This window comes from Pseudonocardia humida (genome assembly GCF_023898865.1).
Taxonomy (GTDB): domain Bacteria; phylum Actinomycetota; class Actinomycetes; order Mycobacteriales; family Pseudonocardiaceae; genus Pseudonocardia; species Pseudonocardia humida.
In genome coordinates this window covers 1-56,004 of sequence record NZ_JAGSOV010000034.1, presented here as the reverse complement: position 1 = coordinate 56,004, position 56,004 = coordinate 1, and the positions used below count along the sequence as shown (strand labels likewise).

Genomic DNA, 56,004 nt, shown 5'->3' with positions numbered 1-56,004 from the left:
ATCCGCCGGGGCAGCGTGTCGTCCGCCGCCGTGGCCCCCTCGCGCTGGTTGAACACCCGCTTGGCCAGCACGATCCGGCGCGCCGTCGCGCGCAGCTCGTCGGCGTCGACGTCCCAGCCGGTGACCGGGCGCAGCAGCGCGGCCCACTCGGTGAACGGGTCGTCGAAGACCCCGCGCAGGAACTTGCACAGGATCATCGAGTCCATCACCGCGGCCCGGTCCTCCGTGCCGATGGCCGCCACGACCTGCGCGGCCCCGCCGTTGAGCCGGTCGTGCTCGCCGGACAGGTCGGCCTCGTAGGCGCCGGAGCGGTTGTGGTCGGCGCCGCGCGCGTTCACCGCAAGGCCCAGCGCCATCGCCTGCAGGGTGCGCGGCTCGTACCCGGGCAGCTCCATGCCCTTGACCTGGGGCGCGAAGTCGATCGAGCCGCCGCCGACGACCTCGGCGGCCCGGCGCGACCCCTGGGCCAGCAGCTCGCCCAGTCCCGGCTCGCGCGACCCGATCATGTCCAGCGCCCGCAGCAGGGCGGGGCCGTCGCCGAAGCGCAGCCACGGCGCGTCGATCAGCCCGCGCTCGGCGCACTCCATCGCCCAGGCGACGGTGCCGCCCGCCGAGATCGTGTCCAGGCCCAGCTCGTCGCAGCGGGCGCTGGCCGCGAACACGTCGTCCGGGTCGGACACCCCGCACAGCGGGCCGAGCGCGAAGACGTTCTCGTACTCCATGCGCTGGCTGCCGCCGCCCTTGCGGGAGTAGATGTGCTCGCAGCCGATCGAGCAGGACGCGCACGAGTTGCGGGCCACACCGCGCAGCTCGTGCAGCTCCTCGGCGGCCAGCCGGGGCGCCCCCTCGAAGGTGACCTCGGTGAAGTTGCGGGTGGGCAGCGTGGACACGGCGTTGAAGGCCAGCAGGTTGGCCAGCGTGCCCAGCTCGCGGTACTTCGCGGTGGCCGGGCCGAAGCTGCGCGCCCGCAGGTCCTTCGCCGCGGCCAGCACGGCCGCCTGGTCGGCGACGTCCACGCGGGTGGCCGATCGGACCAGCACGGCCTTGATGTTCTTGGCCCCCAGCACCGCGCCCAGCCCGCCGCGCCCGGCGTGGCGGCCGTCGTGGCTGATCGTGGCGTAGCGGACCCCCCGCTCGCCGGCCGGCCCGATCGCGGCGGTCTGCCAGCCGCGCCCGAAGCGCTCCCGGACGGCGTCCTCGGTCCGCGCCGCGGGCAGCCCGGTCAGCTCCGGTGCCGGTTCCAGCCGCGCGCCGTCGCCGTCGACGAGCAGCACCGACAGCTCCGCCGCCCGCCCCCGCACGACGATGGCGTCGTTGCCGGTCAGCTTGCCGGCGATGGCGAACCGGCTGGACGCCAGGGCGTCGGTGAGCAGCCCGGTCAGCGGCGACTTGGCCACCACGGCGAACTTCGCGCTGGTCGTCAGCGGGGTGCCGACCAGCGGGGAGAACACGAACGCCAGCGGCGCGTCCGCGCCCAGCGGATCGGCGCCCGCCCGGCCCAGCCGGTGCAGCAGCCAGGTGCCCAGGCCGACCCCGCCCAGGTACGCGCGCAGGACGGCGTCGTCGAGGGGGAGCGGCGCGCTCGTCGCCCCGCTGTCCGCGACATCGACGACGAGGGCACGCCCGAAGTATCCACCGGCTGGCACGGCCCCGAGAGTAGGCGCGCTCAGCCGCCTGCGTCGGCCGACAGGAAGGCGACCGCGTCGCCGGGCACGAGCGGGAGGCTGGGGTCGCGGGTCATCTGGTCGCCGTTGACCGCCGCGACGACGTGCCGGTCGAGGGCTATCCCGACCGCCGCGGCCACGGCGCCCAGCGAAGCCGCCCGGACGGTGCGCGGCCCGCGCTGCCCCCCGCTCGCGAGCGCGCCGAACCGCTCGACCACCACGTCGGGCTCCGGACGGGCGAGGGCGGCCGCGTAGTCGTCGGGCTCGTTGACGTTGACCAGCGAGTCCAGGTCCGGGTCGAGCCGCGCCAGGTCGGGGTCGGCCAGCAGCGCGGCGTCGTCGAGCTGGACGACCTCGCAGTGCCGGAACAGCATCCCCGGTCGCAGGTCGCCCTCGCCCAGCAGCTTCTCCACCAGCGCGGCCAGCGACGTCCGGTAGCCGGCGGCCAGCGGCTGCCGGTAGCCGCGCGCCACCGGCAGCACGACGTCCACCCCCGGATCGGCGAACCCGCGCAGCACCCGCCGCACCAGCGCGGGGTGCAGGAACGGCAGGTCGGTCGAGCAGACGAACGCGGCGGGCGCGCGCTCGCCGAGCGCGGCCAAGCCCGTCGCCAACCCGCGCATCGGGCCCTGACCCTCCACCGGATCGGCCACGACCTCGACGCCGGGGGGCAGCTCGGGCAGGTCCTGCCCGGGTGCCGCGACCACCAGCACGGGGCCGTCGACGGTGCGGCTGAGCAGGGCGGTGGTGCGGCGCAGCAGCGTGGACCCGTGCCACTCCAGGGCGGCCTTGGGACGTCCCATCCGGGAGGAGCGGCCACCGGCGAGGACGATGCCGGCGGCTTCTGCGAGGGCGACCACGGACCGATGCTAGTGGCCCCGGTCGGAGGTTCGCCCGGGTCTCGGCGGCCCGGCTCCACGCTGGACGCACGGGCGGACAACCCGAGTACGACCAGGTACGAGGGCTGCCCGCCGGCACGCCCAGCGAGAAGCCGGACCCCCCGATACCCCGGACGAACCTCCGACCGCGACCACCAGTGAGCGCGCCCGACGACGCCGTCCGACGTGCGCCGCGCCACGTCCTCGGCCGGGTTCGGCGCCCGCCCCCTAGGTTCGGACCTCCACCGGACCACCACAGGGACGAAGGAGTCGGGGATGCGTCGAGCCGTCCACCTGGTCGTGGCGCTGCTGGCCGCGGTCCTGCTCGCCGGCTGCGGCGCCGCGCCCGCGGCCGGCCCGGCGGAGCGGTCGCTGATCCTGGCCACCACCACGAGCACGCAGGACTCCGGCCTGCTCGACGAGCTGCTGCCCGAGTTCACCCGGGCCACGGGCTGGCAGGTCACGGCACTCGCGGTGGGCAGCGGGCAGGCGCTGGAGCTGGGCCGCCGCGGCGAGGCCGACGTGCTGCTGGTGCACTCCCCGGCCGCCGAGGAGGCGTTCGTCGCCGAGGGGACCGCCGGGGCCCGGCGGCTGGTCATGCACAACGACTTCGTGCTCCTCGGGCCCGACGCCGACCCGGCGGGCGCCCGGGGCCTGGGCGGCGTCGAGGCGATGGCGCGGATCGCCGCCGCGCAGGCGGTGTTCGTCTCGCGGGGCGACGACTCCGGCACCCACGCCCGGGAGAAGGACCTCTGGACGAAGGCCGGCGTCGCCCCCGGCGGGTCCTGGTACCAGTCCACCGGGCAGGGCATGGGCGCCACCCTGCGGATCGCCGGGGAGAAGGACGGCTACACGCTCTCGGACCGGGCCACCTACCTCGCCCAGCGCGAGGCGCTGCCGCTGACGGTGCTCAGCGAGGGCGACCGCGGGCTGCTGAACATCTACCACGTGATCGAGATGACCCGGCGCGCCGGCGACCGGGTCCAGCCCGAGGGCGCGACGGCCTTCGCCGAGTGGATCGTCTCCCCACCGGCCCAGGAGCTCATCGCCCGGTTCGGGGAGGCGCGGTTCGGCCGGCCCCTGTTCGTCCCCGACGCCGGCAAGTCCGAGGCCGCGCTGGGCGGCTGAACCGTGGATGTGCTGCTCGACGGGCTGGCCGAGGCGCTCCGCCTGCTGGCCACCGGCGACGAGGACACCTGGGCGATCACCGCGCTCACCCTGCGGGTGTCGCTGACCGCGACGGCCGTGGCCCTGCTGCTCGGCCTGCCCCTGGGCGTCGGGGTCGCGCTGGGCCGGTTCCCCGGCCGCCGCGTCCTGCTGGCCGGGGCCAACACCGGGATGGGCCTGCCCCCGGTCGTCGTGGGCCTGTTCGTCACGGTCCTGCTCTGGCGCAGCGGCCCGCTCGGTGGGCTGGACCTGCTCTACACGCCCACCGCGATGATCGTCGCGCAGGCCGCCATCGCCACCCCGATCGTCGTCGCGCTGGTCGCGGTGGCGGTCCAGCAGGTCGACCCGGAGTTCCGGATCCAGATGCAGGGCCTGGGCGCCGGCCGGCTGCGGTCGCTGCTCGCGCTGCTCAGCGAGGCGCGGCTGCCGCTGCTGGCCGCGACCATGGCCGCGTTCGGCGCGGTGGTCAGCGAGGTGGGGGCCGCGCAGATGGTGGGCGGCAACCTCGTGGGCCAGACCCGCGTCCTCACCACCGCGGCCGTGCTGGCCACCAGCCGCGGCCAGTTCGCCCTGGCCATCGCGTTCGGCCTGATCCTGCTGGGCATCGCCTTCGCGGTGAACCTCACCCTGACCCTGGTCCAGCAGCGCCGGACCGCCGACCGGTGACCCCCGGGCTCAGCTGCCGCGACCTGAGCGTGCACGCCGACGGGCGCGAGCTCGTGCAGGCCGCGACCCTGCACGTGCCCGCCGGGCGCACCCTCGCCGTGCTCGGGCCCAACGGCGCCGGGAAGTCCACGCTGCTGCGCGCACTCGGCCTGCTCGGGCGCCACCGCACGACCGGGGAGGTCCTGCTCGACGGTCGCCCGGTCACGCCGACGCAGATGCGCGCGGCGGTCGGGGCCGTCCTGCAGCGCCCGATCCTGCGCCGCGGCACCGTCGTCGCCAACGTCGCCAGCGGGCTGCGCTTCCGCGGCGTCGGCCGCCGCGAGGCCGACGACCGCGCCCGGCCCTGGCTCGACGCGCTGGGCATCGCCCACCTCGCCGCCCGCGACGCCCGCACCCTGTCCGGCGGCGAAGCGCAGCGGGTCAGCATCGCCCGCGCCCTCGCCGTCGGCCCCCGGGTCCTGCTGCTCGACGAACCGTTCACCGGCCTGGACCCCACCACGCGCGCCGACCTGGTCGCCGACCTCCGCGCCGCCCTCGACCACCACGCCGCCGCGGCCGTCCTGGTCACCCACGACCGCCACGAAGCCCTCGCGCTGGCCCACGACACCGCCCTGCTGATCCGCGGGCGCGTCCGCCAGCACGGCCCCACGCGGTGCGTCCTGGACGACCCCCGCGACCCGGAGACCGCCCGCCTGCTCGGCTACACCAACCTGGTCCCGCCCGGGACCAGCGGTCGACCGCACACGCTCGCCGCCCGCCCCGAGCACTGCCGGCTCGTCCCCGGCGCCACCGACCCGGCCGACGTGCCCGAAGCCCTGCTCGTGGTGGCGGGGACGCTGCGCAGGGGCGTGCGGCTGGGGCGGACCACCCGCCTCGACGTCGACACCCCCGCCGGGCCGCTCACCTGCCTCGACCCCGACGAGCCGCCGGCGCCCATCCCGCCGACGAACAGCCCCGTCGTGGTGGCGGTCGGCCGGGCGCGGCCGCTGCGGGCGGACTGACCGGCGGTCAGTCGGCGGACGCGCTCGCGTGCCGCCACACGAGCCAGAGCAGGCCGGGCGTCACCGCGACGGCGATGGCACCGATCAGCGATCCGGCCAGCAACAACGGCACCCGGAGCAGCAGCGTGACGATGACCGTCACGATGGCCGGTGTGTCCGCGGGGGTCTTCGGGGGTTCCGGTGCTTGGCGTCGAGCATGATGTCCTCCGATCTCCCGCCGTGCCCGCTGGGCGTCGGCGGCCGCGCTTTCCCGTCGTTCCAGCGCGATGGTGGTCTTCCCCTTCTCGGGGTGGTGAGCGTGCTATCGCCGAATGCGGGAGCGTCATTCCCCGCCGTACGGCACCGCGCGGATCAGGGTCGCCCGCATCGGTCGACGGTCCGGGAGCGAGTAGCCGCACACGTCGCCTTCGCGGCGGCCGACCAGCGCGCGGCCCAGCGGGGAGTCGGGGGAGCAGGTCTCCACGTCCGGGTAGGCGCCCTGCCCGCGCTGCGCCAGCAGGAACGTCTCGGCGTGGCCGGAATCGTCGAGCCGGACCGTGACCGGCATTCCGGGCTCGGCGATCCCGTCGTCGGGCGGCTCGTGCCCCACGAGGGCGTCGAGCAGCATCTCCTGCAGCCTGCGGATGCGGGCCTTGCGCTTGGCGCCCGGGCCCAGCCACGTCTGACCTCGGCTCATCAGTCTCCTCCTCGCCGATCGGATCGACCCGAAATGGAATCGGTCTCGACTCCTCGGTGCCACCGTCGGCAAGCTCCGCCAAGAACGCGGTGCTGGATTTCCGGGCCTCGGCAATTACGGAGCCGCGACGTTGCGCGTCACGCGCAGGTCCACCAGCTCGAACAGCCGCATCCGGGCCGGCGCGGACGTCGCGCAGGTCAGCGGCCGGTCGACCACGACGTGCCGCTCCCGCAGCCGGACCGTGCAGGCCGGGTCGGTCAGCTCGACCCGCCACTCGCCGCTGCCGGGTCCCGGCGCCACCTCCACGACCCCCAGGGCGTCGACCCCCGTCGAACCGGTCGCCAGCCGGGCGTGGTGCTGGGCGGCCTGGGCGGCGGGGGCCAGCACCGACCGACCCCGCACCCACCGCGGATCCAGCCGGCTCGCCCGGTAGTCGGCGGTGATGTCCGCGACGGCGTCCGGCGGCATGGCGCCGAGCACGAAGGCGTGCGGGAACAGCACCACGGCCGGGGCGAACCGGCAGCCGCCGATGTGGCTGCTCTCCCAGGCCAGACCCGGTTCGGCCGCGGCGAGCGCGGCGGCGACGGGACGGCCGCGCACGGCGCAGCAGGTGTCGTGCCGACCGTGCGCGCAGACCACGTAGAGCGGGCCGTCGTGGGGTGCTCCGGCACCCGGCACGGCGTCGACCAGGTCGGTCTCGTCCTCGAAGGTGCCGGTGCGGATCGACTCGTGGCCGGGCCGGGAGTCGACGCGGAACCATCGGCGCGGGCCCGACCCGCTCGCCCGACCCGGCCTGCGCACCAGCAGCACCCGGCCCCGCTCGCCCACCTGCCACGCCGACAGGGCGCGCACGGCGTCGGCGGGCAGGCCGGACTGGGTCAGCGCCACCCGGCCCCACGGCCCCGGGTGCTCGACGAGCAGCCAGCGGTCCGCGGGGGGCGCGTTGCCCTCCAGCGGGTCGCCCGCGGCCGCGGCGAGCGCCGAACAGCCCGGCCGCGGGCCGCGGGGCGCCGTCACGGGCCGGTGGCTGCGACCAGCACGCCCTCCCGGAGCAGACGGCGCACCAGCACGAGCTGATCGGCCTGGTCCATGCCCGGCAGGCTACCCACGGTGTGCCTCCCGGGCCCGGTGACCGCGCGCAACGCGACCAGCGTGGAGGCGGGCAGGGCGAGCGTGCGGTCGGGCAGCTCCAGGACCGCCGATCCGCCGCGCTCGACCACCCGCATCGACAGCCCGGCCCGGGGCCGGACGACGTCGCCGGGCGAGAGCCCGTCGGCGAACGCGGCCGCGGCCAGCGGACCGACCGGCTCGGGTCGGCCCCCGGACCACACCCGCTCGCGGACCCGGGCGGCCACCGCATCGGCCGGGAGCGCGGCCAGCGCATCCACCAGCGCCTCGCGGACCGCCTCCAGGTGCGGGCCCAGCGCGGCGGGGTCGGCCACGTCGACCCCCAGCGGCAGCGACGCGCGCAGCCGCGGGTCGTCGGCCACCAGCGCGGTCAGCGCCTCGACCAGGGCGTACCGGGTCACCACGTGCACGCCGACGGTCAGGTGCGCCGACACCCCGCCCAGCGCGGTGGCCGAGTGCAGCCAGCCGCGCGGCAGGTAGAGGGCGTCGCCCGGTTCCAGGACGACGTCGAGAGCGGGCTCGTCGTCGGCGGCGCGGGCGGCGACCGCGGCGGCGTGGTCGTTCCACGGCTGGCTGCGCAGGGGGTCGGCGTGCACCGGGGCGTGCACCGTCCAGTGCTTGCGCCCGGCGACCTGCAGCACGAACACGTCGTGCACGTCGTAGTGCGCCGAGAAGCCCTTCGACGACGCGGGCGTGACGTAGGCGTTGGCCTGCACGGGGTGGCCCAGCTCGCCGCCCAGCTCCCGGGCGAAGTCCGCGACCGCCGGCCACGTGCGGTGCAGGGCCTGCAGCACCACCGTGGTCCCCTCGCCGAACATCGCGGCCACCCGGTCGTCGCGGACCTGGTCGGCGATCTCCGCGCCGACCCCGCCGGAGCCGGTGAAGCTGCGCGAGTCCACGACGGTCCCGTCGCGGGCCAGCCGGATGAACGGCGTGCGCAGGGCCCGCCGCGACAGCAGCTCGTCGACCGCGTCCAGGTCGAGCAGGTCGGCGAAGGCGTGCGGGTCGACCGCCCTGGCCAGCAGCGGTGCCCGTCCCCAGTGCCGCTCGGCGAAGGTGGCGGCGTCCAGCCCGGTGGCCCGGGCCAGTGCCGGAACGGCCGACGCCGGGCGGCCCGCGGCGGGCCGCCCGGCGGCGCCGACCGTGGAGATCAGCTCAGCTGGCACCGCTGTCGGCCCCACCGTCGGCGCCGCCGTCGCTCACCCCCGGCGTGCCACCCCCGGCACCGGAGTCCGCGGGCCCCTCGGCCCCGCTGTCGGCGCCGCCGTCGGCGCCACCGTCACTCACGCCGGGCGTGCCGTCGCCCGCGCCGGAGTCGGCGGGTCCTTCCTGAGCGTCCCCTGCGCTGGTGGTCATGTCGTCGTCGTCCAGAGCCACGGCGAACCTCCTGGTGATCGTGGGGCGTGCTGTCGGACCAGTAGTACCCCAAGATCGCCGGGTCATGCCGGGGACCGACCGGGTCCTCCACCCGGACCCGGTCGATCGGGGAGGCCGGGGCGGGGTCGGCGTCGCCGGGTCCGCCGCGCTCACCGGGTGACCCGCGCGAGCTCGTCGAGGAACCGCTCGGTGGCCGCGACGATCCCGCGCTGCGCCTCGGTCCGGCTCGTGGCCGGGGCCCCGTCGCCGGGCTGGGGCCCGTAGTCGCCGAAGAACGCGTGCACCGCGCCTGGCACCACCGTGAACTCGCTGCCGGGCGGGAGCTGGGCCCTCGAGGCCTCGACCCGGGCCTGGTCGATCACGGTGTCGCGGTCCCCGGAGATCGAGGCCGCGGTGAGCGCGGTGGGGGAGAGGTCGCGGTTGGGGTAGGAGGCCCAGAAGAAGACGCCCCGCACGCGCCCGTCGCCCGCGGCGGCCTGGGTGGCGGCGGCGACACCGCCGAGCGAGTGCCCGCCGACCGCCCAGCGGGTGACCTCGGGATGGTCGTCGAGCGCCGCGTCCGCGGTGGAGAGCAGGGCCACGCCGAACGGCGGCTTGACGACCACGACGAGGTGGCCGCGCTCGGCGAGCGGGCGCAGCACGGGCAGGTAGGCGCGCGGGTCGACCAGTGCGCCCGGGAAGAACACGATCCCCACGTCGGTCTGCCCGCCGCGCGGTCGCAGCTCCCAGGTCGTCGGGTCGTCGACGACCTCGACCGTCGGTGTGGAGGCGGTGGCGGCGACCGCCGCGGGCTCGGCGGCGAACGGGCGCAGCCACGCCGTGTAGCAGAGGACCACGACCAGCAGGACGGCGCCGGCGACCCGTCCCGCGATCGCCCACCGCCCGTCGCGTCGGGGACGCCCGATGCGGGCCGGCAGGACCACGCCCAGCAGGGCGAGCGCCACGAGCAGCAGCGGGTAGGCCGGGTGCCCGGCGGCCAGCGCGGACCAGCGGCTCACCGCCACCCACGCCACCACCAGCAGGCAGGCCGCGCCCAGGCCCGCCCGCACCAGCGCGGCCCATCGCATCCGGGACGCCGCACCGCTCACCCCGCCATTCTGCCGCCGGCGGCAGAATGGCGGGGCGGCGCCTTGACCTCGAGTCCGGTTCAGGTCCCATCCTGGGGCGGCTCGACCGGAAGGAGCGATGACGGTGACCGGCCCGAGCTACGGCAGGGACGACCTCGTGCGCCAGCCCATCGGCTACTGGAGCGGTGAGGCCTACCGGCGCGTGGCCGACGGCATCCGCGCCGGCCTGGCGGCGAACGGCCTCTCGCAACCCGGGTGGTGGATCCTCAACCGGCTCGCCGACGCCTCCCGCTCCTGGACGCCGGCCGGGCTGGTCGAGGAGCTCGCCCCCTACAGCGACCGCGAGGAGGGCCGCGACGTCGCCGACGAGCTGGAGCGGCTGCTCGCCGCGGGCCTGGCCGCCGTCGACGGCGACACGGTGGCGATCACCGCGGCCGGGACGGAACGGCTGCTGGCGGCCCGCGAGCGCAACGGCCGGACGCACCGCGCCATGCGGGAGGGCATCAGCGACGACGAGTACGCCACCACGATCGACGTGCTGCGCCGGATCGTCGGCAACCTCGGCGGGGACCCCCGCCTGCCCTGACGCCGGTCGCGGTGAGCGGGCGCGGCCGTGCCCGGCGCGGCGGGCCCGGATCGCGCCACCGCCGCGCTCGGGACGTCCGCTCCGGGCGCCGCCCGCTCAGCCGACGTGCCGCAGCTCCTCGGGCTCGAACGACTCGACCTCGCCGGCGTCGACCTCGGCGGTGTCCATGGTCCGGGCGACGGCGAGCGCGTCGAGCCTGCGTTTCACCAGCCCCCGCTGGTACTCGTCGTCGAAACCGGCGGCCGCGCGGGCCTCGGTCTCGGCCGCCCCGTAACCCCCGGCGAAGCCCGCGGTGAGCTCGGCCCATCGCCGCTCCACCCACGGCCAGAGCTCGGGGTTCTCGGCGATGATGCGCCGGCCGAGGTAGGTGCCGTAGGCGATGTGGCGGCGCTCGTCGCGCTGGGTGAGCTTGAGCCCCGCCTCCAGGCCGGGCAGCTTGCCCAGCCGCCGGAACGTCTCGTCCCAGTGGCGGTACCCGGAGATCGCCGCGACCCCCTCGACGAGCTGGTTGTAGACGATCGTCGCGTCCAGGATCGCCTGCGGGGACCGGTCGGTGTCGAGGCGGCGCATCACCTGGGTGAGGACGCCGTCGAAGATGCCGGCGCGGTCCCGCCCGAGCGCGCCCCGCTGCGCGCGGACGAGGTCGTCGAGCGAGGCGGGGTCCATGCCGACGGCGTCGAACCACCGCCGGAACATCTCGGTGTGCTTCGCCTCCTCCATCGCGAACATCGACAGGTACATCGTGTCCTCGAGGCGGCCCAGGTCGGACATGCAGCGCAGCAGGGGGACGATGTCCAGCGTCACGGCCTCCTCGCCGACCATGAACCCGCGCGCGGACAGCGCGACGAGCGTCCGCTGCCGCTCGGACATGGTCCGCCAGTCCAGCGCGTCCTGGGAGAAGTCGATGTCGGCGGGGTCCCAGAAGAGCTTCTTCGACTTCTCCCAGAGCCGCCACGGCACCGAGCCGTAGTCCAGACCGCGCGTCGACCGGTAGCGCCCGATCTCCGTCTCCTGGATCTTGCCCGTCGCCGGCTCGGTCATCGGTCTCCTCCTGGAGCCACGCCGCACGGCGACCCGACCGGCGGATCGGCCGGGGCCCATCCGCCGTCGGGCGGCTCGTCGGAGTCTCGTTCTAGAACGGCCTCCGTCATTGAACTGCGGCCGCAGCCCGACGGCAACCGGCTCCGGGGTCGGCCCCCGCTCGGTCAGCCCGCCATCGCGTGCTCACCGAGGAACCCGGTGACGATCTTCGTGAGGTCCTCCGGCCGCTCGATGTGCATGCCGTGGCTCGACCCGGGTCCGGTGACCAGCTCGTAGCGGGCACCGGGTATCGCGTCGGCCACCTTCCTGGCCTGCCACGGCGGGGTCAGCAGGTCCTGCTCGCCGACGACCACCAGGGTCGGCGCGGTGATCGCGCCCAGGCGGTCGATCGAGTCGTGGGCCAGGTCGGCGTCCCACTGCTCGACGGTGACCTGCATCTGCTCCTCGTTCTGCGGGAACGCCGGCAGCATCGGCGCCAGCATCTGCGCGAAGTCCGGGTGGTCGAGCAGCTGCGGGGAGAACGCGAGGCCGGCGCTGGCGAGCGCCGACTCCATGTCGCGGTGCACGTAGGGCAGGCGCAGGGCGGTGAGCACCGAGCGCTGGAACCCGTCGGCGCGGCCCCACGTCGCGTAGAGCAGGGCCGAGGCGACCTGGTCGGGGTGGGCGAGCGCGAGCTCCTGCACGATCGCCGAACCGAGCGACCAGCCCATCGCGTGCGCCTTGGGCACCTCCAGCGCCTCCAGCAGGGCGGAGGCGTCCTCGGCGAGCGAGGCGACCGAGATCGGGCCGGTGCCGCGGTCGCTGCCGCCCAGGCCGCGGTTGTCGTAGGCGATGACGCGGTGGGTCTGGGCGAGCCGGGACACCACCTCGCCCCAGAGCGGGACGGCGCCGGAGGTTCCCATGATCAGCAGCAGCGGCTCGCCGTCGCCGGTGATCTCGTAGTTGAGCGTGGTCCCGGTGCGGACGGGGATGCGGGGCATGGCGTGTCTCCTGGGGGCGGGGGATCAGCGGTACTGGAGGCCGTCGTCCAGGTCGGCCTCGGGCAGGGCGGCGCGCTCGTGGTCGTGCTCGTGCATGTGGGTCCACGGCTCCCGGTCGCCCTGGCGGAACATGCGGTCCTGGGAGCGCATGACGTAGCCGGCGTTGAAGTTCTCGGGGTCGCTCCAGGGCAGCAGGGGCATGTCCGCGTCCTGCGGGCGCAGCGTCGGGACGACGGTCCGCGCGCCCCGCTCGGCCATGTGCGCGAAGATCCGGTCGACGACGTCGTTGACCAGGTCGACGCGCAGCGTCCAGCTGTGCCGGAAGTAGCCGAAGGCGTAGGCCATGTTCGGCACGCCGCTGATCATCATGCCGCGCCAGGTGACCCGCTTCGTGAAGTCCACCGGTTCGCCGTCCACCGCGAACGGGATGCCGCCGAAGGCCAGCAGGTTGAAGCCGGTGGCGGTGACCACGACGTCGGCCTCGATCACCTCGCCCGAGGAGACCTGCACGCCCTTCTCGGTGAACTCGGTGATGGTGTCGGTGGCGATCGAGACCTTGCCCTCCCGCATCGCCTCGAAGAAGTCGCCGTCCGGCACGATCGCGATCCGCTGCTGCCACGGCCGGTAGCGCGGGGTGAAGTGCTTCTCGACGTCGGTGCCCTCGGGCAGCAGCGGCCGGATCGTCTCCATCAGGTACTCGTGCACCTGGTCCGGATCCTCCCGGCTGGTCGTGGCCAGCCAGTCGAACTGCTGGATGTACTGCCGGCGCAGGATCTCGTGGGTCCACTCGGCCGGCAGGTCCAGCGGTTCGAGCGTGGTGGCCAGCTCGTGGACCGTCGGCGAGGGGAACCAGTACGAGGGCGAGCGCTGCAGCATCGTCACGTGCGCGGCCGTGCGCGCGATCGCCGGGACCACGGTCGACGCCGTCGACCCGGAACCGATGACCAGCACCCGCTTGCCCGTGGTGTCGAGGTCGGCGGGCCACTTCTGCGGGTGCACGACGGTGCCCTCGAACCGGTCCAGGCCCGGCCACTCGGGGCGGTAGGGGGCCTCGTGGTTGTAGTAGCCGGTGCACATCCACAGGAAGTCGGCGGTCAGGCGCAGCCGCTCACCGGTGTCGGTGCGGGTGACCTCCACGGTCCACCGGTGCTCCGCCGACGACCACGACGCGGAGGCGACCTTGTGGTGGTAGCGGATGCGCCCGGCCAGGTCGTCCTCCTCGATGACCTCGTCGAGGTACTCCAGGATCGCGCTGCCTGCGGCGATCGACGGCCCGCGCCACGGCTTGTGCCGGTAGCCGTAGGTGAACAGGTCGCTGTCGGAGCGGGCCCCGGGGAACCGGTGCGTCCACCAGGTCCCGCCCGGGGCGTCCTGGGACTCCAGGATCGTGAAGCTGCGGTCGGGGAACTGCGTGCGCAGCCGGTGCGCGGCGCCGAGGCCGGACACCCCGGCGCCGACGATCAGCACGTCGACGTGGCCGTCCTCGGTGCTGCTGCGATCCTGCTCGGCCGTGGCGGCACGGGTCATGGCGGTCCTCTGATCGGCGGTGACGGGGGACATCGCGACGGTATGTCCGGGTGGTGCGGTCCCGGGTGTCCGAACTTCGGACACCCCACCCCCCTTGACGGCGGCGCATGATGGGAGGCGTCGCACGGGGAGGTGTGATGCATGGGTGACGCCCTCGCACGTCGGCGGCTCCTCACGTCCGCACGGGCCGAGCTCCTGGACCACCCCGACGTCGCGCTGCCGGGCATCCCGCGCCACGTGGCCGCCTCCTGGCGGCGCAGCCTCGCCCGCGGCGTCGACCCCGGCGTCATCGCCAACCGGTTCCACCCCGACCTGGACGTGGAGTCGCGGCTGGTCCGGTGCGCCCGCCCGGTGATCGAGCAGCTGGCCGACCAGGTGGCCGCCATCCCGGTGTGCGTCGTGCTCACCGACGACCGCGCCCGGCTGCTGGTCCGGGTGGACACCACGACGGCGATCGGGCGGATCGCCGACGGCAACAACTTCGCCGAGGGCTTCGGCTACGAGGAGGGCGCGGTCGGCACCAACGGGGTGGGCACCGTGCTGGAGCGCGGCGGGCCCGTGCACGTCGTCGGGGCCGAGCACTTCGTCGAGCAGCTGCAGGACTACGCGTGCGCCGGCGTCCCGGTGCGCGACCCGCTCACCGGCCGGATCGAGGGCGTGCTCGACGTCAGCTGCCGGGCCGAGCACTCGTCGCCGCTCCTGCTGTCGCTGGTCGGCTCGGCGGCCGGCCGGATCCAGGAGGCGCTGTTGCGCGACCGGGACGGCGAGCAGCAGGCGCTGTTCGACCTCTACACCCGGGTCGAGGCCCGCAGCAGCCGGGCCGTGCTGGCGGTCGGGCGGCGGACGGTGCTGACGAACACGGCCCTGCAGACGCTGCTCGACCCCGGCGACCTCGTCGCGGTGCAGGACCACGCGCGGTTCCTCATGCTGCGCGGGCCCGCCGTCGACGACCGGCTCGACCTGCCCTCCGGCACCCGGGTCCGGATGCGGGGCAGCACCGTCGAGGTCGGCGGCTCCGTCGCCGGGCTGGTCGCGGTGGTGACGGTGCTGCGGGAGGCCGTCGGGGTCGCCGTGCCCCGGACGCCGTCGCCGGCCGAGGCCATCGGCACCAGCTCGGCCTGGCGGGCGGCGTGGGCGGGGGCCGTGGAGGCGCTCTCCGCGGGCGCGCCGCTGCTGGTCGTCGGCGAGCCCGGTTCCGGGAGGCGGCGCCTGCTCGCCGACGTGGACCGCGCGCTGCCCGGTGGGGGGCGCGTCGTCGAGGTCGGGCCCGCGGACGCCGCCGGCGGCTTCGCCGAGGGGATCCCGCGCTCCGGGGCGCTGCCGCTGGTCGTGCTGCGCGACCTCGACCGGTGGGACACCGCCGTGGCCGCCGGGGTGATCGGCGCGCTGCGGGGGGCCGGGGCGCGACTCGCCGCGACCGTCTGCGAGCCGGCGCCCGGCGCCCTCGCCGGGCTGCTCACCGCGTTCGGGCACTCGGTGACGGTCCCGCCCCTGCGCAACCGTTCGGGCGACCTCGCCCGGCTGGTGACCGGCCTGCTGGCCGAGCTGGCGCCCGGGCGCGACGTGCGGCTGTCCGCGGCGGCGCTGCGGACGCTGGCCCGCTACGGGTGGCCGGGCAACGTGCGGGAGCTGCGCGGGGCGCTCGACGCGGCGCTGCGGCGCCGTCCGGTCGGGGTGGTCGACGCCGCCGACCTGCCCGAGTTCTGCCAGAGCGCGCCGCGGTCCACGCTGCGCCCGGTCGACCTGGTCGAGCGCGACGCGATCGTGCACGCGCTGCGCGAGTCCGGCAACAACCGGGTGGCCGCCGCGGCCGCGCTGGGGCTGGCCCGCTCGACCCTCTACCGCAAGATCGCCCAGTACGGCATCACCGGCTGAGCGCGGCGCGCCCGGCGCGCGGGCCTTGCCCGTCGGGCCGGCGCGGCCTTCGATGCAGCGGTGGCCCGGACCGGTGAGCTCGACCTGCACCTGGACCTGCGCGGCGGCGGGGGCGTCGGTCGCGCGCTGGAGAACGCCCTGCGCGACGCGGTGCGCTCGGGCCGCCTCGCCCCCGGCACGCGGCTGCCCGGCACCCGCAGCCTGGCCGGCGACCTCGGACTGGCCCGCGGCACGGTGGTGCAGGCGTTCACCCAGCTCGTGGCCGAGGGGTGGCTGGTGGGGGTGGCCGGCTCGGCCACCGTCGTCGGCGCCCTCCCGGCCGCCGTGGACCACGCGCCCGACCACCCGCCCCCGCCGTCCCCGCCGACCCCGCCGATCGACCTGCGCCCCGGGCGGCCCGACCTCACGGCGTTCCCGCGGGCGGCCTGGGCCGGCGCCGTGCGGCGCGTGCTCGGCGGGAGCACCGCGGCGCTGGACTACGCCGCCCCGGGCGGTCTCCCACGGCTGCGGGCCGCCGTCGCCGAGCACGTCGCGCGCACCCGCGGCGTGCGGGCCGATCCGGATGCCGTCGTCGTCACGGCGGGGTTCACGCAGGCGCTGGCGCTGCTCGCGCGGACCGCGCACGCTCTGGGCATCAGCCGGGCCGCGGTCGAGGACCCGGGCTTCGCGCTGCACCGCCGGGTGCTGGGGGCCGCGGGGCAGGTCGTGGTGCCGCTGGCCGTCGACGCGCGCGGCGCCGATCCGGCGGGGTTCCCGGCGGGACCGGCGATCGCCCTGCTCACGCCCGCCCACCAACACCCGTGGGGGGTGGTGCTGGCACCCGCGCGGCGCACCGCGGTCGTCGAGTGGGCCCGGCGCCACGACGGGTTCGTCGTGGAGGACGACTACGACGGCGAGTTCCGCTACGACCGCCAGCCCGTCGGCGCGATGCAGCCGCTGGACCCGGACCGGGTCGTCTTCGCCGGCAGCGCGAGCAAGACGCTGGCACCCGGGGTGCGCATCGGCTGGCTGGTCGTCCCGCGGTGGCTGCGGGCACCGCTGCGCGAGGAGATGACGACCTCCGGGGCGGCCGTGCCGGCCCTCGACCAGCTCGCCATGGCCGACCTGCTCAGCCGCGGCGAGTACGACCGGCACGTGCGGCGGATGCGGCTGGTCTACCGGGCGCGACGGCGCGAGCTCGGCGCCCGGCTCGCCGCGGTGGCGGCGCCCCCGCCGGCCGGGGTGGCCGCCGGGCTGCACGCGCTGCTGCCGCTCGGGTCGGTCGAGCAGGAGCGGCGCGCGCTCGCGGCCGCCGAGCGCGCCGGCGTGCTGGTGCACGGCCTGCACAGCGGGGGCTACTGGCACACCCCGGCGCCGCAGCGGCCGGGCGCGCTCGTGGTCGGCTACGGGACGCCTGCCGCGCACGGCTGGCGCCGGGCGCTCGACGCCCTCACCGAGGTGCTGGCGCCGCCCCGCTGAGCGCGAACCCGGCGCGCCACGACCGGTGCCGCGGGGCCCATCCGTGCCGCTCTCGCGCGCGCCGGTTGTCCGCGCCGCGCGCCCACGCCCGCCGCGCCGCCTCGGACGAGGGCGGGGGAGGGGCACCGACCGCGGCGCAGAACGCCGGCACCCAGTCCCGTCCGGCGGCCGGCTCGTCGTCGCACACGTTCACCGCACCCGACCGCCAGCCCAGCGCCGCGGCGGCCGCCGCGGCGGCGTCGTCGACGTGCAGGAAGCTGGTGACGTCGCGACCCGCGGTGAGCCGCCCGGCGCGCGCGTCCGCGGCCCGCTGCCCGTCGGGGGCGAACCAGGTGCCCGGGCCGTAGAACATGCCGTAGCGCAGCAGCACCCACTCCGGCGCCTCCCGCACGGCGTCCTCCAACGCCGCGACCCCGCGCACGGTGGTCCGGCGCGGCTCGGGCGCGTCGAGGTCGAGCGGGGTGTCCTCGTCGGCCGGGCCGTCCCCGCCCGCGTAGGCCCAGGCGATGCTCTGGGCGACGATCCGCCGGGCGCCCGCGGCGAGCGCGGCGTCGACGAGGACGCGCGTGCCCGCCACGCGCAGCGCCGCGTTGGCGGCGAGGTCGCCCGCGGCGAGGTCGGTGAGCTGGTGCACCACCACGTCGGGCGCGGCCGCGCGGACCGCCTCCGCCAGCGCGGCCGCGTCCCGGACGTCGACGACGGCGGGCCGGGCCCCGGCGGCCCGCAGCCCCGCCGCGCGCTCGGGCCTGCGGGTGAGCGCGGTGACGTCGTGGCCCCCCGCGACCAGCAGCGGGACGAGCCGGCGACCGACGACGCCGGTGGCCCCGGCGAGCAGGATGCGCATGCTCACCCCCTGGCCGGGCGCGGTGCCCGCAGGTGTCGGCGCTCGGCGAGCTCGGCCTCGTCGACCAGGGCGAGCATCGGTGCGCCGGGCGCGTGCAGCATGACGACCACGAAGCGGCTCCACCCGTCGGCGAGGGCGTTGCCCGCCTGGTAGTGGATCACGTCGCCGCCGGGTTCGGAGAACGTCCCGCCCGCCGGGATCACCCGCTCGGGTTCGCCTTCGAGCTCGAAGACGACGGCGCCCTCGGTGACGTAGCCGTACACGGGGCCGGAGTGCCGGTGCGGCGGGGTGCCCGGGTCGGCGGGCGGCAGTTCGACCAGGGCGGTCATCACCTCGGCGCCGTCGGGAACCGGGGGCAGGGGCTGGTGGGCGAGTGCGGTGAGCACGGATCGGGTGGAGGGCACGGTCCGAAACTAGGCCCGGACCGGTCCACCGGCCTGGACCGGTTCGGGACCGTTCTGCTGTACCGGTTGCCCGGCCCGCTCACCGTGCGCGTCGGATGCGGATCGGCCGGGCGATGCGCCGCCCGCAGACCGCGCACACCTTCTCCGCGTCGTTCCCGGGGCCGTCGTCCGGGGGCCGCCGTGCGCGTCCCACCCGGGCATCGTGCGCGCCGGGCCCGGGTCCCGCTCGTCGGGCGGGCGGCGCGACGTCGTCCGGGTGCGGGATTCCCGCCGTCCGGCACCGCCGTCCCATTGCTCGTCGGCGCGGCTCCGCGAACCGCGCGGGAAAGGTCGACATCGCTCGGCTCCGCGGATACACATGATGTGACGAATGACCGACCGGCTTGTCGGTGACGCGGATCCGCGTAGGCTCGGGGAAGTGCTCGGCCGTCACCGCCGCAGTCGCGGCGCAGCACGTCACGGCCGCTGAGCGAGAACCGCCGCTGTCGGGCAGGAATCGATCACGGCGATCCGGGCGGCGTCGGGTTCGCGGCGCCGCGACCGGCGCAGATCCCGCAGTGCGAATCCCGGTGGTCCCCGGCCCCATGTGGCCGGGTGAGCCGGTGGCCGAAAGCATCCACAATCGTCGGAAGGATTCATCAGAATGGCTCAATCGAGCGGTCCGCAGGTCGGCAAGAAGAACAACGGCGGCGCGAGGCCCGACAACGGCCAGGCCGTCCTCGCCGACAACGGCTCCAAGGGCGCGACCGGTCCCGTCGGAGACCAGGGCGTCAAGGGCGAGCGGGGCCCGGCGGGCCCGGCGGGCGAGCGCGGCGAGAAGGGCCCGGTCGGCCCGACCGGTGAGCAGGGCGCCCGTGGCGAGCAGGGTGCGACCGGTCCGCGCGGGGAGCAGGGTCCGCGGGGCGCGACCGGCGAGCCGGGCGAGAAGGGTCCGCGGGGCCTGCCCGGCGAGCAGGGTCCGCGCGGTGACGCCGGGCCGCAGGGCCCCCAGGGCGAGCGGGGCCAGGCCGGTCCGGCCGGTCCTCCCGGGGTCCCCGGCGTGCAGGGTCCTCCCGGGCCCTCCGGTCCGGCGTGGACGCCGCGGGAGCCCGCCGAGCTGGTCCGCGGCGTCTTCCGCGCCGCGGCGGACATCACCCCGCGCACGGTGCTCGATCCCCGCGCCGGCTACCGGTACCTGGTGTCGCTCACCGCGCAGGTGGTCCGGCTGCAGAGCGGGCTGCTGCTGCACGCCGTCAACCGGGCCGAGAGCGTGGCCGACGACTCCGAGGGTTCCCCCGTGCGCTCCATCGCGTAAGGGCCGACCCCCGCCCCCCCCCCCCCCCCCCCCCCGGCCCCCCCCCCCCGGGGCGGCCCCGGCCCCCCCCGCGACACGTCCGGCCGCAGGTCAGGCCCGTCAGACGCCGGGATGACCGTCGAGCAGCGAGTCCGGCAGCGTCGCGCTCCCCGCCGGGTACTCCAGCAGCGGCACCTCGTCGGCGCGCCACGCCGCCACCACCGGCTCCAGGATCCGCCAGCACTCCTCGGCGGTGTCGCCGCGGACCGACAGCACCGGGTCGTCGTCCAGCACCGCCCGCAGGACCTCCCCGTACGGCGGGAGGTCCCCCGGCCCGAAGTCGGCGCCCAGCGTCACCGGGTCGATCTCGAAGGGGTCGTCCGGGCCGTTGATGTTCAGGTCCAGGTGCAGCCGGTCCGGGCCGAACCCGATGCGCAGCCGGTCCGGTCGCCGGTACCCGCTCAGCCCGTCCGGGATCCGCTGCGGCGGCTTGAACGTGATCACCGCTTCCTTGCGGGCCGCGGCCAGCGCCTTGCCCGAGCGCAGCCGGAACGGGACCCCCGCCCACCGCCAGGTGTCCACGGCCAGCACCACCTCGGCCAGGGTCTCGGTCCCGCGGGCCGGGTCGACGCCGTCCTCCGTGGCGTAGGCGGGCAACCGCCGCCCCGCCACCTCGCCCTCGGTGTACCTCGCCCGCCTGCTGCACGCGGCGACGTCGTCGTCCCACAGGCGGGTGGCCCGCAGCACCTGGGCCTTGCGGTCGCGCAACTCCTGCGCCGTCAGCGCGGGTGGTGCATCCATCGCCAGCAGGCCCAGCACCTGCAGCAGATGGCTCTGGATCATGTCGGCGAGCGCGCCCGCGCGGTCGTAGTACCCCGCCCGGCCCTCCAGCGCGAGGCTCTCGTCGAAGACGATCTCGACGGACTCGACGTGGTTGGCGTCGAGCAGGGGCTCGAAGATCCGGTTGGCGAACCGCAGCCCCAGGATGTTCAGCACCGTGGACTTGCCGAGGAAGTGGTCGATCCGGTGCACCCGGTCCTCCGGGACCAGGCGCGCCAGCAGCTCGTTCAGCCGCCGCGCCGACGCCCCGTCGGTGCCGAACGGCTTCTCCAGGACGAGCCGGGTGCCCTCGGGCAGTCCGACGTCGACGAGGGTCTGGCACACCTTCGCCGTCACCGCGGGCGGCAGCGCGAAGTAGATCACCACCGGACCGCGGCAGGCGTCCAGCACCCGACGCAGGTCCGGCTCCCGGGTCGCGTCGGCCTGGAGGTAGCACGTCTCGCGGGCCACCCGCGCGACGGGCTCGGCGGAGCCCGCGTCGCCGAACGACGTGCGGACCCGCTCGCGCCAGTGCTCGTCGTCCCAGTCGTCCATCCCGCTGCCGATCAGGTGCAGACCGGCGCCCGCGCCGCTGGCCAGCAGTCCGGCGATGCCGGGCAGGAGCAGCCGGGCCGTCAGGTCGCCACCGGCGCCGAGCACGAGCAGCGTCTGCTCGTCGGCCCGGTTGGGCGTGGGCTCGTCGCGATCTGCCGGCAGGGCGCGCCCCGCGAACTCGGTGGTCATGGTTCACAATGCCCGCGCCCGACCGTCCGCAACCGTCCGGACACCCCTCGGCGGTGGCGGGTCAGTCGGGGGCCACTGCGCGTCGCACGGCGTCGCGCAGCAGGGCGCGCCGGCGGGAGTGGAGCTGCGCGGGTTCGTCGGCGGTCGCCGCGTAGACGTTGCTGACCGGGGACCACGCCATGGACATCGCGATCACCATCGCCATCACGTCGAACGGGTCGCCCGCGCGCACCAGGCCGGCGGCCTGGGCGTCGGCGATGGCGCCCAGCTTGCCGTCGTCGAGGCGGTCGGCGTCCTCGACGAGGTGGCCCGCCGGGCGGCGTTCCAGGCGGGCCCAGGTCGCCAGCCGGATCAGGTCGGGGCGGCGCAGGTACTCGTCGTAGAGGCGCACGGCCCAGTCGGCGAGATCGGTGGCGTCGATCGGCACCACGTTGACGATCCGCTCCAGGGACCCGGAGAAGATCGCGTCGAACAGCCCCTCCTTGCTGCCGAAGTAGCCGTAGAGCTGCGCCTTGTTGGTGCGGGCCGCCGCGACGATCCGTTCCACGCGGGCCCCGGCGATGCCGTGCTCGGCGAACTCCCTGGTGGCGGCGTCGAGGATGCGACCGCGGGTCGCGGCACCGCGGGAGGTCAGCGGGAGATCGGGCACGCCCCACCGTAACCGACAGACCATTCGGTTTGCCGGTTGGCTCCGCCGCGGCTACCGTCGAAACAGACCGAACAGTCTGTCTAAGGAGTTCACCGTGCGGAGCACCACCGGCTGGCGCGTGGACGACGCCGCCACACCACTGCGGCGCGTCGTCCTGCCGCGTCGCGACCTGCGCCCGGACGACGTCGCGGTCCGGGTCGACCACTGCGGGGTCTGCTACTCCGACCTGCACGCCATCGACGCCCACGGGGGCGGCGGGTCCCCGGTCCTGGTGCCGGGGCACGAGTTCACCGGCGTGGTGACCGAGGTCGGGCGCGACGTCGTCCGGTTCACCCCCGGCGACCGGGTCGCCGTGGGCAACATCGTCGACTCGTGCGGCACGTGCGCGATGTGCACCGCCGGTCAGCAGAACTTCTGCCGCGAGTTCCCCACCCTGACCTACGGGGGCGTCGACCGGCACGACGGCTCGACCACGCTGGGCGCCTACTCCCGCGAGTACGTCGTGCGCGACCGCTTCACCCACCCGCTGCCCGACGGCCTCGACCCGGCCGCGGCGGCCCCGTTGCTGTGCGCGGGCGTCACCGTGTGGGAGCCGCTGCGCGCGCTGGGGGTGGGGCCGGGCAGCCGCGTCGCCGTGGCCGGGCTGGGCGGGCTCGGGCACCTCGCCGTCCGGTTCGCGGTGGCACTCGGAGCGGACACCACGGTGGTGAGCAGATCACCCGGGAAGGCGGCGGACGCCCGCCGGCTCGGCGCGCACGACTTCCTCGACGCCACCGACGCCGCCCGCACGGCCGCGGCCCGCGACACCTTCGACGTCGTGATCGACACCATCTCGGTGCGCCACGACCTGGGCCCCTACCTGAGCCTGGTCGCCCTGGACGGGACGCTCTGCCAGATCGGCTACCTCGGGGAGGTGGCGGTGCGCACCACCGACCTGCTCATCGGGCGCAAGAAGCTCGGCTCCGCGGGCAGCGGCGGGCTGCCCGCCACCGCGGCCATGCTGGACTTCTGCGCCCGGCACGGGATCGTCGCCGACGTCGAGGTGCTGCCCTCGGCACGGGTCGACGAGGCGCTCGACCGCCTGCGCCGCAACGACATCCGCTACCGCTTCGTGCTCGACCTGTCCGACCTGTCCTGATCGACCGGTCCTGACCGGCTGCGACGGGTCAGTCCTCCGATACCCGCCGTGATCGCCCGATGGGTGCACGTGGGCCGACTTCGGTTGCGGCGGGAGGGTCGCTGCGTAGATTCCGGGCGGTGTACCGCCTCCGTCGTCCGGGCCACCGCAGCGACCGGCTGCACACCGTCACCAGGGTCGTCACCGCGTCGTTGGCGGCCGTGGCGATGTGCGCCGCCGGGGCCGCGCAGCAGTCGCCGGCGTTCGCGGCGGAGATCGTCCGGACGGCGTCCGCGCCACCGCCCGGCGATCCGGCGGCGGAGACGGTGCGGATCGACGGCGAGGACTACCCGAACCCGCTGCGGCTGAAGAACGGCGACCCGGTCACCACGGCGGCGCAGTGGCAGGAGCGGCGCCGCCCGGAGCTGCTGGCCGACTTCCGGCGGAACGTCTACGGCCGGGGTCTGCCCGACTCGGCCCCGACGACCTTCGAGGTCACCTCGACCGCCTTCCCCGGCGTCACCCGCAAGAACGTCGAGATCACCGTGGCCGGGCCGCGCGGGAGCGCCGGCTTCGACCTGACGCTGTTCGTCCCCGAGACCGACGGGAAGCCCCGGGGGACGTTCCTGATGATCGACCACCGGGGCTCGGTGGGGGACGGCCCGGGTCAATCGTCGGGCTACGCGCCGGTCTCGACGATCCTCGCGGCCGGCTACGCGTTCGCGGCCTTCGACGTCGACGGCATCGCTCCCGACGACAGCCGCACCTACCGCAGCGAGATGATCGACCTGTTCCACGCCCCCGACCGGCCGTTGCCCGACGACGCGGGTCGGGCCGTCAGCGCCTGGGCGTGGGGCGCCGGCCGGGCGATGGACTACTTGCAGACCGACCCCGACCTCGACCCGGCGCGGGTGGCGGTCATCGGCCACTCCCGCAGCGGCAAGGCGGCGCTGTGGGCCGGGGCGCAGGACACCCGGTTCGCCGCGGTCGTCGGGAACAACTCCGGGTCCACCGGCGCCAAGCTCGCCCGGCGCGGCGACGGGGGAGGCGGCGGGGAGACCGTCTCCGCCATCAACGCCGCGTTCCCGCACTGGTTCCCGAAGACCTACCGGGCGTTCAACGGCCGGGAGAGCGCGCTGCCGGTCGACCAGCACGAACTGCTGGCCCTCATCGCGCCGCGGCGCGTCGTGATCGGGAGCGCCTCGGGCGACGCGACCGCCGACCCCGAGGGCGAGTTCCTGGCCTACACCGCCGCCGCACCGGTCTACGAGCTCTTCGAGCTGGGGGACACCGGTCTGCCCTCCGCGAAGTGGCCACCGCGCACCGACCGGGCGTTCCGCGGCCCCGCGATGAGCTACCACCTCCGGTCCGGCAGCCACGGCCTGACCGCCGCCGACTGGAAGATCTATCTGGACGGCGACCTGTTCTCGCGCTGAGCCGGCCGGCGACTCCCCACACCCGGTCGCGCGCCGTGGATCAGGCCCTCAGAACGGCGGTTCGGCCTCGGTGATGGGGGTGCTGGTGCTGCTGGCGGCTGCTGGCGTGGCCCGGGCACCGGGATGTAGGTCGCCGGGTCGGCCCGTCGTCGACGCGGTAGCGCCAACGCCGCCCGCAACATCAAGACGCCCTACTCGACCGTGATGCGACCGCCCCGCCGCACGACCCGCCCGATCCGCAGCCGCAGGTGCTTGGCGTAGGCCTTGACCAGCCCGCTGTAGCCGGGCGTGGGGCCGCGGTAGAAGAAGAAGCCCCGCGGCCCGTCGACCATCTCACCCGTGCGCACGTCGTACCGGCTGGCGTGCCACGGGCAGACCAGGCAGCCGTCGGCGTCGACGTGGCCCTTGCTGAGGTCGGCCAGCTGGTGGCGGCAGCGCGGCGAGACGGCGAAGTCCTCGCCGCGGCTCGTGCCCACGGCCCACCGGCCCACCCGGCGCACTCCGCCGGAGGTTTGAGCAGACGTGGACGGTGGCTGATCGGTCATCGGGGTCTCCCTGTGGTGGTGGGGATCAGGTGTGCCTGCGGTGTGCCGCCGGGCCCCGCCGGACGAGCGCGGCGAGCTCGGCCGCGACCGAGCGCTTGCGCAGCGCCGGGCTGCTGGTGGCGGCGGTGTCGGCCATGCCGCCGATCACCTCGGCCAGCGCCGACAGGGCGTCGACCGAGGGTGCCCAGTCGAGCTCCCGGCGGGCGCGGGTCGAGTCGACCAGCGGTGCGGCGAAGGCGAGGTCGAGCCAGCCGGGGTCGAGCGGCTGCAGGCGCGCGTGCCAGCTCGCCCAGACCGCGCCGCGCAGCACCTGCCGCGGGACGTGCACGGGCCGCGCCCCGAGCACCGCCGCGATGTCGTCGCGGGTGACGGGTGGATCGGCGGCCAGGTTGAACGGGCCGGTCGCGCGCCGGGTCAGCACGCGCTCGACCGCGTCGGCGACATCGGCGGTGTGCACCAGCGGGACGACCAGCGAGCGGTCCACCGGCAGCAGCGGCACGTGGCGCAGCAGCGAGGCCGGGACGAAGGGGGGCACGCCGTAGCGCAGCAGCGCGCTGCCGGACTCGCGCTGCACGATCAGGCCGGGGCGCAGGCGGGCGAGGGCCGGACCGTCGGGGTGGCGCCGTTCGTGCTCGTCGAGCAGCCGCTCGGCGGCGACCTTCTCCCGGCTGTAGGCCAGCGAGTCGACGCCCCCGGTGGGCCACTGCTCGTCGACGGGGTGGCCGTCGGGCGGGCCGGGGGAGTAGGCGCCCACCGACGACATGTGCACCAGGTGCGGCACCCCCTCGGCGCGGGCGGCGTCGAGCACCGCGCGGGTCCCGCCGACCCCGGAGCGGTCCAGGTAGTCGGTGTCGTGCGAGGGCTGGAACCCCCACGCCAGGTGCACCACGGCATCTGCGCCGCGGAACACCGGTCCCAGCGCCGCCGCGGCCGCCGGGGCGGCCAGGTCCAGCGCCGTCCACTCGACGTCCTGGTACGGCTGCCCGTCCCGGGGAGGGCGACGGGCGATGCCGGCGAGGTGGTGCTCCCCGGGAACGCGCTGGAGCCGGCGCAGCAGCGCCGTCCCCACGTTGCCGCTGGCTCCGGTGATCACGATGCGCACGGTCCGGCATGCCCGGTTCGGCGCGGCGCAAACGGACTCGACCGATCGGTGCGCCGGTCGGGGGCCCGGCTCCGGCCGTCGGCGCGGGGGTTCAGCCGTGGCCGCCGACGGGGCGCGCCAGCGCGTTGACCGTGCCGCTGAACAGCGGGGCCAGCATGCGCGACGCGGGGACCAGCGCGCGGCGGACGAGCCGCGGTCGGGTGCCGAGGACCAGCGCCGCGGTGAGGAGGCGGTAGCGGCGGGTGAGCGCCGCCCAGTCGCGTTCGTACTGCCGCGGATCACCGTCGACCACGGCCCGGACGGCGGCCTCGGCCTGGGCGAAGGCCAGCGCCAGGCCCTCCCCGGTCAGGGCGTCGACGTACCCCGCCGCGTCGCCGACCAGGAGCACGCGACCGGCCACCCGCCTCCGCGCGCCCTGGCGCAGCGGGCCGGCACCGCGCACCCCGCCCTCGGGTTCACCGTCGCCGAGCAGCGCCCCCAGGCTCGGGAGGGTGCGCAGCTTGGTGGCGAAGGAGCCCTTGGTCGAGCCGAGCAGGGCGACCCCGACGAGGTCGGCGGCCACGGGCGTCACGTAGGCCTCCACGTCGCGGCCCCAGTGCACCTCGACGTAGGACGACCACGGGGGGACGCGGAAGTGCCCGCGCAGCCCGAAGCGGGGGTGGCGCGATCCGGGCACGTCGAGGGCCAGCGCGCGCCGCACGGGGGAGTGCAGGCCGTCCGCGGCGACGAGGTGGCGGGCGCGGACGCCGGGGACGGTCACGCCGTGGTCGTCCTGGTGCAGGTCGGTCACCGGCCGCTGGACGATCCGGGCTCCCGCCGCGACGGCCGCGTCGCGCAGGGCCCGGTGCAGCGTGGTCCGGCGGATCCCGCGGCCGGGACCGGCGCGGAACCGCGCGTCCGCGGTCCGCCCGCCCCCGACGTAGCGGATGCCGTGGAAGGGGTGGCCTGGCGGGTCGACGCCGAGGCGCAGCAGGGCGGCGAGGGCCCCGGGCATCAGGCCTTCCCCGCAGGCCTTGTCGACGGCGCCGTCGACCACGCCGGCGCGGGGGTCCCACACCTCGGTGTCGAGGCCGGCGCGGGCCGCGTGCAGCGCGGTGACCAGGCCCGCCGGGCCGCCGCCTGCGATGAGCAGGTCGACGACGCGATCCGTCACGCCTCGGCCCCCCGCACGGCCCAGCGCAGGGCCCGCTGCTCGGCCCGGAGCCGGACGGTCAGCAGGGCGGCGTTCGCGACGGTGAACACGGCGGCGGTGAGCCAGGCGCTGTGCACCAGCGGGAGTGCCGCGCCCTCCACGACGACGACCACGTAGTTGGGGTGCGACAGGTAGCGGTAGGGCCCGGAGGTGACCAGCGGCAGCCCCGGCACGACGATCACACGGGTGTTCCACCGCGGTCCGAGCGCGGAGATGCACCACCACCGCACCCCCTGGCACACGACGACGAGCGCGGCCGTCGTCCAGCCCAGCAGCGGGACGAACGGCCGGTCGCCGAGCCACACCTCGGCGACGCAGCCGACCAGCAGCGCGGTGTGCAGGACGACCATGAACGGGTAGTGCCCGCGGCCGGTCTCGACCCCGCCGCGGGCGAGGGCCCACGCGGCGTGGCGCTTGGAGACCACCATCTCGGCCAGCCGCTCGACGCCGACGGCCAGCACGAACAGCGTGTACACCCACTGGCTCATGCCGGCACCCGCAGGAGCACCAGCTCCGAGCAGAAGCCCGGGCCCATGGCCAGCATCAGGCCGTGCGAGCCGGGGCGCGGCGGGCGGGCCCGCAGCGTGTCGGCCAGCACGTGCAGCACCGAGGCCGAGGACAGGTTCCCGACCCGCCGCAGCGAGTCCCAGGTCAGCTCCAGCGCGTCGCGGTCCACGTCGAGGGCCTCCTGGAGGGCCTCCAGGACCTTGGGACCGCCGGGGTGCGCCACGTACCAGCCGATGTCCTCGCGGGAGAGCCCGTGGTCGGCGAGGAACCGGCGGACGTCACCGCCGAGGTGGGTGCGCACCACCTCGGGCACGGTGCTGTCGAGCACGATCCGGAAGCCGCTGGTGCCGATGTCCCAGCCCATCGTGCGCTCGGAGTCGGGGTAGAGGCGGCTGCGGGCGGCCAGCACCTCGGGCTGCACGCGCCCGCCGTCGAGCAGCTGCGCGGCCCGGCGGGAGCCCGCGGCCACGACCGCGGCCGCGCCGTCGCCGAACAGGCCGCTCGCGACCAGGTTGGGCACGGAGGCGTCGTCGCGCTGCAGGGTCAGCGAGCACAGCTCGACGCTCACCAGCACCGCGACGGCGTCGGGATGGCCGACGAGGTGGTCGTGCAGCCTGGCCACCCCGGCTGCGCCGGCCACGCAGCCCAGCCCGACGATCGGGACGCGCACCACGTCCTCGCGCAGACCGATGCGGTTGGCGATCCGGGCGTCGATGGACGGGACGGCCAGGCCGGTGACGGTGGTGGACACGATGAGGTCGACGTCGGTCGGGGCGAGGTCGACCGCCTTGAGCGCCTCGACGACCGCCCGCGACCCCAGGTCGACGGCGGCGGAGATGAACGCGTCGTTCGACTCGCCGAAGTCCCGCAGCCGCGCGTAGCGCTCCAGCGGCAGCGCGGTGTGGCGGGTGTCGACGAGGGCGTTGCGGTGCAGGCGGTCGATCAACGCCCGGTTGGCACCGGCGGTCATCGCGCCGGCGAACGCCTCGGTGATCTCCTGCTGCGGGTAGCGGTGCTCGGGAAGGATGCCGTGGACGCTCAGTAGGCGCATGCGTCAGCTCTCCTGGAGGGGTGGCGGTCGGGTGCCGGGGTCGGTGCGCAGCAGGGCGGCGCCCAGCCCGCGCAGGACCCTCGCGGTGAGCCGGCCCCGGGCCAGCGCGAGCTCGACGAGGTCGTCGAACACCCGCTGGTCCCCGGCGGACGCGCGCAGGCCGGCGTCGAGCACCGGCCCGGCCCGGATCAGGCGCGACGCGACGGCGGTGTGGCGCAGGTGGGGGAACAGGTGGGCCCGGGCGTCGCGGCCGTAGCCGCGGCCCGCGTCGGCGGGCCGCCCGGCGGCCAGGGCCCGGGCCGCGGCGCGACCGGCGACGATGCCCGTGCTGACGGCGTAGTAGATGCCCTCGCCGGAGATCGGGTTCACCAGGCCGGCGGCGTCGCCGACGAGCAGGACCCGGCCCGCCGGGGGGCGCCACCGCGCACCGGACAGCGGCAGGTGGTGCCCCCGCCAGTCGGTGCCGCCGCGCGTCGCGCCGGGCAGCAGGGCCTCCAGGCGGGCCAGCAGCTGCGTCCGGGTGGGTCCGCCGGGGCCGCGGAGGACCTCGCCGTAGCCCACGTTCGCCAGCCCGTCGCCGCGGTCGAAGGACCAGGCGTAAGCGGGCTGCACGGCGCCGCGGGCGAAGGCGATGACCTGGGTCCCGCGCCGCGCCGCTGGCACCGGGGCGTACCCGCGCAGGGCCAGGGCCCTCGTCCCCGTCGGCAGCCCCAGGCCGCGGCGCACGACGGACCGCGCCCCGTCGGCGCCCACGACCACGGCAGCGTCGATCTCGTCGTCGATGCGGACGCCGTCGTCGCCGATGCGCACGTCGCGGATCCGGTGCCGCAGCACCGTCGCGCCCGCCGCGCGCGCGGCCTCGACGAGCCGCGCGTCGAAGATGCGGCGCGGCACCACGTACGACGGCCGGACCACGGCGCGGTCGACGTCGCGCCCGCCGCGGACCAGCCGCAGCCGCCCCACCGGGACGCGGTCGTCGAGCAGGCCGGTGACGCCGACCTCGGCGAGCCGGTCGAGCACCTGCGGCGCGACGCCGTCGCCGCAGGCCTTGTCCCGGGGGAAGCCGGCGCGGTCCAGCAGCGCCACCCGCAGCCCCGGGGCCTCGTGCAGCGCGCCCAGCGCCGCAGCCGCGCCCGCGGGTCCGGCGCCGGCGACGGCGAGGTCCCAGGCGGCCATCAGCCGGCCCCGACGAGCAGCACGACGTCGATCAGCGCGATCCCGAGCGCGGCGCGGAAGGGCCAGCGGCCGCGGCCGGTCATGGTGAGCACCGCCAGCGCGACGACCAGCAGCAGCGCTGCCCACACCCAGAGCGGCGGGTGGCCCGCGGGGCCGAGGGCGGCCAGCACGGACGCGGCGACCAGCAGTCCGGCGGCCACGGCGCGTCCGGTGCGCTCACCCAGCCGGTGCGGGAGCCCCCGCACGCCCGTGCGGAGGTCGTCGGCGAGGTCGGGCAGCGCGTTGAGCACGTGCGCGCCGACCCCGAGGCAGGCGCCGGCCGCCGCCGTCCACCACGGCGGCCACCCCGGCGCGTCCGCGGCGAGCGAGACGACCGCGGGCAGGCTGCCGAACGCGACGGCGTAGGGCACCCACGACAGCACCGTGGCCTTGAGCCCGAGGTTGTAGGCCTGCCCGGAGCCGACCACGAGGAGCAGGTGGACCAGCCCGCTGCGCCATCCCGTGGCCAGCGACAGGGCCACGCACGCGCCGCCGGCCAGCGCCACGGCGGGCGCGATCCGGTCGGCGGGAACCCGGCCGGACGCGAGCGGCTTGTCCGCGCGGCCGGACGCGCGGTCGCGGGGGAGGTCGACCAGGTCGTTCACCCAGCCGATGGTGAGCTGCCCGGCCGCGACGGCCCCGACGACGCAGGCTGTCGTCGCGGCCGGGAGCCCGGCGGCGACGCCCAGCAGGGCCGCGATGACCGTGACGACGGCGGCGGGACCGGGGTGCGCGGCCGCGACCATCCCGGCGGCCACGGCGAACCGGGTGGGTGGCGTCGCCGCGCTCACCGGCCCGACCGCCCACCGGCCGGGCCGCGGCGCGGCGCGGCGCCGGTCATCGCGGCGACGGGGCGCCGGCGAGGAGTTCCACCTCGCCCGACGCGGCGAGGAGCGGGATCTGCAGGCGGGCCCACGGCGAGAGGATCGAGCCGGGCGCCGCGGCCTCGTCGCGCAGCCGCGACCACGACCACCACTGCCACGCCTCGACCTCGTCGGGGCGCGCCCGGGGCGGGTCCTCGATCCGGCAGACCAGGACCGGGCAGAGCTCGTGCTCCTCGACGCCGGCGAACGACGCCCGGTAGGCGAAGTCGGGCAGGACCAGCCGCAGGTCGAGGGGGCGCACGTCGAGCTCGTGGCGGAGCCGGCGGCGCGCGGCGTCCTCGACGGCCTCGCCGGGGGCGGGGTGACCGCAGCAGGTGTTCGTCCACACCCCCGGGAACGTCGGCTTGTCCAGCGCACGCTGCGTCACCAGGACCTGCCCGGCGCCGTCGAAGCCGTAGCAGGAGAAGCCCAGGTGGCGCGGCGTCGTGGCGCCGTGGACGGTGTGCTTGTCGGCGGTGCCGACGGCGCGGCCCTCGTCGTCGAGCAGCACGACCTGTTCGGCGGCGCTCACGCGATCGCTCCGGTGTGGGAGCCCCCGCGGCCGTGCCTCGTGCGCGGCCCGGGGGCGGGCCGGTCGTCGGCGATGAGGTGGTCGGGGTCGCCCGGTGAGGCGCAGCTCAGGCTCACCCGATCTGCATACCCCCGACACGTCGTCCACGCGCGCCGGAGCACCGCCGTCCGCGGCGCCGCACGGCGTCGGCGGGCGCGTCGGCGAGGAACGGGTGGGCGGGCGCCGTAACACTTTCGAGGTACGCGACGCTGAGGGCCGGGACAGGTAGGGCGCCCGCTCCCCCTTGTGGTGCACCCTCGCCCCTACGACGTGGAGGACGTGTGCGCGCTGCCGTGGGCGATGTGGTCCCACCAGGGCCCGAACCGGACTCGGCCGACGCGGGCCTGGAACGGGCGCTGCGTGCCGCCCGCGACGGCGACGAGTCCGCGTTCGCCGTGCTCTACCGCTGCCTGCAACCCCGGTTGCTGCGCTACGCCTTCGCGCTGGTCGGGTCGGAGGCGGAGGACGTGACCGCGGAGACGTGGCTGCACGTGGCCCGCGGGATCCGCGGCTTCGTCGGCGACGTGGACGGCTTCCGCGGCTGGGTGACCACGATCTGCCGCAACCGGTCGATCGACTTCGTGCGCCGGCGGGGGCGCAGGCCCACCGACCCGGTCGACACCGCCGCCCTCGCCGACCTGCCCGACGGGCAGGACGCCTCGGAGGAGGCGCTCGGCGCGATCGCGACGCGGCGGGCGATCGCCCGGATCCTGGCGCTGCCCGAGGCCGAGGCCGAGGCCGTCCTGCTGCGGGCGGTGGTCGGCCTCGACGGGCCGACCGCGGCCCGGGTGCTGGGCAAGCGCTCGGGGGCCGTGCGGGTCGCCGCCCACCGCGGCCTGCGGCGCCTGGCCCAGGTGCTGGAGGACGAGCGGACGGCCGCGGGTGGCGGCGATGCGTAACGGTTCCGGCGACGGGGGCGCTGGACGACCCGAGATGCCCACCACCACCCGGATCCGGCTCAGCCGCGCCACCGCCGAGCGCCTGCTCGACGGCGACGGCGGACCGTCGGACCTGAGCCGCCTGCTGGCCGCGGCGGCCGCGCCCGGCACGGCCGACGAGCTGGCCGGCGAGGCCGCCGCCGTCGCGGCCTTCGCCGCGGCGCGCGACACCGCGCCGGTCCCGACCGCGCCCACCCGGCGCTCGGCGCTCGGCGCGGTGCTGTCGAAGGTGCTCGGGGCCAAGGTGGTCATCGGGATCGCCCTGGCCACCGGCGCGACCGGGGGGATGGCACTCACCACGAGTTCGGCGGGGGCACCGCAGGACCCGCCGGCGGTCGCCGTGAGCGCACCGCCGACGGGCACGGCCGTGGGGGGGGGGGGGGGGGGGGGGGGGGGGCCCCCCCCCCCCCCCCCCCCGCCGCGCCCCCCCCCCCCCCCCCCCCCGCGACGGCGCGGCCCCCCGGCACCGACGAGCTCTGCCGCGCCTGGCGCGCGGGCGGGCGCGGAGCAGCGGGCGATCCGGCGTTCGCCGTGCTGGTGGACGCCGCCGGGAGCGCCGAGGAGGTCCCCGGCTTCTGCGCGGACGTCGCCCGCTCCACCGACCCCCGAGCACCCGGTCGCCCCGGCACCGCGACCGGGCAGTCCGGTTCGGCGCCGGGCCAGTCAGGCACGGCGGGGCAGTCCGGTACAGCTCCAGGCCAGTCGGGCACCGCGCCGGGGCAGTCCGGTACAGCTCCGGGTCAGTCGGGCACCGCGCCGGGTCAGTCGGGCACGGCGCCGGGCCAGTCCGGTTCGACGCCCGGTCAGTCGGGCGAGGCTCCCGGGAAGTCGGGTTCGGCTCCGGGCCAGTCGGGCGAGGCTCCCGGGAACTCGGGTTCGGCTCCGGGCCGGACGGGTTCGACGCCGGGTCAGTCGGGCGAGGCGCCGGGGAAGTCGGGTTCGGCTCCGGGTCAGTCGGGCGAGGCGCCGGGGCAGTCCGGCTCGGCTCCGGGCCGGTCGGGTTCGACGCCGGGACAGTCGGAGTCCGCCCCGGGCCGGTCCGGCACCGCGCCGGGCCAGGCCCGTCGCATCGCGCCGCAGCAGTCGGCCCCCGCTGATGAGGAGCTGTCCGATTCCGAGACGGAGACCGACAGGTGAACTGGCCCGACCCGCGCCGACCCGACGGACCGCGCCCCGGGCCTCCCCGCCCGTGAGCGACGCCGAGGCGCCCGGCGACCCCTCGGCGTTGGCGCTGACCACCGACTGGCCGAGCGACGCGGTCTGCGTGGTCTCCCTGGTCGGGGCGCTCGACGGCACCACCGCCCCCCGGCTCGCCGACCACCTGCGCGAGCAGACGGCCGCCGGCTGCCGGGACCTGGTGCTGGACGTGGCCGGCGTGCGGTTCCTGGCCGCGGCCGGGGTGACGGTGCTGGTCAACGCGCAGCGCAACCGGCTCGGCATCCGGGGCTCGCTGCACCTGACCGGCGTCACCGGCAACCGGCCGGTCGAGAAGGTGCTGGCGCTGACCGACGTGCTCGAGGTCGTCGACGTCCACGGCGACCTCGGCGCGCTGCTCGCCCGACTGGACGGGTGAGGGCGGGTCAGGGCTTGCCGCGGGACAGCGCGGAGGGCCACCAGATCCGCCGGCCGATGTCCCACGACAGGGCCGGTACCAGCAGCGAGCGCACGATGAGGGTGTCGAGCAGCACGCCGAAGGCGACCAGGATCGCGATCTGCAGCAGGAACAGGATCGGGATGACCGCGAGGGCGGCGAACGTCGCGGCCAGCACCACCCGGCCGAGGTGATGACGCCGCCGGTGACCCGGCGTCGGCCGGGAAGAGGGCGACCCTCGCGGCCGCCGGCCGGCAGGTCCACCGGGCCCTCGCTGGTGCCCGGCTGGAAGTCGTCCAGCGCCCGCTCGCCGTCGACGTAGCCGTCGACCGGGGTGTCCGGGATGCCGTGCACCACCCGGACCTGCCCGGTCTCCTGGGCCGCGGCCAGCGGGGCGGTGGCCAGGACGAGGGCGCAGGCGGCGAGACCGCCGCCGAGCGCCGTGGCGATGCGTCGCATCGTCCCTCCAGAGCGTGGTGGGGAGAACCTTCACCCCGCCCTACCGGCGCACCCCCCGATCCGGATGCACCCCATCGCGACGAACCGCCCGGCACGCGGGCCGCGGGAGCCGCGACCCACCGATGACCAGGGCGTTCTGGGACCAGGTGTGCTGGTCAGCACAAGGCGCCGGCGTCCCGCACGTCGACGAGCGCGCGCCGCAGGACCTGGTCGAAGTCGTCGCGGGCGGCCGGGTCGCCCCAGCGTTCGTAGGCGACCCGGAAGGCGAGCGCGCCGAGCTCCGCGGCCACGCGTGCGGTCAGGTCGGGCACGCCGCGCCGCTCGAGCGCGTCGACCATCGCCGCGATCAGGCCGCGTTCCTTGAGGGCGTCACGCTCCTGCAGCTCCGGTGCGGCGGCGATGACCGCGATCCGGCGGGCGCTGAACTCGCGCCGGTCGTTCGTGAAGACCGCCCTGCCGGTCCGGTCGAAGGCGTGGGCCAGCGCGTCGAGGGCGGTGGCTCCCTCGGGTGCGGCCCCGATCCCTTCGACGAGCAGAGCGGCCAGGGTGTCGTCGTCGAAGAGCACTTCCCGCTTGTCGGCGTAGTGGCGGAAGAAGGTGCTCTTGGCCAGCCCGGCCCGCTCCGCGATCCCGGTCACGGTGGTGTTGTCGTAGCCGTGCTCCTCGAACAGGTCGAGCGCCGCGGCCATGAGTCGCCGTGACGCGTTGGGTTCCCACCTGGCCATACCGGCCAGGGTACGGGACTTGGTCTCATCACCGGGTGTAGGGTGATGAGACCAAGTCCCATCGAGGCAGTCGTGAGAGGTCCGCCGGTGAGCAGAGCCGTGATCTACGAGAAGTTCGGAGGCCCCGAAGTGCTCGACCTGCGGGACGTGCCCGAACCCCATGCCGGACGGGGCGAGGTCCGGGTCCGGGTCTCGGCCTTCGGCCTGAACGCGATGGACGCGCTCCTCGCCTCGACCCCGGAAGTGGCGACCCGGTTCGGCCGCACCCTCCCGTCGGGCTTCGGGTACGACTTCGCCGGGGTCGTCGACGAGGTGGGCGACGGTGTGTCGGCGTACGCGGTCGGCGAGCGGGTCTACGGTGGCGCGCTGGGCCGGGCCGCCGCCGACTTCGTGGTGGTCCAGACGCCCGCCGATGCGCTGTTCCGCACCCCGGACGGCATCAGCGACGTGGTCGCCGGCACCATCCCCGTCGCCGGTCTCACCGCCGCGGCCGCCCTGTCGGCGATCGGGCTGCACCCCGGCGACACCGTCCTGGTCGGCGGCGCTGCCGGCGGTGTGGGCGTGTTCGCCGTGCAGCTGGCCGCGCTCGCCGGCGCGACCGTGATCGGGACCGCCGCCGAGAGCACCTTCGGCTTCCTGCGCGAGCTGGGCGCCCAGCCCGTGTCCTACGGAGCGGGGCTGGCCGACCGTGTGCGGGCGCTGGCTCCGGGCGGCGTCACCGCCGCGACGGACCTCTTCGGCACGGAGACCGTCGAGGCGGCGCTCGCGCTCGGCGTGGCGCCCGAGCGGATCTCCACCATCGCCGCCGGGCCCAACCCACCCGGCGGCGCGCGAGCGACCGGTGGCACCGACGCCCGACCGGCCGACCTCGACACGATCACGGAGGCGATCCGCGCCGGCCGGCTGACCGTGCCGATCACCACCTTCGGGATCGAGCAGATCCGCGACGCCGTGACCGTGCAGGCCGGACGCCACGTCCACGGCAAGATCGTGATCACGCTGTGAGCGCGCGGATCCCCGACCAGACGGGTCGCACCGCGATCATCACCGGGGGCGGCAGCGGGATCGGCCGGGCCGCCGCTGCCGCGCTCGCGGCACGCGGGGCGCGGGTCATCCTCGCCGTCCGGGATCAGGACAAGGGCCGCGCGGCTGCGGCCGCGATGGGCGGCGGGGCCGAGGTCCGCCCACTGGATCTGGCCTCGCTCGCCTCGGTCCGGGAGTTCGCTCGCGGCGTCGACGAGCCGGTCGATCTCCTGATCAACAACGCCGGCGCCATGACCGCCTCCCTCCAGCGCACCGCCGACGGCTTCGAGAGCCAGTTCGGGGTCAACCACCTCGGGCACTTCGCGCTGACGAACCTGTTGCTGGACCGGGTCACCGCACGGGTGGTGACCGTCTCCTCGAGAGCCCACCGCTGGGCGCACATCGATTTCGACGACCTGGGATGGCACCGGCGTCCGTACCGCCCGTTCGCCGCCTACGCGCAGTCCAAGCTGGCGAACCTGCTGTTCACCGCGGAGCTGCAGCGACGCCTGACCGCGGCCGGCTCACCCGTGATCGCCACCGCTGCCGACCCCGGCTGGGCCGCGACGGGTTTCCGGATCGCCAGCGGCAACCGGGTCCTCGACACCCTCAGCGCGATCGCCACACGTGTGCTCGCGCACGGGCCGGAAGCCGGCGCGCTCCCGACGTTGCTCGCCGCCGTCGGAGACGTCCCGGGCGGGAGCCTCGCCGCCCCGAGCCGCTTCGGGGGCGTGCGCGGCCCGGCCACGCTGGTGCAGCGATCAGCCGAAGCGCACGACGCCGGCGTCGCCGGGCGGCTGTGGGAAGCTCACCGACACCCGCTTCCCGCTGCCTCGACCTCGCGCTCGCACGTCGTGAAAGCGGCGACGGCGACCCGTCGAGAAGCCCTCAGCCCCGCCCGGGCGCGGCGACCGTGTCGCCGGGGATGTTGTAGGGCGTGACGACCTGGACGCTCGAGTGCCAGGAGCGCGGGGTGCCCGGCAGCGCGCCGTGTGCCTGCATGACCAGGTGGCAGGCGCGGCGCAGGTCGAGTGCGAGGTCGTGGTGCAGCACCGCGGAGAGCTGCCCGCCCTGCAGCAGCGCCAGGTTCTCGGCGTCCAGGTCGTGCGCGACGAACGCCCGGCAGGGCCGCCCGGCCTCGGCGAAGGCCGCGACCGTCGCGGCGTTGCCGCCCACGGCGTACATCGAGTAGACCGCGGTGACCGCGGGGTCGGCGAGCGCGTCGCGGACCAGGCCGCGCAGCACGTCGTCGTCGCTGACCTCGACCAGCTCGACCTGCCGCCGCCCGGGGCGCAGGGAGCGGGTGGTCGCGCGGAAGCCCATCTCGCGGTCGTCCTCGCCCCGGAAGGAGCCGGTGCCCCGGGTGACCAGGACGGCGCCGTCCGCGGGGACCCACTGGTCGATCAGGTAGGCCGCGGTGGCCCCGGCCGCCCGGTTGTCCAGGCCGACGTAGGCGATCCGGGGGCTGGTCGGCAGGTCGGTGACGAGCGTGACGACCGGGATGCCGGCGTCGGCCAGCCGTTCCACGGCGGCCACGACCCGCTTCTTGAGGGATCGGCGGGCTTGTGGACCCCGCTGCCCGCCCGTCACGCTCGATGCGTTCCGCCCACCAGGAAGCGCCCGGAGAGGACGTCGTGATGACCGTCGAGCCCGCCGCCCGAACCGCACCCGGCTGGTTCACCGCTGACGACTGCCGCCTGGAGGACTTCCGCGCGGTCGTCGAGACCACGACGGACCTGGCCGGGTACCCCTACGCCGACGAGGTGCGGGAGGGCGTCCTGGTCTACGGCCCCCGGCTGCGCGACCACACCACGACCCCGGAGGGCCGCCGCGACGTGCAGGCCGAGCTGGCCCGCGCCCTCGCCGAGGGGCCCGGCATCGTCGTGTTCGCCGGTGCCTTCCCCGACACCGGCGCCGTCGACCGCGCCACCGCCGTCTTCGAGGCCCTGATCGCCGAGCAGAAGGCCGCGGGCGTGGTCGGCGGCGACCACTTCGCCGCGCCGGGGGCCAACGACCGCGTCTGGGGTGCGCTGGACAAGTTCGCCGTCCGCGACCCGGAGGCCTTCGCGGCCTACTACGGCAACGACGTCATCGCGCTGGTCTCGCAGGCCTGGCTGGGCCCGGGCTACCAGCTGACCAGCCAGGTCAACGTGGTCAACCCCGGCGGCCGGGCGCAGGTGGCCCACCGCGACTACCACCTCGGCTTCATGTCCGAGGAGCAGAGCGCGGCCTTCCCCGCCCACGTGCACCGGCTCTCCCCGGCGATGACGCTGCAGGGCGCGGTGGCCCACTGCGACATGCCGGTGCTCACCGGGCCGACCATGTACCTGCCGCACTCGCAGAAGTACGCCCCCGGCTACGTCGCCTTCCACCGCCCGGAGTTCAGCGCCTACTTCGACGCCCACCACGTGCAGCTCCCGCTGCGCAAGGGCGATGCCGCCTTCTTCAACCCGGCCCTGTTCCACGGGGCCGGCACCAACCGCTCGGCCGACGTCCGCCGGATGGCCAACCTGCTGCAGGTGTCGTCGGCGTTCGGCCGGGCGATGGAGGCGGTCGACCGCGCGGCGATGTGCCGGGCCCTCTACCCGGTGCTGGCCGCTCAGCGGGCCGCCGGCGCCGACGAGCGCACCCTGCGCAACGTGGTCGCCGCGGCCGCGGAGGGCTACGCCTTCCCGACGAACCTCGACCGCGACCAGCCGATCGGCGGGCTGGCTCCGGAGACCCAGGCCGAGCTGGTGTGGCGGGCCTCGGGCGAGCGGTGGCCGGTCGAGGCGTTCGACGCGGCGCTGTCCGCCCACGCCGAGCGGCGCGCCAGCGCCCCGTGACGACGGGGGCGCCCGCCGGCCGGGCCCACCGCGTCGCGACGACCGACGTGGGCGTCAGGCGCCGGTGCCGTCCTTCTCGGGGCGCCCGCCGTCGGACCCGCTGCCCGGGGCGGCCTTCGTCGAAGCGCGCCTGGTCGTGCCCGAGGACGTCGAGCGCGTGGTGCTCCTCGTACGGGGAGTGGCGGCTCGGGCGCGCGCGGCCGTCGTGCGTGCCGCGGTGGTCCGGGCGGTTCCCGCACCGGATCGGGCGGACTCCGCCCCACCGGACGGCGGGGCGGTCGCCTTCGCCTTCGTCTCCGTCGAGGACGCCGTGCCCCCGGCCGCCGCGGCCGGTGCCGTCGCGGCCGGCGTCGTCGCGGCCGGGGCCGCCGATCCGGTTGTGGTCGGTGCGGCGGCGGGCTGCTCGGGGGCCTTGGCCGGTCCCGCGTCCTGGTCGCCCGCCCCGGAACCGGTCGCGGCGTGCCGGGACAGGTCGTTGTCCTTCTCCCGGCGGACCATGTCGGCGAGCACGGCGCGTTCGTACTTGGTCTCGGCGGTGGCGGCGCGCTGCTGGGCCTGCGCGGCGGCGCTGCGGGCCTTCTTGCGCGCGGCCTGGAGCTTGTCGTCCTGCTTCGCCGCCGACTTGATCGACTTCTTCAGGTTCGCGACCTGGTCGAGTGCGGCCTGCAGCGCGGATTCGTGCTCGCGGCGGCGCGCGGAGTTGTCGTCGAGCTGCCGGTCGATGTCGGCGACGTGGGAGGCGGCCGAGTCGGCCGCCGCCTTCGCCGCCCGCAGCTTCTCGCGCCTGCGGTCGAGCGTCGAGCTCGACGCGCCGGCGTCGCCGGGAGCCGTGGTGCTGTCCTTCGTGGACGGGTCTGTCATGATCGGACCTCCTCGATCGGGGGCTGACTCGTCCGTCGGTGCGGACCGTCAGCGGGCTACCATGGCTACCCCGCTTCGATCGTGGCCAAGCGGCCGCGCGGACCGACCGGACCGGTGCGGGCGGCGGTTGCGCCCCTCAGAGCCGGGCGGCGGGCAGCCCTTCGGGCCCGACGGCCGGGTCCGGGTCGATCCGCAGCGCGGTCATGACCCGGGCCAGCCCGAGGTAGTGCCCCGCCGTCAGCGCGATCTCGACGATCTCGCGCTCGGAGAGCTCGGCGGACAGGGCGGCGTACTCCTCGTCGGTCACCTCGCCGTCGCGCACGAAGGCCCGGGTGAACACGAGCGTGGCGCGCTGAGCCGCGTCGAACGGGTCGAGCTCGCCGCGGTCGAGGGCCGCCAGCTGCTCGTCGGTGGCGCCCGCGGCCTTCGCGATGGGGACGTGCTGCTCCCACTCGTAGCGGGCCGCGAGGCGCCCGACCTGCAGGATCACCAGCTCGCGCAGCAGCGGGTCGAGGGCGAGGTCGGAGAGGATGGCGCCGCCGTACCGCAACCAGGGCCGGTAGGCGGTCTCGGCGTGCGCGAGCATCTGGAACACGTGCAGCGGGGGCATCTTGCCCACGGTCGAGGCGACGGCGGGTGGGGCGGTCTCGGCGGTGAGGTACCTGACGCGGGCCATGCCCCGGCACAGTACGAGGGTCGGGGCGCTCCGTTCCGGCGGCGGTCCGGGAGCAGGAGCGCGATCGTCGTGTTCTCGCGCGTGCGTTCCGACGGCGCGCGGTTGAACGGGGACGGAGGGGTACACGGCCCGCGTGAGCCACGACCCCACACCCCCCGCCTCGCCCGCGGTCGCCGCCGCCGGTGGGCCCCCACCGTCCATCGCCGGTCGGAGCCCGCGGCAGCTCGGCGGCCGGATGAGCATCCTGGCCCGCCAGCGGGCCGACCACGCCCGGCTGGACCGGCTCATGGCACGCGCCCGGGAGACGCTGGGCCCGGGCGACGAGCGCGAGCACGCCAGGGCGCTGCGCGCGCTGGCCCGGCTGGTGTTCACCCACGCCTTCGCCGAGGAGGCCGTGCTCTTCCCGGCCGCGCGCCGGGTGCTGCCCGAAGGCGATCCGCTGACCCTGCGCATCGAGACCGACCACCAGGAGGTCGACGACGTCGTCGCCGACCTGGACGGGTCCGACCGCGCGGAACCGGGGCACGTCGAGCTGATGGAGCACGCGTTCGCCGTGCTCGACCACGACGTGCGCACCGAGGAGGACGAGCTGCTGCCGCGGCTGCAGCAGCTGCTCGGTCCGTGGCGGCTGCGGCTGCTGGGCCTGCAGTGGGAGCTCGTGCGGCGGATCTCGCCGACCCGGCCGCACCCCGTCGTGTCCCGCCGCCCACCGGGGCAGACGCTCTCGGCGCTGCCGTTGACGGTCCTCGACCGCGGCCGGGACAACCTGCAGCGGCTCGACGAGCGCACCGGCCACCGCTTCCGCACCCGGCTGGCCACCCTCGACCGTGCGCTGGCCGCCGCGGCGGGGGCGGTCGAGCAGCTGCCGATCATGCAGCGCGGTGAGCGCCGGGAGACCAGCCGCTCCTGACGGTTTGCGCCGCCGTCCCGCGGGGATGCCCGGGGCACCGCGCAGCACCGGACGGCGGTCGTCCGGACGGCGGCGCGGTGGACTGGGAGGCGACGGGTGCGAGCGATGGTCTATCGCGGGCCGTACAAGGTGCGGGTCGAGGAGAAGGACGTGCCGCCGATCGAGCACCCCAACGACGCGATCGTCAAGGTGTCGCTGGCCGCGATCTGCGGCTCCGACCTGCACCTCTACCACGGGCTCATGCCCGACACGCGGGTCGGGATGACGTTCGGCCACGAGTTCGTCGGGACGGTGCACGAGGTCGGGTCGTCGGTGCGGAACCTGAAGCCGGGCGACCGGGTCATGGTGCCGTTCAACATCTACTGCGGGTCCTGCTTCTTCTGCGCCCGCGGCCTGTACTCCAACTGCCACAACGTCAACCCGAACGCCACCGCGGTCGGCGGGATCTACGGCTACTCGCACACCAGCGGCGGCTACGACGGCGGTCAGGCCGAGTACGTGCGGGTGCCGTTCGCCGACGTCGGGCCGGCGCCGATCCCGGACTGGATGGCCGAGGAGGACGCCGTCCTGCTCACCGACGCCCTGGCCACCGGCTACTTCGGCGCCCAGCTGGGCGACATCGTCGAGGGCGACGTGGTGGTCGTGTTCGGGGCCGGGCCGGTCGGGCTGTACGCGGCCAAGTCGGCGTGGCTGATGGGCGCGGGCCGGGTGATCGTCATCGACCACCTGGAGTACCGGCTGGCCAAGGCGCGGGAGTTCGCGCACGCCGAGACCTACAACTTCGTCGAGTACGACGACATCGTCGTGCACCTCAAGAAGATCACCGGCCACCTCGGGGCCGACGTCGCGATCGACGCCGTGGGCGCCGAGGCGGACGGCAACCTGCTCCAGCACGTCACCGCGGCCAAGCTGAAGCTGCAGGGCGGCTCGCCGATCGCGCTGAACTGGGCGATCGACGGCGTCCGCAAGGGCGGCACGATCTCGGTGATGGGTGCCTACGGCCCGATCTTCAGCGCGGTCAAGTTCGGCGACGCGATGAACAAGGGCCTCACGCTGCGGATGAACCAGGCCCCGGTCAAGCGGCAGTGGCCGCGGCTGTTCGAGCACGTCCGCAACGGCTACCTGAAGCCCAGCGACATCGTCACCCACCGGGTGCCGCTGGAGCACATCGCCGAGGCCTACCACATGTTCTCGGCCAAGCTCGACGGCTGCATCAAGCCGTTGATCGTCCCGAGCGCCGGCTGAGGAGGGCCGCAACGATGACCGAGCCCACGACCGACCTGCCGACCTACACGGCGCGGAAGCCGCCGAACGCGGAGACCAGCGAGCAGCTGCGGGCGCGCATCCCCGGCTGGGGCGCCGACCTCGACCCGGCCGACCGGCCCGCGGTGCCCCGGGAGCGCTTCGACCCCGGGACGAGCGGGGCGCACTGGGAGTTCCCGGAGCGCCAGCCGGAGAAGTGGCCGCGGGAGCGGTCGATCGAGCACGCGATCCTCACCCCCGTGTTCGGCACCTCCTGCCCGCCGAAGGGCCTGTCCGGGGCGATCCGGAAGTTCTCCTACCGCCGCTACAGCGAGGGGCGCGCGGCGCACTGGCTGCTGCTGGTGGCCGCCGACCGGGTCGACGCCTGGGAGAGCCACCTGCGCTCGTTCGCGAGCCCGCGCCCGGACAACCCGATCACCCAGACCGGCGTGCTCGCCGAGTTCACCCGGCACGGGATCGCCTCCCGGCGCGGGCGCCGGCGCGCCGACGTGGTGCACCAGGGCCTCGACCCGCTGATCGTCGCCGGGCCGTGGCTCGTCGCCGCGGGCGCGGTCGTCGTCGGCACCCGCGCCCTGCTCCGGCGGGCGCGGGGCTGACCGCCGCTCAGCGCCGCGCCGGCCCCGGCAGCGCCGCGGGGTCGGCGGGTGCGGGCGGCTCGGCCGGGTCGCCGCGCAGCCGGTGCAGCTGCAGCGCCACCTGCAGCTCCAGCGCGCCCCTCGGGGCGCGCCAGGAGCGGCTGCCCAGCACCTGGTCGATGCGGTCCAGGCGCTGGTAGACGGTGTTGACGTGGACGCCGAGCCGCTGCGCGACCGTCGGCGGGTTCTGGCCGGCGGCGTAGTAGCGGTCCAGGGTCTGCACGAGCTGGGAGCCGTGTGCCCGGTCGTAGCGCAGCAGCGGCCCGAGCGCGCGTTCGACCTGGTGGCCCACCTGGGCGGCGGAGGCCTCCTCCAGCAGGGAGCCGAGCACCCCGAGCTCGGGCAGCGCGGCGCCGTCGCCGGCCCGCCCCAGGGCCAGCAGCAGCCGGTGGCAGCGGGCCGCGGCCCGGTGCAGGTCGCGGACCGCCTCGGCCGAGTCCGCCGGACCGGCCGCGCCCGCGGTGACCGGGTGGCCGGTGGCCGCGGCCAGGTCCGCGGCCGCGGCCCGGGCCAGTGCGGCGGCGTCGGTGCCCGGCACCAGGGCGACGGCGTGCCCGGCGTGCTCGCCGACGATGCCGCCGCGCCGCGCGGCGAACCGGACCGCGGCGTCGAGCAGCCTGCGCCGGGGCACCTCCTGGCCGCTGAGCACCAGGACGCTGTGCGGGAGGGCGAAGTCGACCGCGCCCAGCCGGCGCACCCGCCGGTGGAACACCGGCCAGCTCGGCGGTTGCTCGGCCACCAGGTCCTGGACCAGCTCGGCGCGCAGCTCCTGCTCGACCAGCGAGGTCTGGCGCTGCATGACCAGCAGCAGCGCCGCGGTCTGCGCGGCCCGTTCGAGGGTGCGCTCGTCGGTGTCGGACAGCGGGCCGCAGCGGGCGAACAGCAGCCGGCCGAACGCCTCGCGGCCCGCGCCGATGGGCACCGCGCGGACGACCGCGCCCGGTGGGGGACCGGTCAGCACGGCCAGCGGCGGTGGGGCGCCGGGCACGGCGGCCTGCCCCAGCACGCGTCCGTCGCCGGACAGCACCACGACGGTGCCGTCCAGGATGCGGGCGACGGTGTCGGCGAACTCGAGCAGCCCGACGCGGTGCAGCGCCATCGGCATCAGCCGCTCGTGGGCCCGCCCGGCCCGCTGCAGGGCCTCGCCCTGCGCGCGCAGCCGGGCGTTGGTCGCCCGCAGCTCGTGCGACGCCTCCTGCACCCGCTCGTAGAGGCGGGCGTTCTCCAGCACGACCGCGGCGTGCCCGGCCAGCGAGGACAGCAGGGCGATCTCGCCCTGCCCGAAGGTGTGCCGGCGGCGGGTGGCGGCGAACAGCGCGCCGAGGACCGCGGTGCCCAGCTTGATGGGCACGCCGACCATGCTGACGAAGCCCTCGTCGGCGACGGCCGCGGCCACCGCGGGGTCGCGGCGCAGCCGGGCGTCGCGGCGGTAGTCGGTGGTGGCCAGCGGTTGGCCGGTCTGGATCACGTACCCGCCGACCCCGAGCCCGGGGCGCTGGCGCACGGTCTCGATGGCCGGGGTGCGGGTGCCGGAGGTGACCCGCATGACCGCGTCGCCGGTGGCCGGCTCCACCAGCGCGATGTAGGTGGAATCACCGGCCAGCAGCTGCCGGGCCCGGTCGGCGATGGCGCGCAGCAGCTCGTCGGTGCCCCGCAGGGACGTGAGGTCGCGCGCGGTCTCGACGAGCACCCGCATCTCGCGCTCGCGGCGGGCGCGCTGGTCGAGCAGGGTGCGCACGCGCCTGGCGTCGGCGAGCGCGCGGCCCAGCAGCGCGACACCGCGCTCGTCGGGCGCGACGGCCGGGTCGCGCAGTTGCGCCGCGACCACGTCGAGCTGATCGGCGGGGGCCTCCTCGGCCAGCAGCCGCAGCACGTGGGCCAGGACGCCGGCCGGGGTGCCGGCGCGGCTGGAGGCGTCGGTGGTCAGGGACATCGGCACCTCAACCGGCCGTCGTTGGCAAATGGTCGTTAGCCGACTGTAAGCAGCTCAAACGGACGAGGTCAAGGTGAACGGGAGTCGGCGTTAACCACTGCTAGCCGGGTCGGCCGGGGAGCAGGTCGTCGAGCGGGACCTGCTCGAGCACCTGGCGCAGCTGCAGGGCGACCTGCATGACCAGCGCGCCCTCCGGCTCGCGCCACCGGCGGTGCCCGAGCACCCGGTCGATCCGCTCCAGCCGCTGGTAGACCGTGTTCGGGTGCACCCGCAGCGCGCGCGCCACCGCGCGCGGGTTCTGCCCGGCCGCGAAGTAGGCGTCCAGGGTCGGCAGCAGCAGCGCGTTGTGCTCGGCGTCGTAGCGCTGGACCGGCTCGACCGCCTCGGCGAGCAGGTCCTGCAGCCCGCGGCGGGACGTGCCCGACAGCACCAGGCCCAGCACGCCCAGCTCCTCCGCGCCGCCGCCTTCGCCCTCCCGGCCCAGCGCGAGCAGCAGGCGCAGGGCCCGCTCGGCCTCGCGGTGCATCGCGCGCACCTGCGCGGGCGAGGTCGCCGGCCCGACCACCCCCGCGGTCACCACACCGCCGGTCGCCTTGCCGAGCTCGGCGGCGACGGTGCGGGCGGCGACGGCCCGGTCGATCCGGGGCAGCAGCAGCACCACGCGGGCGGCGTGCTCGGTGGCCAGCCCGCCGTCGCGGGCGGCCCGGTCGGCCGCGGCGCGCAGCAGCTGCCGGCGGGGGACGCCGTCGGCCGAGAGCACCAGCACGACGTGCGGCACGCGCAGGTCGAGCCCGCCGGAGCGGCGCGCCCGCCGGTCGAAGGCGGCCCAGTCGGGTTCGCGATCGGCCAGCAGGTCGTCGATCAGCTCGCCGCGCACCCGCTGCTCGGCCGCGGAGACCTGGCGCTCCATCAGCTGGAGCAGGGCAGCGGTCTGCGCCGCCCGTTCCAGGGTGCGCAGGTCGGCGTCGGGCAGCGGGCCCTCGACCACCAGCACGAGGTGGCCGAAGGTCTCGCCGCCCGCGCGCACCGGCACCGTCCACGTCCCCGGCGCGTCGGGCACCTCGCGGGCGTCGAGCGCGGCATCGGTCGGATCGGGCAGCAACCCGTGCAGCGACCCGTGCAGCGCGGCGTCCCCGGCGGCGGCGGACACCGTCCCGTCCGCGCCGACCGCGGCGACGCTGCCGCCGAGCATCCCGGCCACCACCTGCACCAGCTCGCCGACGTCGGCCCGGCGCAGGGCCAGCGGCATCAGCTGCTCGTGCGCGGCCGCGGCCCGCTCCAGCGAGCGGCTCTGCCGGGCCAGCTCGTCGTTGGCCTCGCGCAACCGCCCCGCGGCCGCCTCGGCGTGCCCGAACAGCCGGGCGTTCTCGATCACCACCGAGGCGTGGTCGGCCAGCGAGGTCAGCAGCTCGACCTCGGTGTCGTCGAAGGCGCGCCGGTAGCGGTTGGCCACGAACAGCGCGCCGACGACGTCGTCGCGCACCCGCAGCGGCACCCCGGCCATGCTGACGATGCCGTCCTCGACGACGGCGTCGGTGACCGCCGGGTCGCGGTCCAGGCGCGGGTCGGTCAGGTAGTCGGCGGTGGCGAACGGGCGGCCGGTGGCGATGATCCGTCCGCCGACGCCGCGCCCGAGCGGCTGGCGCACCGACTCGATGGCCCGGGTGACGGTGCCCAGCGTGATCCGCATGTAGACGTCGCCGGCGACCGGGTCCTTCAGCGCCAGGTAGGTGGCGTCGGTGCCGAGCAGCTGGCGGGCCCGGCGCACGATGGCCTCCAGGACCTCGTCGACGTCGCGCAGCGACGCGAGGTCGCGGGCGGTCTCGACGAGCGCGGCGGTCTCCTTCTCCCGCCGCTTGCGCCGGGCCAGTAGCTCGCGCACCCGCCCGGCGCGTCCGATCGCGACCAGCATCTCGTCGCGCTCCGGTCCCGGCGCGCCGGCCTCGACGATCTCGGCGAGCTGGTCGAACGCCTCGCTGGGCGCCTCGGTGGCCAGCAGGTGCAGCAGCCGCGCCAGCGTCTGGTCGGGCGCGGGGGTGCCCATCCCGCCCAGGATCACGCTCGCCTCCCGTCGACTCGGCCACGCTAGGTCATCGGGGCGCCGCGCAGCACCCGTCCGGTGGACGGGGGCGGTCGTGGACTCCGCCCGCCCCGTCCACCGCGCCTCACACGGCGAGCCCGGCGCCGTCGCCGAACTTGGCCGCCACCCGCTCCTGGCTGACCTTCGGGGTCCAGCGGTCCTCCTCCTCGCCCCACACGTCGCGCAGCTTGGGGATGACCTGGCCGAACAGCTGGTTGTTCTGCGCGGCCACCTCCTCGGGCAGGTTCCCCACGTGCATGCAGGTGATCAGCTGGCCGATCCGCAGCTCGGTGGCCAGCTCGCGCACGCGCTGCTCCACCCGCTCCGGGGTGCCGGCGATGATGTAGCCGAGCTCGTCGTACTCCCAGAACGACAGCTCGCCACGGGTGGCCTTGAGCCGCTCCTCGGCCGACTGGGTCTTGGCCCTGGTGAGGTTGGCCTTGATCGCGGCCGGGGTGTTGTAGCCGGGCGGGGTGGCGAACTCGATGGCGGTCGGGTTCTGCCGGTAGAAGTACTTCACCGCGTCGGAGTACTGCCGCTCGGCCTCGGCGTCGCTGTCGGCGCAGCAGATGATCTGGGTGAACGCCATCCGGTTCGGGTTCATGTTGGCGCCCTGGGACGCGGTGTAGTCCCAGAACCCGCCGACGATCGGCGCCGCGCTCTGCTTGCCCGAGAACGACAGGTAGCCGTAGCAGTAGTCGTTGTCGTTGACCACGTCCCAGGTCTCCGGGCTGCCGCTGCCCGGGATCCAGATCGGGATGTCGTCCTGCACCGGCCGCGGCCAGGTGTTGACGTAGCGCAGCTGGGTGTACTTGCCGTTGAACGCGAACGGCTCGGGCTCCCGCCAGGCCCGGGTGATCAGCTCGCGGGCCTCGTGGAACCGCTCGCGCAGCTCGATCGGCGGCACGCCGTAGGAGAAGGCGGTGTCCATCGGGGTGCCGAACACGATGCCGGCGATGACCCGCCCGCCGGACAGGGCGTCCAGCATCGCGATCTCCTCGGCCACCCGCACCGGCGGGTTGTACAGCGCCAGCGAGTTGCCGCACAGCGTGATCGCGGCGTTCTCGGTGGTCGCGGCCAGCACCGCGGCGAGCAGGTTGGGCGACGGGGTCATCGCCAGCGAGGTCTGGTGGTGCTCGTTGAGCAGCAGCGAGTCCCAGCCGAGCCCGTCGGCCTGCTGCATCAGCCGCAGGTACATGTGGTAGTCCTCGCCGACCTGGGTCGGGTCGGCGACCGCGGCCGGCGGGGTGACCCACGAGCTGCGCACGGTGTCGCCGAAGTCCGGCGGCAGCTTGGTGTAGTAGTGCTGGGCGAACCAGTGGAACTTCACTGCGAGTCCTCCAGGTTCCCGACCAGGTGGGTGGCGGGGGTGCCGCCGAGGTTGGCCACGTCGGCGCCCAGCTCGCGGCCCTCGGCCGAGCCGAGGCCGGCCTGCATGGCCGCGGCATCGGCGAAGTACAGCTCGGCCATCAGGTGGTAGCGCGGGGCGGAGCCGTCCGGGCCGGGCCCGAACCGGGTCACCTCGACCCGCTCGATCCCGGGCACCTTGCGCGCCAGCGGGACGTGCGTGCCCAGGTAGTGGGCGTCGAACGCGGCCACGTCGGCCGGGGTGTCGTAGAGCACCGTCAGCTTGATCATGTCTCTCCTCGGGGGGGTCAGCGGGGGCCTGCGGCCATCGCGCCGCCGTCGACGCGGTAGACCTCGCCGTTGACGAAGGCGGACTCGTCGGAGGCCAGGAACAGCACCATGTTGGCGATGTCGAAGGGCTCGCCCACCCGCGGCGACGCGACCCCCGCCAGCGCCGCCTCGGGCAGCTGCGGCACGGCGTCGAGCAGCTGCTGGGTGCGGATGACGCCCGGGGCGATCGCGTTGCAGCGCACGCCCTGCTTGCCGTGCTGGGCGGCGACGTGGCGGGTCAGCCCGATCACCGCGGCCTTGGTCGTGCCGTAGGCGGTGAGCGCGGCGCCGCCGCGCATCCCGCCGACCGAGGACATGTTGATGATCGACCCGCCGCCGCCCGCGACCATGTGCGGCAGCGCGTACTTGCACATCAGGAAGATGCTGCGGACGTTCGTGGCGAACGCCCGGTCCCACATCTCGACGCTGGTGTCGACCACCGAGCCGTCGGTGAACCAGGCGTCCGGCCCGACCAGCGCGGCGTTGTTGTGGATGACGTCGATCCGCCCGTGCTGGGCGATGACCGCGGCGACCAGGTCCTCGATCGACTTCTGGTCGGTCGCGTCGAAGTGCACGGCCGACGCGGCGTCGCCGACGCCCTCGGCCGTCCGCTTGGCCCCGTCCAGGTTGATGTCGGCGATCACCACCTGCGCGCCCTCGCGGGCGAGCGTGCGCGCGGTCTCCGCGCCGATGCCGGCCGCGCCGCCGGTGACCAGCGCGATCTTCCCCTCGACCCTGCCCATGTCGCTCAACCCTCCAGGAAGTCGGTGACGGCGGCGACGAACTCGTCCTCGCGCTCGACCATCGGGTAGTGGCCGGCCGCCTCGATCGGGGCGAGCCGGGCGTCCGGGATGAGCCGGACGAACTCCTCGGCGTAGGCGGGCGGCAGCAGCCCGTCGGACGTGCCGTGCACGACGAGCGTCGGCGCGTCGATCAGCGGCAGCCGCCTGCGCAGCCCGCGGTCGGCGATCGGCCACATGAACTTGGTGGCCGAGCCCAGGTTCTGCGCGCTGAACAGGATCGCCGCGTGCGGGTCGTCCGGGTCGGGCTCGAAGTTGGTCGGCTCCGACGTGGGCGCCTCGCCGTGCCACTTGGCCGCCTTGACCTCGTCGGCGGCGCCGAACGGGTCGGGCGCGGGCTGGGAGTCCAGCCACAGGCCGAACGCGTTCACCAGCACCAGCCTGCGCACCAGCTGCGGGGCGATCGCGGCCAGCTCGGCGGCGAACATCCCGCCCAGCGAGTGCCCGACGACGTCGATCCGGTCGATGCCCCACGACTCGACGAGCTCGCGGTAGAACAGCGCGACGTCCAGGACGTCGGTGAACGACTCGACGCCGGTGGAGCGGCCGTAGCCGGGCTGCTCGGGGGCCAGCACGCGGCGCGACTCGGCCAGCCGCCGCAGGAAGCCGGCCCCGCCCGGGTGCCGCTCGTAGCCGTGCAGGTAGAGCAGCGGCTCGCCGCTGCCCTGCTCCCACACCTGCACGTCGAACCGGCCGACGTGCGGGATCTCCAGGGTGGTCATGCGTCTCCTCCTCGCGGGGACGGGAATGCGTCGACGGGGATGCCGGGCGCGGCGGCGGCCACCCGCTGCCGGCTCACCGGCGGCGTCCAGGGGTCGTCGTACTCGGCCCACAGCTCGCGCAGGAACGGCGCGACCCGGGTACCGAACAGCTCGTTGTTCATCGCGGCGACGTCCTCGGCGAGGTCGCCCATGTGCATGCAGGTGATCAGCTGGCCCACCCGCAGCTCGACGGCCAGCTCGTGCAGCCGCTGGCGCACCCGCTCCGGGGTGCCGGCGACGATGAAGCCGAGCTCGTCGTACTCCCAGAAGGACAGCTCGCCGCGGGTGGCGCGCAACCGGTCCTCGGTCGAGACGCCCTTGGCCCGCTCCAGGACCTCGCGCTGGGAGGCCCGGGAGGTGTAGCCGGGCGGGTTGGCGTAGTGCAGCGGGGCCCGCTGGCGGGTGAAGAAGTAGCGCACCGCGTCGCCGTAGAGCCGCTCGGCCTCGGCGTCGGTGTCGGCCACGCAGACCAGCTGGGTGAACGCCATCCGGTGCGGGTTGGGCTCCAGGCCGCGCCGCTCGACCCGGTCCCAGAACCCGCGCACGATCGGGCGGGCGTTGGCCAGCCCGAAGAACGACAGGTAGCCGTAGCAGTAGCCCTCGTCCAGGACCAGGTCCCAGGTCTCGACGCTGCCGGTGCCGGGCACCCAGATCGGCGGGGGCGCCTGCACGGGCCGGGGCAGCACGTTGACGTAGCGCAGCCGGTTGTAGCGGCCGTTGAACGCGAACGGCTCCGGCTCGGTCCAGGCCCTGGTGATCAGCTCGCGGGCCTCGTGGAAGCGCTCGCGCAGCTCGGCGGGGGGCACCCCGTAGGCGAACGCGGTGTCCATCGGGGTGCCGAAGACGAACCCGGCGATCAGCCGCCCGCCCGACAGGCAGTCCAGGTAGGCCAGCTCCTCGGCCACCCTGACCGGCGGGTTGTACAGCGCCAGCGAGTTGCCGATGACCAGCAGCGCGGCGTTCTCGGTGGTCGAGGCCAGGCCGGCGGCGAGCAGGTTGGGCGAGGGGGTCATCGCGAACGTGGTCTGGTGGTGCTCGTTGACCGCCAGCCCGTCCCAGCCCAGCCGGTCGGCCTGCTGCATGAGCCGGATGAACATCCGGTACAGCTCGCCGGCGCGGTGCGGGTCGACCAGCGCGGCCGGGACGTCGACGCTGCCGCTGGGATGGCGCTGCGGGTAGGTCGTCGGCAGGGCCGGGTAGGTGGCCTCGGCGAACCAGTGGAACTTCACCGCGCCGCCCTAGAAGTCCGGCCCGAGGCCGCCGATCGGCGGCATCCCGGAGTGCGCCCACAGGCCCCCGTCGGCGACGATGTGGCTGCCGGTGACGAACGACGACTCGTCGCTCGCGAGGAACAGCACCACGTTCGCGATCTCCTCGGCCCGCCCGTAGCGGCCCATCGGGATCGCGTCGCGGATGTCGCTCCAGATCCGCGGCGCGGCCTCGTGCAGCCGCTCGATCGGTGGGGTGCCGATCGGGCCGGGGCACACGGCGTTGCAGCGCACGCCCTTGCGGGCGTACTCGATGCCGGTCACCCGGGTCAGGTTGACCACGCCCGCCTTGAGCACGTTGTAGGCGCCGAGGCCGAAGTCGCCGGCCAGCCCGGAGACCGAGGCCGTGTTGACGATCGAGCCGCGCCCGGCGGCCACCATCGGCACCAGCGCCTGCTTGATCGCGTACCAGTAGGAGACCAGGCCGACCTCCAGCGAGCGCCGGAAGCCCTCCAGGGTGAGGTCGCCGACCCGGCCGGACTCGAACGACACGTGGTTGTTGTGCAGCACGTCGAGCCGGCCGTGGGTGCTCGTGGCGAACCCGATGACCCGCTCGATCTCGGTCGGGTCGGACGCGTCGGCGTGCAGGAAGTCGATGGTGGCGCCCGTCGCGGTGAGCTCGGCGGCGATCTCCGCGGCGACGGCCTCGCCTGCGGTCTCGTCGATGTCGGCGATCACCACGCGCGCCCCCTCGCGGGCGAACGCGCGGGCGGTGGCCGCGCCGATCCCGGAGCCGCCCCCGGTGATCACGGCGACCCTGCCGTCCAGACGCATGGTTGTCCTCTCGGTGGAGTGCGGGATGCCGCCGGGAGCGGGGCTCGGACCGGCGCGACGGGTCAAGTCTGCGAGTGCGGGACCGGCCGGACAATGGAGCGGTGCCCACACCACCGAGGTGGTGCGTGGGCACCGCTCCACCGGTCAGGTGGTGACGCCGACGCCGCGGAAGGTCGGGGCGTAGGCGGGGCGGTAGCCCTCCGGGAACACGGCCTTGTCGGTCCAGGCGCTGGGCGGGAAGTGCGCGTGCAGCGGGAACGACTTGCGGATCTTCTTCTCCTCCTCGACCATCCGGTGCATCGCGGGCAGCCGCTCGTCGCGGGTGGCGCCGGTCAGCGCGTCCAGCCAGGCCTGCTGGAACTCCGGCGTGGTGGTGTTCCACGGGTTGGCGAACTGGCCGGGCAGGCTGGCCTGGTAGACCGTGGTCGGGTCCTGGAAGGGCGCGCCCATGCCGGGGAAGGCGTTGCCCTCCTGGCGGGCGTAGAACGTGTTGGGGGTGGTGGGCGACTCGATGACCCGGGTGCTGGCCCGCAGCCCGGCCTCGGCCAGCATCGGCACCAGCGCCTCGGCCACCGCGCGGTGGTCGTCGAGGCTGGGCACGAGCATCTCGAAGTCGACGCCGTTCGGGTACCCCGCCTCGGCGAGCAGCTGGCGGGCCTTGGCCGGGTCGTAGTCGTACTCCGGCTTGTCCGGGACGACGTCGGGGTTGAAGGCCCAGTACTCCGGCGGCATGTACTGGGCCACCGGCTCACCGATGCCGAAGAAGACGCCGTCGACGATCGCCTGCCGGTCGACGGCGTGCTCCATGGCCTCGCGGACGCGGATGTCGTCGAAGGGCGGCTTGCCGGTGTTCATGTACATCGACATGATCGACAGGCTCTTGGACGGCGCGGAGTTGAGCCCGGCCGCGGCGGCCTGCTCGGCCTGCGACGGGTCGAGGTAGGTCAGCTCGGCCTGCCCGGTCTGCAGCATGTTCATCCGGGTCGGCGCGGAGGTCTGCACGTAGATCTCGTAGTGCGCGGCCTTCGCCGCCTCCGGGTCCCAGTAGTCCGGGTTGCGGTCGTAGCGGCTGACCTGGCCGGGGATGAACTCGGCCAGGGTCGCCATGCCCGAGCCGACGGGCTTCTGGTCCAGGTCGGGGTTGCTCAGCGCGGCCGGGCTGATCATGGTGCCGGTGGTGCCGCTGAACAGCGCGGGCAGGTTGCCGCCCGGGCCCTTGAGGTTGACCCGCACCGTGGTCGGGTCGACCACCTGCACGTCGTTGACCCGGGCCAGCGCGCCCTTCTGGGTGCTGCCCTCCAGGGTCATCGCCCGGTCCAGGTTGGCCTTGACCGCGGCGGCGTCGAACTTGGTGCCGTCGGTGAAGGTGACGTCGTCGCGCAGGGTCAGCACCAGCGCGGTGTCGTCGTCGACGAACTCCCACCCGGTGGCCAGCTGCGGGACCAGCTCACCGGCCTCGTCCTCCATGATCAGCTGGTCGTAGACCAGCCGGAAGAAGATCATGTCCCAGGGGTTGGCCGACTTGTGCGGGTCGAAGGTCGACGGGTTCTGCACGAACACGTAGCGGAACGTGCCGTTCGGGTCGATCTCGCCGGTGCCCCCGCCCCCGCCGCCGCCGGAGCGGGCTCCGCCGCCGCAGGCGGCGAGGGCCAGCAGGGCGAGCACGGCCAGCAGGCTGACCAACCAGCGGGGGCGCGAGTGCAGTGTCCTCGGCGGGGACGGCGGTGCTGTTCTCACGGGTGTGTCTCCTGGGTCTGGCGGGTCGCCGGGTGGTCGGTGGTCCGCTAGTCGGTGAACTGGCCGCCGGCCGGGTGCAGGATCTGGCCGGTCATGAACGACGACTCGGCCGAGGCGAGGAACAGGCAGGCCGCGGCCTGTTCGTCGGGGGTTCCGTTGCGGCCCATCGGGGTGATGCTCATGGCCTGGCGGTGCGCGGGGCTGTCCTCGGGGACGTCCCACATCGGGGTCGTGGTGTAGCCGGGGCCCACGGCGTTGACCCGGATTCCGGTCGTGGCCAGTTCCAGGGCCATGACCTTGGTGAGCATCCAGACGCCCGCCTTGGACACGCAGTAGGGCGAGGCGCCGGCCAGCGGGATCTTCCCGGCCGTCGAGGCGATGTTGATGATCGATCCGCCGTCGCCCTGGGCCAGCATCTGCCGGGCCAGCGCGCGGTCGGTCTGCAGGACGCCGATGACGTTGACGTCCATGACCCGGCGGAAGGCGTCGGTGGAGACGTTGACGACGTGCCCGGCGTCGCTCTCCACCCGGGCCTGGCGCTCGGCCGCGGTGGCGGCCGAGGAGATGCCGGCCGAGGCGACCCCGACGTCGACCCGGCCGAACTCGGCGACGGCCGCGGCGACGAGCGCGTCGCAGTCGGCCTCGCTGGTGGTGTCGGTGCGCACGTAGTGCGCGCGGCGGCCGGCCTTCTCGACCAGCGCCACCGTCTCGTCGCCGGGGGCGAGGTCGCCGATCACGATGTCGGCGCCCTCCTCGGCGAACCGGACGGCGGTGGCCCGGCCGATCCCGCCGGCCCCGCCGGTGATCACCGCGACCCGGTCCCGCAGTGCTCCTGCCATCCTGTTCTCCCTGCTGTCGGTCCACAGTGGACGATCGGGGTGCGGCGCACCGGGACGTGCTGCCCGGGCCCGTCGGTCAGCCGGTGAACTGGCCCCCGGCGGGCAGCAGCAGCTGCCCGGTGGTGAACGTCGACTCCGCCGAGGCCAGGTGCAGGCAGGTCGCGGCGATCTCGGCCGGCCGGCCCAGCCGGTTCATCGGCGTGATGCCCATGGCCGCCGCGTACGCGGCCTCGTCGTCCTCGATCCCGTCGATCATCGGCGTGGCCGTGTAGCCGGGACCGACGGCGTTGACCCGGATGCCGGTCGTGGCCAGTTCCAGGGCCATGACCTTGGTGAGCATCCAGACGCCCGCCTTGGACACGCAGTAGGGCGAGGCGCCGGCCAGCGGGATCTTCGCCGCGCTGGAGGCGATGTTGATGATGGATCCGCCGTCGCCCTGGGCGAGCATCCGCCGGGCCAGCGCGCGGTCGGTCTGCAGCACGCCGACGACGTTGACCTCCAGCACCCGCTGGAACGCCGCGACGTCGAGGTTGACGACGTTCGTCGCGCCCTCCGACGCCACCCGGGTCTGCACGTTGCTCGGCCCCGCCGCGGTGGCGATCCCGGCCGAGGCCACGCCGACGTCGACCCGGCCGAACTCGGCGACGGCCGCGGCGACGAGCGCGTCGCAGTCGGCCTCGCTGGTGGTGTCGGTGCGCACGTAGTGCGCGCGGCGGCCGGCCTTCTCGACCAGCGCCACCGTCTCGTCGCCGGGGGCGAGGTCGCCGATCACGATGTCGGCGCCCTCCTCGGCGAACCGGACGGCG

The 56,004-nt window shown here is 75.6% G+C and carries 55 protein-coding genes and 1 pseudogene (1 of these 56 only partly in view); 17 read left to right on the top strand and 39 right to left on the bottom strand.

Features of this window, described 5'->3' with window-relative positions; all coding sequences use genetic code 11:
* Both KDL28_RS14805 and mobA read right to left on the bottom strand, forming a co-directional pair.
* Nucleotides 1-1,646, bottom strand: the 5' portion of a protein-coding gene (locus tag KDL28_RS14805; protein ID WP_252438893.1) for an aldehyde ferredoxin oxidoreductase family protein. It extends 187 nt beyond the left edge of the window; only the first 1,646 of its 1,833 coding nucleotides appear in the window; the start codon lies at nt 1,644-1,646; its stop codon lies off the left edge, out of view.
* A gap of 20 nt (nt 1,647-1,666) precedes the next feature.
* Nucleotides 1,667-2,524, bottom strand: coding sequence for a molybdenum cofactor guanylyltransferase (mobA, locus tag KDL28_RS14800; RefSeq protein WP_252438891.1), 858 nt, complete (start codon nt 2,522-2,524; stop codon nt 1,667-1,669).
* A gap of 294 nt (nt 2,525-2,818) precedes the next feature.
* Here mobA and KDL28_RS14795 point away from each other — a divergent pair, with 294 nt between their 5' ends.
* Genes KDL28_RS14795 through KDL28_RS14785 form a run of 3 tightly spaced genes read left to right on the top strand, consistent with a single transcriptional unit; the run spans nt 2,819 to nt 5,376 of the window.
* Entirely contained in the window at nt 2,819-3,670 is an 852-nt protein-coding gene (locus KDL28_RS14795; protein WP_252438889.1) for an ABC transporter substrate-binding protein, read from the top strand.
* Between the two features lie 3 nt (nt 3,671-3,673).
* Entirely contained in the window at nt 3,674-4,375 is a 702-nt protein-coding gene (locus KDL28_RS14790; protein WP_252438887.1) for an ABC transporter permease, read from the top strand.
* Nucleotides 4,372-5,376, top strand: a complete 1,005-nt coding sequence (locus tag KDL28_RS14785) for an ABC transporter ATP-binding protein (RefSeq protein ID WP_252438885.1) — start codon at nt 4,372-4,374, stop codon at nt 5,374-5,376. Before KDL28_RS14790 ends, KDL28_RS14785 begins: the two co-directional genes overlap by 4 nt.
* Before the next feature lie 7 nt (nt 5,377-5,383).
* Here the strand turns inward: KDL28_RS14785 and KDL28_RS40435 are convergent, their stop codons facing one another.
* The 6 genes from KDL28_RS40435 to KDL28_RS14760 form a co-directional block, all read right to left on the bottom strand.
* Nucleotides 5,384-5,518 carry a hypothetical protein gene (locus KDL28_RS40435; protein ID WP_256501632.1) on the bottom strand — a complete coding sequence of 45 codons (135 nt, stop codon included), beginning with the start codon at nt 5,516-5,518 and terminating at the stop codon, nt 5,384-5,386.
* 180 nt (nt 5,519-5,698) lie between these two features.
* Nucleotides 5,699-6,052, bottom strand: coding sequence for a GreA/GreB family elongation factor (locus tag KDL28_RS14780; protein ID WP_252438883.1), 354 nt, complete (start codon nt 6,050-6,052; stop codon nt 5,699-5,701).
* Between the two features lie 114 nt (nt 6,053-6,166).
* The gene (locus KDL28_RS14775; RefSeq protein WP_252438881.1) at nt 6,167-7,069 is read right to left on the bottom strand and encodes a sucrase ferredoxin; all 903 of its coding nucleotides are present in this window, start codon (nt 7,067-7,069) and stop codon (nt 6,167-6,169) included.
* Nucleotides 7,066-8,346: a cupin domain-containing protein gene (locus tag KDL28_RS14770; RefSeq protein WP_252438879.1), complete on the bottom strand. Its 1,281-nt coding sequence runs from the start codon at nt 8,344-8,346 to the stop codon at nt 7,066-7,068. The genes KDL28_RS14775 and KDL28_RS14770 overlap by 4 nt, the downstream gene beginning before the upstream one ends.
* Entirely contained in the window at nt 8,336-8,557 is a 222-nt protein-coding gene (locus tag KDL28_RS14765) for a hypothetical protein (RefSeq protein ID WP_252438877.1), read from the bottom strand. Before KDL28_RS14765 ends, KDL28_RS14770 begins: the two co-directional genes overlap by 11 nt.
* Nucleotides 8,558-8,706: 149 nt before the next feature.
* On the bottom strand, nt 8,707-9,645 hold the full coding sequence (locus tag KDL28_RS14760) for an alpha/beta hydrolase (protein ID WP_252438875.1): 939 nt from the start codon (nt 9,643-9,645) through the stop codon (nt 8,707-8,709).
* Nucleotides 9,646-9,748: 103 nt separating this feature from the next.
* On the opposite strand from KDL28_RS14760, the gene KDL28_RS14755 reads away from it, so the two are divergent.
* The gene (locus KDL28_RS14755; RefSeq protein WP_252438873.1) at nt 9,749-10,210 is read left to right on the top strand and encodes a winged helix DNA-binding protein; all 462 of its coding nucleotides are present in this window, start codon (nt 9,749-9,751) and stop codon (nt 10,208-10,210) included.
* Between the two features lie 96 nt (nt 10,211-10,306).
* Here the strand turns inward: KDL28_RS14755 and KDL28_RS14750 are convergent, their stop codons facing one another.
* From KDL28_RS14750 to KDL28_RS14740, 3 genes are all read right to left on the bottom strand, one after another.
* Complete coding sequence (locus KDL28_RS14750) at nt 10,307-11,251, bottom strand: R2-like ligand-binding oxidase (protein ID WP_252438871.1); 945 nt, start codon at nt 11,249-11,251, stop codon at nt 10,307-10,309.
* Between the two features lie 164 nt (nt 11,252-11,415).
* Nucleotides 11,416-12,231, bottom strand: a complete 816-nt coding sequence (locus KDL28_RS14745) for an alpha/beta fold hydrolase (protein ID WP_252438869.1) — start codon at nt 12,229-12,231, stop codon at nt 11,416-11,418.
* A gap of 24 nt (nt 12,232-12,255) precedes the next feature.
* Complete coding sequence (locus tag KDL28_RS14740) at nt 12,256-13,758, bottom strand: flavin-containing monooxygenase (RefSeq protein ID WP_252438867.1); 1,503 nt, start codon at nt 13,756-13,758, stop codon at nt 12,256-12,258.
* A 141-nt stretch (nt 13,759-13,899) separates the two neighbouring features.
* On the opposite strand from KDL28_RS14740, the gene KDL28_RS14735 reads away from it, so the two are divergent.
* On the top strand, nt 13,900-15,633 hold the full coding sequence (locus KDL28_RS14735; protein WP_252438865.1) for a sigma-54-dependent Fis family transcriptional regulator: 1,734 nt from the start codon (nt 13,900-13,902) through the stop codon (nt 15,631-15,633).
* Between the two features lie 60 nt (nt 15,634-15,693).
* Nucleotides 15,694-17,091: a MocR-like pyridoxine biosynthesis transcription factor PdxR gene (gene pdxR / locus KDL28_RS14730; RefSeq protein WP_252438863.1), complete on the top strand. Its 1,398-nt coding sequence runs from the start codon at nt 15,694-15,696 to the stop codon at nt 17,089-17,091.
* Here the strand turns inward: pdxR and KDL28_RS14725 are convergent.
* Nucleotides 17,063-17,935 (bottom strand): NAD-dependent epimerase/dehydratase family protein, encoded by an 873-nt coding sequence (locus KDL28_RS14725; protein WP_252438861.1) that lies wholly within the window; start codon nt 17,933-17,935, stop codon nt 17,063-17,065. The two genes, pdxR and KDL28_RS14725, sit on opposite strands and share 29 nt — an antisense overlap.
* 2 nt (nt 17,936-17,937) lie before the next feature.
* Nucleotides 17,938-18,339 carry a cupin domain-containing protein gene (locus KDL28_RS14720; protein WP_252438859.1) on the bottom strand — a complete coding sequence of 134 codons (402 nt, stop codon included), beginning with the start codon at nt 18,337-18,339 and terminating at the stop codon, nt 17,938-17,940.
* A gap of 643 nt (nt 18,340-18,982) precedes the next feature.
* On the opposite strand from KDL28_RS14720, the gene KDL28_RS14715 reads away from it, so the two are divergent.
* Nucleotides 18,983-19,633, top strand: coding sequence for a collagen-like domain-containing protein (locus tag KDL28_RS14715; protein ID WP_252438857.1), 651 nt, complete (start codon nt 18,983-18,985; stop codon nt 19,631-19,633).
* A gap of 99 nt (nt 19,634-19,732) precedes the next feature.
* On the opposite strand, the gene KDL28_RS14710 is transcribed toward KDL28_RS14715, so the two are convergent.
* Together KDL28_RS14710 and KDL28_RS14705 are read right to left on the bottom strand one after the other, a co-directional pair.
* Complete coding sequence (locus KDL28_RS14710; RefSeq protein ID WP_252438855.1) at nt 19,733-21,175, bottom strand: glucose-6-phosphate dehydrogenase; 1,443 nt, start codon at nt 21,173-21,175, stop codon at nt 19,733-19,735.
* Between the two features lie 61 nt (nt 21,176-21,236).
* Complete coding sequence (locus tag KDL28_RS14705) at nt 21,237-21,824, bottom strand: TetR/AcrR family transcriptional regulator (RefSeq protein WP_252438853.1); 588 nt, start codon at nt 21,822-21,824, stop codon at nt 21,237-21,239.
* Between the two features lie 94 nt (nt 21,825-21,918).
* Here KDL28_RS14705 and KDL28_RS14700 point away from each other — a divergent pair, with 94 nt between their 5' ends.
* Together KDL28_RS14700 and KDL28_RS14695 are read left to right on the top strand one after the other, a co-directional pair.
* Nucleotides 21,919-22,962 carry an NAD(P)-dependent alcohol dehydrogenase gene (locus KDL28_RS14700; RefSeq protein ID WP_252438851.1) on the top strand — a complete coding sequence of 348 codons (1,044 nt, stop codon included), beginning with the start codon at nt 21,919-21,921 and terminating at the stop codon, nt 22,960-22,962.
* A gap of 119 nt (nt 22,963-23,081) precedes the next feature.
* On the top strand, nt 23,082-24,377 hold the full coding sequence (locus KDL28_RS14695) for an alpha/beta hydrolase family protein (RefSeq protein ID WP_252438849.1): 1,296 nt from the start codon (nt 23,082-23,084) through the stop codon (nt 24,375-24,377).
* A gap of 191 nt (nt 24,378-24,568) precedes the next feature.
* On the opposite strand, the gene KDL28_RS14690 is transcribed toward KDL28_RS14695, so the two are convergent.
* From KDL28_RS14690 to idi, 8 genes are all read right to left on the bottom strand, one after another.
* Complete coding sequence (locus tag KDL28_RS14690) at nt 24,569-24,922, bottom strand: Rieske (2Fe-2S) protein (protein WP_252438847.1); 354 nt, start codon at nt 24,920-24,922, stop codon at nt 24,569-24,571.
* A gap of 25 nt (nt 24,923-24,947) precedes the next feature.
* The gene (locus KDL28_RS14685) at nt 24,948-26,015 is read right to left on the bottom strand and encodes an NAD-dependent epimerase/dehydratase family protein (RefSeq protein WP_252438845.1); all 1,068 of its coding nucleotides are present in this window, start codon (nt 26,013-26,015) and stop codon (nt 24,948-24,950) included.
* Nucleotides 26,016-26,115: 100 nt separating this feature from the next.
* Complete coding sequence (locus KDL28_RS14680; RefSeq protein ID WP_252438843.1) at nt 26,116-27,177, bottom strand: NAD(P)/FAD-dependent oxidoreductase; 1,062 nt, start codon at nt 27,175-27,177, stop codon at nt 26,116-26,118.
* The gene (locus KDL28_RS14675) at nt 27,174-27,704 is read right to left on the bottom strand and encodes an isoprenylcysteine carboxyl methyltransferase family protein (RefSeq protein ID WP_252438841.1); all 531 of its coding nucleotides are present in this window, start codon (nt 27,702-27,704) and stop codon (nt 27,174-27,176) included. Before KDL28_RS14675 ends, KDL28_RS14680 begins: the two co-directional genes overlap by 4 nt.
* Complete coding sequence (locus tag KDL28_RS14670) at nt 27,701-28,774, bottom strand: type III polyketide synthase (RefSeq protein WP_252438839.1); 1,074 nt, start codon at nt 28,772-28,774, stop codon at nt 27,701-27,703. The genes KDL28_RS14675 and KDL28_RS14670 overlap by 4 nt, the downstream gene beginning before the upstream one ends.
* 3 nt (nt 28,775-28,777) lie before the next feature.
* Nucleotides 28,778-29,950 carry an NAD(P)/FAD-dependent oxidoreductase gene (locus KDL28_RS14665; protein ID WP_252438837.1) on the bottom strand — a complete coding sequence of 391 codons (1,173 nt, stop codon included), beginning with the start codon at nt 29,948-29,950 and terminating at the stop codon, nt 28,778-28,780.
* Nucleotides 29,950-30,780 carry a UbiA family prenyltransferase gene (locus tag KDL28_RS14660; RefSeq protein ID WP_252438835.1) on the bottom strand — a complete coding sequence of 277 codons (831 nt, stop codon included), beginning with the start codon at nt 30,778-30,780 and terminating at the stop codon, nt 29,950-29,952. The genes KDL28_RS14665 and KDL28_RS14660 overlap by 1 nt, the downstream gene beginning before the upstream one ends.
* Nucleotides 30,781-30,826: 46 nt before the next feature.
* On the bottom strand, nt 30,827-31,384 hold the full coding sequence (gene idi / locus KDL28_RS14655; RefSeq protein WP_252438833.1) for an isopentenyl-diphosphate Delta-isomerase: 558 nt from the start codon (nt 31,382-31,384) through the stop codon (nt 30,827-30,829).
* Between the two features lie 320 nt (nt 31,385-31,704).
* Here idi and KDL28_RS14650 point away from each other — a divergent pair, with 320 nt between their 5' ends.
* Together KDL28_RS14650 and KDL28_RS14645 are read left to right on the top strand one after the other, a co-directional pair.
* Complete coding sequence (locus KDL28_RS14650) at nt 31,705-32,322, top strand: RNA polymerase sigma factor (protein WP_252438831.1); 618 nt, start codon at nt 31,705-31,707, stop codon at nt 32,320-32,322.
* Between the two features lie 1,228 nt (nt 32,323-33,550).
* A complete protein-coding gene (locus KDL28_RS14645; protein WP_252438829.1) occupies nt 33,551-33,934 on the top strand; it encodes an STAS domain-containing protein in 384 nt (127 codons plus the stop codon).
* 7 nt (nt 33,935-33,941) lie between these two features.
* Here the strand turns inward: KDL28_RS14645 and KDL28_RS14640 are convergent.
* Together KDL28_RS14640 and KDL28_RS14635 are read right to left on the bottom strand one after the other, a co-directional pair.
* Nucleotides 33,942-34,162, bottom strand: a pseudogene (locus KDL28_RS14640) (MMPL family transporter); the annotation flags it as partial.
* A gap of 404 nt (nt 34,163-34,566) precedes the next feature.
* Complete coding sequence (locus tag KDL28_RS14635; protein ID WP_252438827.1) at nt 34,567-35,136, bottom strand: TetR/AcrR family transcriptional regulator; 570 nt, start codon at nt 35,134-35,136, stop codon at nt 34,567-34,569.
* A gap of 87 nt (nt 35,137-35,223) precedes the next feature.
* Between KDL28_RS14635 and KDL28_RS14630 the strand changes: the two genes are divergently transcribed.
* Together KDL28_RS14630 and KDL28_RS14625 are read left to right on the top strand one after the other, a co-directional pair.
* On the top strand, nt 35,224-36,141 hold the full coding sequence (locus KDL28_RS14630; RefSeq protein ID WP_252438825.1) for an NADP-dependent oxidoreductase: 918 nt from the start codon (nt 35,224-35,226) through the stop codon (nt 36,139-36,141).
* Complete coding sequence (locus KDL28_RS14625; RefSeq protein ID WP_308216005.1) at nt 36,138-37,100, top strand: oxidoreductase; 963 nt, start codon at nt 36,138-36,140, stop codon at nt 37,098-37,100. The genes KDL28_RS14630 and KDL28_RS14625 overlap by 4 nt, the downstream gene beginning before the upstream one ends.
* On the opposite strand, the gene KDL28_RS14620 is transcribed toward KDL28_RS14625, so the two are convergent.
* On the bottom strand, nt 37,048-37,695 hold the full coding sequence (locus KDL28_RS14620; RefSeq protein WP_252438823.1) for a substrate-binding domain-containing protein: 648 nt from the start codon (nt 37,693-37,695) through the stop codon (nt 37,048-37,050). The two genes, KDL28_RS14625 and KDL28_RS14620, sit on opposite strands and share 53 nt — an antisense overlap.
* Nucleotides 37,696-37,796: 101 nt before the next feature.
* Here KDL28_RS14620 and KDL28_RS14615 point away from each other — a divergent pair, with 101 nt between their 5' ends.
* Entirely contained in the window at nt 37,797-38,984 is a 1,188-nt protein-coding gene (locus KDL28_RS14615) for a phytanoyl-CoA dioxygenase family protein (protein WP_252438821.1), read from the top strand.
* A 54-nt stretch (nt 38,985-39,038) separates the two neighbouring features.
* On the opposite strand, the gene KDL28_RS14610 is transcribed toward KDL28_RS14615, so the two are convergent.
* Together KDL28_RS14610 and KDL28_RS14605 are read right to left on the bottom strand one after the other, a co-directional pair.
* Nucleotides 39,039-39,845 carry a hypothetical protein gene (locus tag KDL28_RS14610; protein ID WP_252438819.1) on the bottom strand — a complete coding sequence of 269 codons (807 nt, stop codon included), beginning with the start codon at nt 39,843-39,845 and terminating at the stop codon, nt 39,039-39,041.
* Between the two features lie 136 nt (nt 39,846-39,981).
* Complete coding sequence (locus KDL28_RS14605; RefSeq protein WP_252438817.1) at nt 39,982-40,521, bottom strand: carboxymuconolactone decarboxylase family protein; 540 nt, start codon at nt 40,519-40,521, stop codon at nt 39,982-39,984.
* 133 nt (nt 40,522-40,654) lie between these two features.
* Here KDL28_RS14605 and KDL28_RS14600 point away from each other — a divergent pair, with 133 nt between their 5' ends.
* The 3 genes from KDL28_RS14600 (at nt 40,655) to KDL28_RS14590 (ending at nt 43,290) form a co-directional block, all read left to right on the top strand.
* Nucleotides 40,655-41,431, top strand: a complete 777-nt coding sequence (locus KDL28_RS14600) for a hemerythrin domain-containing protein (protein WP_252438815.1) — start codon at nt 40,655-40,657, stop codon at nt 41,429-41,431.
* 105 nt (nt 41,432-41,536) lie between these two features.
* A complete protein-coding gene (locus KDL28_RS14595) occupies nt 41,537-42,676 on the top strand; it encodes a zinc-dependent alcohol dehydrogenase (protein ID WP_252438813.1) in 1,140 nt (379 codons plus the stop codon).
* A 14-nt stretch (nt 42,677-42,690) separates the two neighbouring features.
* On the top strand, nt 42,691-43,290 hold the full coding sequence (locus tag KDL28_RS14590) for a hypothetical protein (RefSeq protein ID WP_252438811.1): 600 nt from the start codon (nt 42,691-42,693) through the stop codon (nt 43,288-43,290).
* A 7-nt stretch (nt 43,291-43,297) separates the two neighbouring features.
* Here the strand turns inward: KDL28_RS14590 and KDL28_RS14585 are convergent, their stop codons facing one another.
* The 11 genes from KDL28_RS14585 to KDL28_RS14535 form a co-directional block, all read right to left on the bottom strand.
* A complete protein-coding gene (locus KDL28_RS14585; protein ID WP_252438809.1) occupies nt 43,298-45,262 on the bottom strand; it encodes a helix-turn-helix domain-containing protein in 1,965 nt (654 codons plus the stop codon).
* A gap of 100 nt (nt 45,263-45,362) precedes the next feature.
* On the bottom strand, nt 45,363-47,306 hold the full coding sequence (locus KDL28_RS14580) for a GAF domain-containing protein (RefSeq protein WP_252438807.1): 1,944 nt from the start codon (nt 47,304-47,306) through the stop codon (nt 45,363-45,365).
* Between the two features lie 121 nt (nt 47,307-47,427).
* The gene (locus KDL28_RS14575) at nt 47,428-48,672 is read right to left on the bottom strand and encodes an LLM class flavin-dependent oxidoreductase (RefSeq protein WP_252438805.1); all 1,245 of its coding nucleotides are present in this window, start codon (nt 48,670-48,672) and stop codon (nt 47,428-47,430) included.
* Nucleotides 48,669-48,980 carry an EthD family reductase gene (locus tag KDL28_RS14570; RefSeq protein ID WP_252438803.1) on the bottom strand — a complete coding sequence of 104 codons (312 nt, stop codon included), beginning with the start codon at nt 48,978-48,980 and terminating at the stop codon, nt 48,669-48,671. The genes KDL28_RS14575 and KDL28_RS14570 overlap by 4 nt, the downstream gene beginning before the upstream one ends.
* 17 nt (nt 48,981-48,997) lie before the next feature.
* The gene (locus KDL28_RS14565; protein WP_252438801.1) at nt 48,998-49,762 is read right to left on the bottom strand and encodes an SDR family NAD(P)-dependent oxidoreductase; all 765 of its coding nucleotides are present in this window, start codon (nt 49,760-49,762) and stop codon (nt 48,998-49,000) included.
* Between the two features lie 5 nt (nt 49,763-49,767).
* The gene (locus KDL28_RS14560) at nt 49,768-50,541 is read right to left on the bottom strand and encodes an alpha/beta fold hydrolase (RefSeq protein ID WP_252438799.1); all 774 of its coding nucleotides are present in this window, start codon (nt 50,539-50,541) and stop codon (nt 49,768-49,770) included.
* A complete protein-coding gene (locus tag KDL28_RS14555; protein ID WP_252438797.1) occupies nt 50,538-51,809 on the bottom strand; it encodes an LLM class flavin-dependent oxidoreductase in 1,272 nt (423 codons plus the stop codon). Before KDL28_RS14555 ends, KDL28_RS14560 begins: the two co-directional genes overlap by 4 nt.
* Nucleotides 51,810-51,818: 9 nt before the next feature.
* Nucleotides 51,819-52,622, bottom strand: a complete 804-nt coding sequence (locus tag KDL28_RS14550) for an SDR family NAD(P)-dependent oxidoreductase (protein ID WP_252438795.1) — start codon at nt 52,620-52,622, stop codon at nt 51,819-51,821.
* Nucleotides 52,623-52,766: 144 nt separating this feature from the next.
* A complete protein-coding gene (locus tag KDL28_RS14545; RefSeq protein ID WP_252438793.1) occupies nt 52,767-54,359 on the bottom strand; it encodes an ABC transporter substrate-binding protein in 1,593 nt (530 codons plus the stop codon).
* A gap of 47 nt (nt 54,360-54,406) precedes the next feature.
* A complete protein-coding gene (locus tag KDL28_RS14540) occupies nt 54,407-55,198 on the bottom strand; it encodes an SDR family NAD(P)-dependent oxidoreductase (protein WP_252438791.1) in 792 nt (263 codons plus the stop codon).
* A 76-nt stretch (nt 55,199-55,274) separates the two neighbouring features.
* On the bottom strand, nt 55,275-56,004 hold a 730-nt coding region (locus tag KDL28_RS14535; RefSeq protein ID WP_252438789.1), incomplete at its 5' end, for an SDR family NAD(P)-dependent oxidoreductase.

Bases quoted from the DNA above. Each gene is read 5' to 3' on its own strand.
- KDL28_RS14795 (WP_252438889.1), top strand. From the start codon at position 2,819: ATGCGTCGAGCCGTCCACCTGGTCGTGGCGCTGCTGGCCGCGGTCCTG.
- KDL28_RS14780 (WP_252438883.1), bottom strand. From the start codon at position 6,052: ATGAGCCGAGGTCAGACGTGGCTGGGCCCGGGCGCCAAGCGCAAGGCC.
- KDL28_RS14750 (WP_252438871.1), bottom strand. From the start codon at position 11,251: ATGACCGAGCCGGCGACGGGCAAGATCCAGGAGACGGAGATCGGGCGC.
- KDL28_RS14745 (WP_252438869.1), bottom strand. From the start codon at position 12,231: ATGCCCCGCATCCCCGTCCGCACCGGGACCACGCTCAACTACGAGATC.
- KDL28_RS14740 (WP_252438867.1), bottom strand. From the start codon at position 13,758: ATGACCCGTGCCGCCACGGCCGAGCAGGATCGCAGCAGCACCGAGGAC.
- KDL28_RS14735 (WP_252438865.1), top strand. From the start codon at position 13,900: ATGGGTGACGCCCTCGCACGTCGGCGGCTCCTCACGTCCGCACGGGCC.
- KDL28_RS14725 (WP_252438861.1), bottom strand. From the start codon at position 17,935: ATGCGCATCCTGCTCGCCGGGGCCACCGGCGTCGTCGGTCGCCGGCTC.
- KDL28_RS14715 (WP_252438857.1), top strand. From the start codon at position 18,983: ATGGCTCAATCGAGCGGTCCGCAGGTCGGCAAGAAGAACAACGGCGGC.
- KDL28_RS14710 (WP_252438855.1), bottom strand. From the start codon at position 21,175: ATGACCACCGAGTTCGCGGGGCGCGCCCTGCCGGCAGATCGCGACGAG.
- KDL28_RS14690 (WP_252438847.1), bottom strand. From the start codon at position 24,922: ATGACCGATCAGCCACCGTCCACGTCTGCTCAAACCTCCGGCGGAGTG.
- KDL28_RS14675 (WP_252438841.1), bottom strand. From the start codon at position 27,704: ATGAGCCAGTGGGTGTACACGCTGTTCGTGCTGGCCGTCGGCGTCGAG.
- KDL28_RS14670 (WP_252438839.1), bottom strand. From the start codon at position 28,774: ATGCGCCTACTGAGCGTCCACGGCATCCTTCCCGAGCACCGCTACCCG.
- KDL28_RS14665 (WP_252438837.1), bottom strand. From the start codon at position 29,950: ATGGCCGCCTGGGACCTCGCCGTCGCCGGCGCCGGACCCGCGGGCGCG.
- KDL28_RS14635 (WP_252438827.1), bottom strand. From the start codon at position 35,136: ATGGCCAGGTGGGAACCCAACGCGTCACGGCGACTCATGGCCGCGGCG.
- KDL28_RS14615 (WP_252438821.1), top strand. From the start codon at position 37,797: ATGACCGTCGAGCCCGCCGCCCGAACCGCACCCGGCTGGTTCACCGCT.
- KDL28_RS14610 (WP_252438819.1), bottom strand. From the start codon at position 39,845: ATGACAGACCCGTCCACGAAGGACAGCACCACGGCTCCCGGCGACGCC.
- KDL28_RS14605 (WP_252438817.1), bottom strand. From the start codon at position 40,521: ATGGCCCGCGTCAGGTACCTCACCGCCGAGACCGCCCCACCCGCCGTC.
- KDL28_RS14595 (WP_252438813.1), top strand. From the start codon at position 41,537: ATGGTCTATCGCGGGCCGTACAAGGTGCGGGTCGAGGAGAAGGACGTG.
- KDL28_RS14590 (WP_252438811.1), top strand. From the start codon at position 42,691: ATGACCGAGCCCACGACCGACCTGCCGACCTACACGGCGCGGAAGCCG.
- KDL28_RS14585 (WP_252438809.1), bottom strand. From the start codon at position 45,262: ATGTCCCTGACCACCGACGCCTCCAGCCGCGCCGGCACCCCGGCCGGC.
- KDL28_RS14580 (WP_252438807.1), bottom strand. From the start codon at position 47,306: ATGGGCACCCCCGCGCCCGACCAGACGCTGGCGCGGCTGCTGCACCTG.
- KDL28_RS14570 (WP_252438803.1), bottom strand. From the start codon at position 48,980: ATGATCAAGCTGACGGTGCTCTACGACACCCCGGCCGACGTGGCCGCG.
- KDL28_RS14565 (WP_252438801.1), bottom strand. From the start codon at position 49,762: ATGGGCAGGGTCGAGGGGAAGATCGCGCTGGTCACCGGCGGCGCGGCC.
- KDL28_RS14560 (WP_252438799.1), bottom strand. From the start codon at position 50,541: ATGACCACCCTGGAGATCCCGCACGTCGGCCGGTTCGACGTGCAGGTG.
- KDL28_RS14550 (WP_252438795.1), bottom strand. From the start codon at position 52,622: ATGCGTCTGGACGGCAGGGTCGCCGTGATCACCGGGGGCGGCTCCGGG.
- KDL28_RS14540 (WP_252438791.1), bottom strand. From the start codon at position 55,198: ATGGCAGGAGCACTGCGGGACCGGGTCGCGGTGATCACCGGCGGGGCC.